Here is a 57,671-nt window from a genome sequence, read left to right as displayed (position 1 = left end):
CACCTCGATCGGTGTCGAGTCCTTGCTGACCGCGCCGCAGACGCCGAGGATGAACGCCTACGCGGAGCGGCTGATCGGCTCGATCCGCCGCGAATGCTGCGACCGTCTCCTCATAGTCGGGCAGCACCACCTACGTCGGGTCTTGGGCGAATACCTCGAGCACTACAACTCCGGCCGCTCTCATCAAGGCCACGAAATGGGTCTGCGTGCACCGGACGATCGATCCAACGCGATCCCAATGCCAGTGCCTATCAACGAGATCCGCCGCCGAAAACGACTCGGAGGCTTGATCAACGAGTATCGAAAAGCGGCTTAACCCCCAGGTCACACCCAGTAGCAGGGTTTTGGAGTAGGACAGGCTTCGAGCACGAGATGCTCCAGCGGCGTGTCCGGCGCGCGACAGGCTTTGGCGACGATGGCGGCGTACGTGCGCATCCACTCGTCGACCGTCTCGGCATCCCAGAGATCGAGCGGGTGCTCTGCGAAGACGCGGTAGCCGTCGGCCGGATCCGGGTACGGGGCCACACCGAACGTCAGGTCGGCGCGGGCCGTGTCGGTCGGCAGGTCCTCGGTCACGACGGTGAGGCCCGGCAGGTCGATGCCCAGTTCGATCGAGTTCTGATGGACGGCGATGACCCGGAAGCGTTCCGGGACGTCCGGCACCCCGTGCTCCTTGAGATCGGCGAGGATCCTGCCGAGGGGCAGCAGGTTGTCGATGGCTCCCCACACCGCCCGGGACGCCTGATCCACCAGGTCCGCGAAGGCCGGTGCGCGGTCCAGACGCAGGCGCAGGGCCAGGCTCGTCGCCGAGAACATCACCGTGTCGGCGAAGATCTCGTCGTCGCGGTTCGCGTACGGGAACTGCATCACGAGGTCGCGCTGACCGGTCAGGCCGGCCAGCAGGACGGCGCCCGCGGCCGCGGTGACACCGAACGGCGTGGTGCGTCGGGCGCGGGCCAGCGCCTCGACGGCCGCCCGCGTCGCCCCCGGCATGGCGGAGGCCGAGGTGCGCCCGCGACCTGTCATCGGCACCGACCCGTCGCCGCGGGGCCGGTCGGTCGGCAGGTCGATGCGGAGCGGACTGCCGTCCAGAACGCCGCGCCAGTAGTCCAGGCGGTGTTCCACGGTGGCCGGGTCCAGCGGCCATTCGAGCTGTCGGCGCGCGTAGTCGCGCGGCTGCGCCCACACTTCCGCCAGACCGGACGGGGTGCCGGTGAGCGCGGCCCGGTACAGCTCGGCGAGGTCCCGCTGCTGGACCGTGAACGACCAGCCGTCGGTGGCGACGTGGTGGACGGTGTTGAGCAAGACCCAGCATTCCGAGGCCAGGCGGAGCAGACGGAATCTGGGCTCTGTGCTGACGCCGATGTCGAACGGCTTGTTCACCTCCTCCCGGCAGATCTCGGCGACCCGTGCGGCGCACGCCGCCTCGTTCAGGTCCGAGAGATCCTCCACCGGAAGCGTCCGGGCCACCGGCGCCAGGACGTCCTGGCGCCAGCCCGCCCCGTCGGAGCCGTCGGACACGATCCGCGTCCGCATCCCCTCGTGCCGGGCGACGAGCGCGGCCAGCGCGGTCTCCAACGCCACCGGGTCCAGATGGCCGGTGATCGTCATCTTGGTTCCCACGTTCAGGACGTGCGGGAGCGGCGCGTCGCGGCTGTAGGCGGCCAGCCCCGCCTGCTGGACGGTGGCCGCCTCGGAGGCGACGACTTCGGGCAGCCGGTCCGGCGGCCCCCCGAGACATGCCAGCAGGCCGCCGCGCCGCCGGCGCAGCTGGGTCAGCAGCTCGCCGGTGAGGGCGCCCGCCGGGGCGTCGTAGCGCAGGCCGCCGTCGCCCGACGGCTCCAGCCGGACGTCGAGGGCACGCAGCCGGTCGAGGAACTCCTCGGCGGTCGTCTCCATCACACTGTCCCTCGGACGCGACCGTGCAGCTCGGTGCCGGAGGCGTCGAGAGCGAGATCCGCCATGGCCGCCACCGTCGGATCGGCGAAGAAGTCGCTCACCGAGACGTCGATCCCGAACTCGGAACGGAACCGGCTCAGCAGCTTGATCGCGGTGATCGAGTGCCCGCCGAGATCGAAGAGGTCTGCGTCGTCCCCGACCGCGGAGACCCCCACACCCAGCACGTCGGCCCAGAGCTCGCGCACGGCCTCGCGACGACTGCCGCCGTCGGTCTGTGTCTGTGGTGCATCGGCCGGTGCGTCGGCTTCGGCGGGGCGGTCAGCCGGAACCATCGCGCCGGGATCCCACTTCCCCGAGACCCCGAGCGGAAGGCTGGAGACCAGCTGCCAGTCGTCCGGGACCATCGGACGTGGCAACGTCGCCCGCAACTGCCGCCGCCAGGCTCTGATCTGCCCGGCTTCGTCGGCGACGGGCTCTCCCGGCTGCACGAAGCAAGTAAGCCGGCCGTGCCCGCTCTTCGGATCGACCGTCCCGATCACACGCGCGGCCCGCACGCCCGGCAGGGCGGCGACCGCCGGAGTGCACTCGCCCGGCTCCACGCGCACGCCGCGGATCTTGACCTGTCCGTCGGTCCGGCCGTGGAAGTGGAGGTTCCCGTCCGCGCCCCACCGCACCAGATCACCGGTCCGGTACCAGCGGCGGCCGTCCCGGTCGGTCCGGAACCGATCGGCGTCCGGCTCGGCGCCGTGGTAGCCGAGTGCCACCTGATCACCGCCGACATGAAGTTCACCGACCGCCCCGGGCGGGAGCTCCCGTCCGTCGGGATCGCCCACGAGCAGCCGCACGCCCGCGGTCGGCACTCCCAGCGAAGGCTTCCCGGGACCGTCCGGATCCACCGGGCCCCACGTGCACAGGACGGCTACCTCGGTCGGGCCGTAGGAGTTGAGGACCGTGAACGGCAGCCCCGGGCGCGGACGGATGTTGAGCTGCTCGCCACCGGTACCCAGCGACCGCAGCCGGCAGCCGGCGGGCCATTCGAGCCCGATCACCTGCTCGGCCATCGCCGTGGGAAGCCAGGCGCGCGTGATGCCCTCATCGCAGTACCACGCGATCAGCCGCCGCGGATCCAGCCGCACCTCCTCCGGGACGACATGCAGTTCCGCCCCTGCGACGAGCGCGGGCCACAGCTCGATGTTCGCGGCGTCGAAACCGACGCTGCTATACCAGGCGATCCGGTCCGCACCGGTGACGCCGAGGCCGGCGCAGAAGCCCTCGAGCACGACGGCCATATTGCGATGGCTGATGCGGATGCCCTTGGGCGATCCGGTGGATCCGGAGGTGTACAGCCGGCAGAACTCGTCGTCGGGTGCGACCGCCGCCGACGACGATCCGACTGCGACCGCCGCCGCCGATCCGACTGCGGCGCCGGCCCCGCAGGCCTCGATGGTCGGCTTCGCGCCGTCGCCGTCGCCGCGGACGACGGCGACCGGCTGGGAGTCGGCGATCATCGCGGCCCGGCGCGGCCCGGGCTGAGCCGGGTCTAGCGGCAGGACGGCAGCACCGGCGGCGACGATGCCCACGGCCGCCGCCGCGTATCCGAACCCCCGGGGCAGGTGCACCGCCACGATGTCGCCGCGGCCCACGCCGAGGGTGCGCAACCGCGCCGTGACGCCGTCGGCAGCCCGGCGGAGCTCGGTACCGCTCCAGACCACGGCCCCGTCGACGATCGCCGGCCGGTCGGAGTCGGCAGGCCGCACCGACCGCAGGTCGGTCAGGACTCCCGGCAGACCGAAACCGGTGCCGAGCCGAGCCGCCAGCGCCTGGTCCGCCTCGGTGCGGGCCGGCAGGTCGCCGATCCGCTCGACGCCGTCGACGAACCCGTCGACGACCAGGCACAGATGATCGAGGAACCGTTGGACGGTCGCGGCGGCGAACAGACCCGCGTCGTACCGGATCCGGATCCGCAGTCCCTCCGCCGTGCGCAACGCGTGCAGCCCGAGCTCGAACGGGGCACCGTCGCTGCCCGCGTCCGCGCCGCGGGCCCGCAGCCCCGGCAGCCCCGTTTCGGACAGCGGCTCGCTGTCCAGGTCCGCCGAGACCGTGATCAACGGTCGCACGGCGGCCGGATCAGGGCTCAGCGACGCCAGCAGTTCCTCAAGGTCCGCGTCGTGGTGCTCGGCCGCGTCGAGAAGTGCGTCGCGGGTGGCCCGCACGGCAGCGCGGATCACGGTGCCGCCGGTCAGCGAGCAGCGCAGCGGAAGCACCTGCGCGAAGCAGCCGACCGTGTCGCGGTCGGCGGCCGCCCGCATCCCGAACGTGCTGCCGACCAGGAACTCGTCCTGACCCGAGAAGCGCCGCAGGACAACCTGCCAGGCGGTCAGCAGCGCCGCGAACAGCGTCACCCCCTGCCCTGCGCTCCACGACTGCAGCCGCTGGGAGCGCTCCGGGCCCAGCTCGATGGCCTGAGATGCCCCGGCGCCGGCCGTCCGGGTCCGGGGAAGATCGGTCGGCAGGCGAAGCACCGGCGGCACCGCGCCGAGGCGGGTGCGCCACCACTCGAGGCCCTCGGCGGATGCCGCCGGGTGGAGGGCCGCGTCCGCCGCGGAGCCGGCGGGATGGTCGAATCGTGGCTCCCGGCCCTCGATCGCGGCTCGGTAGCACTGGTGGAGATCCCCGGCGATGATCTCGGCCGAATGGCCGTCCGTGATCAGATGGTGGATGCCGAACAGCAGAACGTGGTCGGTGGCGGCGAGCCGGACGAGCACCGGGCGGAACAACGGGCCGGCCGCCGGGTCGTACGGCAGCTCGCCGAGCTCGCGCAGCGCATCCCGGACAGCGGTCTGCGGATCCTGTCCCCGCCGGTCGACGATCCGCAGGTCGACCTGCGGATCGGGACGGATGTACTGCTGAAGCCCGCCGTCCTGATTGTCCGCGCGGAACACCGTGCGCAGGCCGTCGTGGCGGGTGATCAGCATCCTGACGGCGGTGCGCAGTGCGGCCGCGTCGAGGAGGCCGTCGAACCGTGCCGCCTGCACCTCCTGGTACGCGCTCGACTCGGTGAGCTGACAGGCTCGCCAGAGCCGGCGCTGGATCGCGGTGGCCGGTGCCGTGCGGGTGACCGGTACCGCCGTCGCGGGCTGCGTGGCGGCTTCGACCGCCGGAACGACGGGGCCGGCCGGTTCCGTCTCCGGGTGAAACCGCAGCCGCAGCTCTGCCAGCAGCGCCATGCTCGACCGCAGCCGTTCGGGCGTCATGCCGAAGTCGACCAGGGCCGCGAGTTCGTCGACGCCCGCTGCGCGGAGCTTGTCGACCATCCCGGCGCAGCTCTCCGGTGAACCGATCAATGCCCGATCATCGCAGTACCGGGCATAAGCCTCCCCGAAGAGGTAGTCCAAGTCCTCGTCCGGGAGCGATCCGCTGTCGATCGCGCCGGTCGCGGGCGCCGAAGACCGCATGAACAGCGACGAGCGCAGGTACTCGCCCATCGGCCCGAAAGCCTCCGAGCGCGCCCGGTCGTGATCGTCGGCGAGATAGGTGTGGAGCAGCACCGCTACCCGGCCGGCCTCCGGATCCAGGCCGGCTTCGCCGCGGATCTTCCGGTAGTGCCCGATGTTCTCGGCGAGCTCCTCGAGCGACTGCCTCGCCAGATTCGTGACGACGCCGAGGTCGTTGCGGGCGGCCCGCTCGAAGGAGTCCCGGTCGCCGCCGGTGGCCAGGAACATCGGGGGCAGGTCCTGGACCGGCCGGGGATGCAGCCGCACCTCGAGCTCCGAGCCGTTGCCCGTAAGGCGGGTCAGCGAGCCTCCGCTCCACAGGGTGCGCAGCTGCCCGACGTATTCCATCGTCAGTTCCCGGCGTCCCTGGAACCGGTCCGGATACAGGGCGAAGTCGTCGGAGTGCCAACCGCTCGCACAGCCGATCGACACCCGGCCGCCGGACAGGTTGTCGACCACCGACCATTCCTCGGCGACGCGGATCGGGTCGTGCAGCGGCAGCACGACCGAGCCGGCGTTCAGCCTGATCCGGCTGGTCTGCTGGGAGAGCGCCGAGGCCAGCACCGACGGGCTGGGGAACAGCGCGCCGAACTCGTGGAAGTGCCGCTCGGGGAGCCAGGCGGCGTGGAAGCCGTGGTCGTCGGCGAACCGGACGGTCTCCGTCAGCAGCGCGTACTCGTCGCGGGCGCTGTCCTGGCGGCGATGGCTGCCGAAGAAGTACACGCTGAAATCGGGTGCCCGGCGCAGCTGCTCCGCCGGTGCCGCCCGGCGCGGCGCGGCGTGGACCTTCGAGGACGGGAAGAACCCCGCGTCGCGGAGCTCGGTCAGCGAACCGGTCACCGCCTCGACAACCCGGTCGACGTCGTCGTCGGTGTGCGCCGTGGAGAGGTAGAAGCTGCGCCATTCCCAGACGTAGACCCCGCGCAGCACCAGGTGGTGGTACAGCAGGTCCAGGTCGGCCTTGTGTCGGAACCGGAACATGGAGCCGTGGTGGTCGAGCTCGAGCGGGTACTCGTGCTCGGCGAAGAAGGCGTTGAGCGTGCCGGCCAGCCGGTCGGTCCGGGCGTTGAGCCCCTCCTGGAGGGCGGGCCCCTCCTCCACCAGGTGGGTGAGCACCGCCTTGGCGGCCGCCATCGAGACCGGGTGCTGCATATAGGTCCCGCCGAAGAAGGTGGTGTCCCGCGGCGGGACGCTGTCGTCGCCGTACTGCCAGAACCCTCCGTCGACGCCGTCCATGACGTCGGAGCTCCCCGCGATCACCCCGATCGGGTAGCCGCCGCCGACCGCCTTGCCGTAGGTCGAAAGGTCGGGCACGACGCCGTAGAGGTCCTGCGCACCGCGCTGATGCGGCCGGAACCCGGTCAGCATCTCGTCGAAGATCAGGGCGATCCCCAGCCGCCGGGTAAGCTCACGCAGCCGCCGCACGAATCCGATCGGCCGCAGCCGGGGATTCCGGCACTGCACCGGTTCGACGATGACCGCGGCAACGGACTCGCCGAGCGCCTCGATCGCCTGCAGCGACTCCGGACTCCCGTATTCGAGCACGATGAGCTCGGCGACCGCGCTGAGCGGAATCCCCGGCGACACCGGAACGGTCCCCCGCTCGGCACCGTGGCCGACCCGCCGGCCGAGCACCGAGTCGATGTGGCCGTGGTAGGAACCGCTGAACATGACGACCTTGTCGCGACCGGTCGCGTTCCTGGCCAGGCGGAGCGCCGCGGAGTTCGCCTCGGTGCCGGAGGCCGCGAACGCGATCCGCTCGTGTCCCGTCAGATCGGCGATGAGCTGGGCCACCTCGCCGGTGTCCGCACTGCGCGGGCCAAGTCGGACCCCGCGCGCCAGGTGCTCGCGGACGGCCTCGGCGACCGGCTCCGGCTCATGGCCCAGGAGCAGCGCGCCGAAGCCCATGGTGATATCAACGTAGGAGTTGCCGTCGACGTCAACGAGCCGCGAACCGTGTGCGCTCTGCGCGGCGATCGGATAGAGCATCTCCTTGCTCCCCCGACGGAACCCGACCACGGCCCGGCTGTCGGCGAGGACGCGGCGGTGGCGCTGCGCGAGTTCCTTCGACGTCGGCATGCGGCCGACGAACCGTCGCGTGAGCTCGTCGATGTGGCGGCGCTGGGAGGCCTCGGCGGTGGCGGTCATCCCGGAGTCGGCGTCGAGGACGACGTGGGGGCCGTGGGATGCCGGGGAGCCCGGCGCGACTGGAAGCCCGGCGGCCTCCGGAGCCGGCGCGGGAGCCGGGAGGCGGATCTGCACTCCCGTGCCGGATCCTCCTCCGTCCGTGCCGGATCCGCCCGGGTCCGGGTCGGACCGCCGGCTGCGGACGAGCTCGGCAGCCAGCGCGGGCGTCCCGAACTCCTCCAGCAGTTCGCGCAGCGCGATGCGGACCCCGAACTCGTGCTCCAGGTCCTTGACCATGCCGATCAGCTGGAGCGAGTCGGCGCCGAGGCCGACGAACGGACGGTCGGCGCCGACCTCGGCGGGGCGGCAGCCCAGATGGCGGGCCGCGATGGCGGTCAGCCGGTCCAGCACGGCGTCTTCTGCACGATGCACGGTACTTCCCCGATGTTCGAACTCTGCTGGCGGTGGCGGGCCGACCCAGTGCCGGGTGCGGCGGAACGGATAGGTCGGGAGCGGGATGCGTCGGCCCTGGCAGTCCGCGAGCAGACGGCCCCAGTCGACCTCGACGCCGTCGCACCACAGGCGGCCGAGGGCCGACCAGAACGTGTCCAGCCGCCTCTTCGGGGTCTGCGATGCGACGGCCGGCGGGCCGGCCGGCAGGGCCCGGCGGGCCAGGCCGGTGAGGACCGCGTCCGGGCCGATCTCCAGCAGCAGCGCCGATCCGTGGGCTCCGGCGTCCCCCAGCCGGGCCAGGACCTCGTCGAACCGGACCGGATCCCGCGCCTGGCGGACCAGGTACTCCGCGTCCGGCGTCCACCCGGCGGGGCGCACGACGCCGTCCAGCCCCGACACGAACGGCACCGTCGTGGGCCCGAACGCCGCGCCGCGCGCGACGGCGGCGAAACCCGCCAGGACCGGATCCAGCAGCGAGGAGTGGAAGGCGCGGTCCACCAGGAGATCGGTCCAGGGAACGCCGTCGCCGTCGCACTGGCGCAGGGCAATGGCGACAGCCTCCGGAGTCCCGGCGATCACGTGGTGGGCCGTGCCGTTCGAGACCGCGAGCTCGACACCGGGCCAGACCACGGCCAGGGACTCCACCAGCGACCGGTCGGCGAACACCGCTGCCATCCGGCCGTGCGTGGTGCCCGCCATCAGACGGCCGCGCGCCGCGGTCAGCCTCATCCCGTCGGCGATGTCCAGCGCCCCGGCGGCGCACAGCGCCGCGTACTCGCCGACGCTGTGCCCGGCCACGATATGCGGTGCGACACCCAGGTCGGCCCAGAGCCGGACGAGGGAGGTCTGGAAAGCGAAGATCGCCGGTTGCGCGATGTCGGTGCCCCACCGGGCCGCCGGCTTGTCGAGACCGAGGAGATCGGGAAGGAGCGAGTCGCCGCCGGCCGCCCGGTAGGCCTGATCGCAGTCGTCGAGGGCGTGCCGGAAGACGGGGAACCGCTCGGCCAGCTCGCGCGCCATTCCCGCGTGCGGGCCGCCCTGTCCGCTGAACAGGAACGTCACGCGGGCGTCCGCCGGACCCTCGGGAACGCTGCCGGAGAGCCACCGCGATCCGGAGGCGTGCGCAGCCGTCGCGCCGTGTTCCAGCCAGTCGTCGACGGCGCCGGCGAAGTCTTCGGAGCCGCTCCCGAGCAGCACGAGCCGGTGCCGGCGATGACGACGTCCGAGAGCGGCCGTGGTGACGACGTCTGCGGACCGGCTGCGGTCCGCCGACGACTGGTCGCCGGTCGAGGACTCGGTGAGAGCCCTGCGATAGGCCTCCGCCACGTCCCGGAGCGCGCCGTCCGTGTGCGCGGACAGCGGCAGCACGGCCACCGGCGCCGCGTCTGCGCGACGCGCGGCCGGTGGCGGAGCCTCCTGGAGGATCACGTGCGCGTTCGTGCCTCCCATGCCAACGGAGTGGACCGCTGCCCGACGGGGCCCGCCGGTCTGCGGCCAGGGCCGGGATCGCGGCGAGATCGTGAACGGTCCGTCCGCCGCTGCGATCGTGGGGTTGATCCGCGTGTGGCCGGCCAGCAGCGGGATCTCGCCGTGCTCCAGGACCAGGACGGCCTTGATCAGGGCGGCCAGGCCGGCGCAGGCGTCCAGATGGCCGATGTTGCCCTTGATCGTGCCGAGCTCGCAGAACCCGGTCGCGCCGGACGACGACCGGTACGCCGAGCTGAGAGCCTCGTATTCGATCGGATCGCCCTTGACCGTCCCGGTCCCGTGCGCCTCGAGGTAGCCGATCGACTCGGCGGGCACGCCCGCGTCCCGCAACGCGCGGACCGCCGCCTCCCGCTGGCCGTCGACACCCGGCGCCGCGAAGCCCCGCTTGCCGGCACCGTCGTTGGAGACGTCGCTGCCGATAATCACGGCACGGATCGCGTCCCCCGCGGCGAGCGCGTCGTCCAGGCGCTTGAGCACCACCGCCGCGACGCCGTTGCCGCCGACCGTCCCGTCCGCATCGGCGTCGAAGGGCCGCAGGCCACCGGTCGGCGAGATCGTCGAGCCGGGCATATGGCGGTGGCCGGACACCTGCGGCAGGTGCAGCGCCGCCGACCCGACGACGGCCAGGTCGGCGTCCTCGGCGATCAGCGCGCGGGCAGCGAGGTGGACGGACACCAGGGAGCTGGAACACGCGGTCTGCACGCTCATGGCGGGACCGGTGAGCCCGAGCCGGAACGCGACGCGCGCGGCGGCGAAGTCCGGCGCGTTGCCCACCTGCACCTGCTTGCCCGATGCCCAGTCGGGACTCCAGCCGGCCACCGTGAGGTTGTTGGCCAGGTAGTTCTGCATCGTGTACAGCCGGTATCCGGTGCTGGCGTACACGCCGACGCGGGTGCCGGGCTGCGGCTGCGCGTACCCGGCGTCCTCAAGCGCGTGGTGGCAGCATTCGAGCAGCAGGCGCTGCTGGGGGTCGGTGACCTCGGCCTCCCTGCCCGAGATGCCAAAGTACTCGGCGTCGAACTGTGCGATGCCGTCCAGCAGCGCACTGGAGCCGACGAAGTCCGGTTCGCGGTAGTCCTGCTCGGGAACTCCCGCGCGCGCGAAGTCGTCCTCGGTGAAGCGGCGGATGTGGACCGCGCCATCACGGATGGTCTGCCAGAACTGCTCGGCGGTGTCGGCGCCGGGGAACCGGAACGCCGTGCCGATGATCGCGACCGCCCGGTTCACGCGTCCGCACCCTCTTCGGCCGGGACCGCGCCGGAGGCGCCGGACCGGACCAAACCGCCAAGCGGCGGGACCGCCGCCGCCGTGCTCCGCCGCCGGGTCGTCGCGACGAAGACCACCGCCACGCCGATGGCGATCAGGTGCAGACCGCCGACCACCTCCAGCGGGGTGAGCCGCTCGAGCAGACCCGAGCACACGATCATCCCGATGCCGAACCCCGCGTTCTCGACGGTCGCCGACAGGCCGAACGCGTGGGTCCGGGCGGAGACCGGCAGCGTCTGGAGCGAGGAGGTGTACGAAACCTCGGTGAAGCCGTCGGCGGCCCCGGCGACGACCGCGATCACGACGGTCGGCCACAGACCGAGCCCGGCGAAGGCGGCGATGAAGGCCGCTGACATGACGATGGTGCCGACGCCGAACCCGGAGGCGCCGGTGGCGAATCCGTACCGCCTGGCCCCGAGCTGCACGGCCTGCTGCACCAGGATGTTCCCGATGGCCCAGCACAGCCAGAACCGCGCGACGAAGTCGGCGGGGTGCGCGGCGTCCGCGGTGGCCGAGTACACGGGGAGCGCCACGTTGTGCGACGACGAGCCGAGCGCGTCCACGGCACGCAGGCCGACCATCAGCAGGAGCAGCGGGACCGCGCGCAGGGCGGCGACGGCCAGGCGGCTGCCGGCCAGCGGACCACGGCTCGGCTTTCCGGCGTCGATACCGGCGGCTTCGGTACCGGCGGCTTCGGCGGGCTCGGCCGGTGCGGCCCCGGCATCGCGCGGGAGCCCGAGCACCGCCGCCGCGCACACGAGGTAGGTGGCGGCGTCGATCAGGAAGGCCGCGGTGAAACCGAGGTCCGCCACGACGAGCCCGGCCGTCGCGTACCCGGCGACCATGGCGAGCGACCGCCCCATCACCAGGTGCGAGTTCGCCCGGTCCCGCCGGTCGTCGCCGACGACCTCGGGAATCATGCTGCGTAGCGAGACCGCGAACAGCGTGCCGGCGTATCCGGCGATCACCGCCAGCACGAAGCACAGGGCGACCCGCGACCCGTGCGGCGCCGCGCTGAGCCCGAACAGCGCCAGCGCCTGGATCAGGCACGTCACGATCATCGCCCGGCGGTGCGGAACCCGCTCCAGCAGACGGCCGCCGGTGATACCGCTCACGACGCCGCTGCCCAGACGGAGGGCCAGGTACACGCCAACGGCCAGCGACGACTTGCTCGCCTCGTACACGAACAGCGCGAGGGCCACCGAGTCGAGGTAGCTGCCGTACGCGGAGACGGAGTATCCCGCGACAACGGCCCGGAACCTCCTCACGACGGCACCGGCCCCAGCGCCTCGGCGAGCACCCGGTACTCCGCCGTCGGCAGCCGGCGCCGCCCGACCTCCGGATGGTTCGTGCCGTCCGTAGTCACCTGGAGCGCGGCGTGGTCCGCGTCGGCGTCGCGGAACTCGGCGATGCGTCGCAGTACCCGGTCGGCGTCGCCGCACGCCACGACCGCGTCGACCAGCCGGTCGCTGCCACCACCGCCGAGGTCCGCGTCCGTGAAGCCGAGCCGTCGCAGGTTCGTGGAGAACCCCCGCTTGTCGAGGTAGAAGCCGAGGGCCCCGCGCGCCGTGGCCCGGGCCCGCTCCGGGGCCGGTTCCAGGACTACCTTCAGCTCCGGGGTCAGCAGCGGCCCGGGGCCGAGAGCCTGCCGCGCCTGCCGCGTGTGCTCCGCCGTCGTCAGGAACGGGTGCGCTCCGGCGCTGCGCTCGGCGGCCAGCGCCAGCATCTTCGGCCCGACGGCGGCCAGGATCCGTGCGGAGGCCGGTGTGCCGAGCCGGTCGAGCTCGTCGAAGTAGGCGATCATGCGCGCGTACGGCGACAGCCACCACTGGGCCGCCTCCCGCGGTCCGTTGCCGACGCCGAGCAGCAGGCGGTTCGGATGGGAGACCGCGGCCTGTGCGGCGGCCGCCGCCGCCACGGCAGCCGGATGCACCCAGATGTTCGCGATCCCGGTCGCGACGGCGATCCGCGACGTCGCGGCCAGCATCGACTCCGCCGCCGCGAACAGGCCCGGCTCGTTGCCGATCCACAGGGTGCCGAAGCCGAGCCCGTCGAGTTCGGCGGCGGCGTCGGCGAGGCCGGCGCCGTGCGCGTCCCACAGCGCCCACGGGGCCCACAGTCCCATCCGTCCCAGGTCCACGGTCATGACAGCGCCCTCCGGAAGGCCTCGAAGATCAGATCGTCGTCGCCGGGTCCGGTCCGCCAGTTGCTGAACACGACCCGGACGGCCGGCGTCCCGGCCAGCACCGTGGGCGTCACGAACACCTGCCCGCTCTCGGCGACGGCCGCGACGACCACCTTGACCGCCTCGGCCGCGTCGGCCGGGTTCACCGCGCCGGCTCCGTCCTCCCCGACGGTGAAGCAGACCACGTTGAGCCGGACCGGGGCCGCCAACCGCACGCCGGGCAACCCCGCCAGCCGCTCGCCGAGCAGCTTGGCCGAGGCGATGTTGCGCTCCACGATCTCGCGGTGGCCCTCCACACTCGGCTGCCACTCAGCCACCGCGCTGCACGCTGAACTGACCGAGCGCGGACTGGTCTGCAGCTTCCGCACCCTGTCCCGGTATCTGCGGACCCTGACGGTACGCGGCGTACTGCCGCCGACTACCGTCACCCCGCCGAAGACCAGGACCCTCGTAGGCTGGCTCATGCGGCCTGAGGCCGCGCTGACTGAGGACGAGCGCAGCGGCCTGAAACAAGCACTGAACGACTGCCCTGACCTGGCCCGTCTGCGCGAACATGTCGCCGCCTTCGCCGGCCTGCTCACAAGCCGGCCGAGCAACGGACGCCTACTCAAGTGGGTGAACGCAGCCCGAACGGACACTCTGCCAGCGCTGAAGACCTTCGCCACAGGACTGGACAAGGACTGGGACGCAGTGCTCGGCGCGGTCACCTCGCCATGGAGCTCCGGCGTCGTAGAGGGCACCGTCACCAAGATCAAGCTAGCCAAGCGGCAGATGTATGGACGAGCTGGGCTCCCGCTTCTCCGAAAGCGCGTCCTGCTGCTGTGACGACAACCACCGGACACGTCACGAAAATCTTGCAAGAGCCAGGTATTCGGCAGGCACAGAGTCGGGTCAACGCTAATTGGCTCCGCAAGTACGGACCTGTGTAGTAGCGAGAGCAAAGTCGGGTCAGCAATGGTGCTGATACATGACGAGCAAATTGGCCGGAGGCCTCGCATCGAGCATCGCCCAAGGTCACTCGGACGAGTATGAACCGACGGTCAAGCACTCGCCTGCTGCTTGTCGGCTATGGCGAGCAGCGGCAAGTTCTGCCGCGCACGTTCAGCTGGCGTCATCGGTAGGGTTCGCGTCGCCTCTTCCCAGTAAACATCTTTGGTGTGCTTCATCAGCACGTGCCAAAGGTGGGGCATGAGCGACTCCGGAGTCGGCCCGAGACCGGAGTCGTAGTCTCCGGTGGTCACAGAGGTGATCTCTTGCGGCGGGATGATGTAGTGGCCGTCTTCCTTCAGCGTCTGCAGGTTCCGTTGGACTGCGGCACTCTCCCACATGGACGGGTTCATCGCCGGCGCGAACGCTATCGGTCCGCGTGAGGCCAGAATCGCGGTCGACAGGACGTCGTCCGCGATGCCGTGGGCGGCTTTGCCGAGGATGTTCGCGGAGGCGGGCAGTACCACGAAGAGATCGGCCCAGCGAGTGGCGGTGATATGGGGGCTCTTTGATTGGGGCGTGCCCCAGATGTCGGCGATGACCGGGCTGTCGGTGTGGAGTTCCACCGTCTTCGGGTTCACCATGTCGCAGGCGGTTCGGGTCATGATGACGCGGATCGACACGGCGAACTCTCGTCGGATTTGCGCAAGGTACCCGCCTATTTGGGAGCAGTGGATCGATCCGCTGACTCCGATCAGCAGCTTCTCGCAAGGTAGGGCGTTGTTCATGGTTTTCCTTCTTCGGTGCGGAGGCTTGGTGGTCTACACGGAGTTCGGGTGGGATCTGCGGCGGGATGAGCGGATGGGAGGCGACTCTGATCAGAGTCGCCTCCCATCCGGCGGCCGGTTAGCAGCCGTAGTTGTCGAGCTTCCGCTCGCGCTTGCTGTTGATCCGCGACTTCGCGATCCAGGTCATGGTGGGCACCCCCTCTCTGCTTTCTGACGGTGCCGGCTGAGTGTTCAGCGGCGGGTAACGGTAGGGCGGTACTTTCGCCGTGCCGCCCTACCGGGCTCTAGGGGACGCCGGCGGGCTTGACGAAGAGGCTCTCCGCGCGGATGAGCTTCAAGGTGTCGCCGATCGTGTGCTTGGACTTAGGGCACTCGGCTTCGTCCTCGTCCATCCATTCCTTCGGACAGATCGCGCCGTGGCACGTGGGGCTGAAGTAGCAGGTGACGCACTTCTTGCCGGCGTCCATGCCGTTGGTCTCCGTCCACAGCGCCATCTTTCGCCAGTCCAAGTCCATGGTCCCGTCGCCGTGGAGCTGCCCCACGATGTTGCGATCGTGGTAGTCCAGCTCGACGGTGCATTTGTAGACCTTGCCGTCGGACCCGATGACGAACGAGCGGGGGTTCGCGGCGTAGCAGGTGGCACCACTGGGGCGGAGCATGTCGATTCCGTGCGCGTCCCGGAAGCCGGCGTCCAGCGCGAGCTTCTTGGCTTCGATCAGGGACCGAAGCATGGGCCTGCCTTCGCAGACGCTCAGATCGGCGTCGTTTTGTCCACCCCAGCGCCCGATGGGCTGCAGTTCGGTGACGAACCGGTCATCCCCGCCGAACTCGCTCTTCAGCATCTCGTAGAACTCCGATACGCGGGGAAGGTTCCCCGGGTCGAAGTTGTGGCGGATCGCGACCTCGAAGTCGTGGTCGGACTCGTGGAGATACCGGAGGTTCTCCACGATGCGGGCGAACGTCTTTTCGCCGTTCGCGCCGACCCGGCGTTCGTCATGATCGTGCTCGACGCCGTCCAGAGAGATCTGGAAGTTCGTGAGCCCCAGCGGGAGGATCCGTTCCGCGTATTCGGGAGTGAGCTCGTATCCGTTCGTCGTCGCGGCGCAGAGGAACGCCGCCCCGGTCCGCTCGGCGTATGACTGGCAGTACTCGGTGATCTCGGCCACGACATCGCCGGCCAGTAGCGGTTCCCCGCCGAACCACGAGAGGGTCAGCTGCTCCAACCCGGACTGTGACTCGACGTACCTTTTGACACCGTCCCGGATATCCTGGGCCATCTCCCCGCGCAGGAACGCCTCATAGCAGTAGACGCAGCGGAAATTACACTGCTCCGTGGGCATGACAATCAGCTCAAGGCTCTTGTCCGTGTAACGCTGGATATAGTCTTCGTGCGCCAGCGCCGATTCATCGACCCCTTCCGACACCAGGAATCCGCCTTGCTCCAGGTCTGCGAGAATACCGCCCAGAGGCCCTTCCGTCACCGTGCCGGGCAGCAACGCGCTTCGTGCCGCATCAACGTCTCCATCGGCGACGACCCCGACAGCACCCGTACGTGCGCAGTACAGGATCAGCGAACCGTCCTCATCGTGGGACAGGCTCAGGAATCGAGAGGGAACGTAGTTGCTGTCATTTTTACGGTCACTCATCGAAGAGCCTTCCGATAGCGGCGTCCGGCGTGTTCCGAGTAATACGGAACCAGAGGATCGAGGGATGAGTCAATAGTCTGCGAAATAAATTCAATTGTCCAATTGCTCGGACCCGCTCCAATGAATTGGACAATTAAATGGCGTCTACGCAGATGGTGGTCCGGTCAGGCGCCACGCGCTGCACACGGCGCCAGCAGTCATTCGGCCAAGCAACACGAGCGAGGACACCGTCGCAAGCCGATACTTGGCCGGCCCTGCCGGCCACCCATCACCGCGGTAGTGGAGGCGGTCGAAGCACAGTCGATGTCGAGCAGATGTCAGAGCACGAATCAGACCTGCCTGGATGCGCAGCACTTGCCCTGTCGACCCGGGGGCGGGTTGACACGATGCCTGTCGCGACTACTGTCGAAAGTGCTATCGAGAGGTCTATCGACGGCAGGGGGATGATGCAGGAAGGCACCCTTGTCGGGGTTTCTGGTGCGTCCAGGATCCTCGGCACTACGCCCGATGCTGTGTACAAGCTCATCTACCGGGACCGATTCCCGTCTCCAGATGTGCTTGTCGACGGGCGACGATGTTGGTATCCAGCCACGATCCGCACTTTCGCGAGGAAGTTCAGGCGCGGCCCAGGCCGGCCGCCCTCGGCCGGGCCGGGCCCGCCGCGTCGCGCCGTGAGGAGGTATCTGCCAAGAATGAACGCGACATAGTCGCGTTCCCGCGGAGATCGGACGACGTCCTAGCCGGCCGTGCAGTCGGTAGCGCGGCATTCGATTCGAACCACCGGCTCGCGTGATTTCGCGCGGCTGGTGGTGGGCGGGCGGCATACCACCAGCTCTGCTCGACTCGCAGTTCACGGACCAGCCGGCCGAGGCAAGTCAGCGGGGATGCAGATGGAGATCGGCCCCACGCCGTTTCATGTGATGGTGCGCTTGGTTAACGGGTGGCTGCCCGGCGAACCTGGCCTACCTGGCCGCTGTGGTGTCAACGGCCACGAAGTGTCCTTGTTGGGCGGATGTCGGAAGGCGAGGTCGGCGGACATCGGAAATGGTTCTGGCGCTGATCTTGTGACTGGCCGGGTTCGTGATCTTGCCTGGTCACTGCGAGGATCGCGCGGTGCCTATCACAGTGTTCTTATGAACTCCTGCCGCACCTTGCCGGCGTCATCGTCGAGCAGATCGAGCGCGGCGTCGGGTCGGTAGTGCTGGGCGCTCGCGCCCGTAGCAACTCGGCGGCATGTCCGAACTGCGGCGATGCCGCGGGCCGCGTCCATGGCCGGTACGTGGGCAAGCTGCGGGACGTCGCGATCGGCGGCGTCGGCGTTGTGATCCGTCTGACGGTACGGCGGTTCCGCTGCCAGGACCCGGCTTGCCAGGCTGTCACGTTCGCCGAGCAGATACCGGGGCTGACCAGCCCGCACTCCCGGTTCACGCCGCTACTGCTCGACGAGTTCGACGCGATCGGCTTGGCGCTGGCCGGCCGGGCTGGAGCGCGGCTGTCTGCGAAGCTCGGTATCGCGGTGAGCAGGCACACCCTGCTGCGGCGGGTCCGCGCGCTGCCCGAGAGCCAGTCGGCGACCGGGCCGCAGGTCCTCGGGATCGACGACTTCGCCCTGCGCAAGGGCCACGTCTACGGCACGGTACTGATCGACATGACCACGCGTCGACCGGTCGAGCTGCTGCCCGAGCGCACCGCGGGCCCGGTCGCGGCGTGGCTACTCGCGCATCCCGGCGTCGAGGTGATCTGCCGCGACCGGGCCGGCGCCTACGCCGAGGCCGCCCGACTCGGCGCCCCCGACGCACTCCAGGTAGCTGATCGCTGGCACTTGTGGAACAACTTGTGCGAGGCCGTGGAGACGACGGTCGCCCGGCACCGCGGCTGCCTGCGCGAACCGGTCGCGGAGCCCGCCGCACCGGCGACGTTGGACCTGGCAGCGACCGAAGCGACCACCTCGCCTCTGGCTATCCGCACCATCGAACGGCACCGCATGGTCCACGAACTGCTGGATGAGGGCGCCACCCTGACGAAGATCCAGCGCAAGCTCGGCTGGGACGCCAAGACCGTCCGCCGCTACGCCGACGCCGACAACCCGTCCCAGCTCATGGGCGGTGTCACCCGGCCCAGCGTGCTGGACGACTTCAAGCCCTACGTCATCGAGCGCTGGAACGCCGGGATCACCGATGCCGTCGTCATCACCGCCGAGCTGCGCGACCTGGGCTATGAGGCCACCGACCGCACCGTGCGCCGGTTCCTGGCGCCCTACCGCAAACAGGCCGCGAAGATCCCGGCCGTCCCGGTGCCGCCGACGGTCCGGGACGCCACCGGCTGGCTGACCCGCCACCCCGAGGGCCTATCCGCCGACGAGCAACAGCGACTCAAAGGCATCCTGGCCCGCTGCCCGGAACTGGACGACCTGTCCGGGCTAGTCACAGACTTCGCCAAAATGATGGTCAACCTCGACGGACACCTACTCAACGCCTGGATCCCGAGGTCCGCATCGCCGAGCTGCCCGACCTGATCCCGTTCACCAGGGGCATCGTCCAAGACCACGCCGCCGTCACCGCCGGCCTGACCCTGCCGTTCAGCTCCGGTGCCGTCGAAGGCCACGTCAACCGTATCAAGATGCTGAAACGCCAGATGTATGGCCGCGCGAAGTTCGATCTGCTCCGCAAGCGGGTGATCTACGCCTGAAGATCACGGACGCGGCCGATCACAAGATCAGCGCCAGAACCTCGGAAATCCAGGTGTGTGCCCACCGAAGTCTCGGTGGGCGGGCTGTGGAGCTCCCGTCGGTGGTCAGTTCAGCGGGACCACCCCCTTGCCGGCGAGAGCCTGGGCCAGCCGGTGTGAGTCGCCGCTGGTCAGCACTAGATGTGCGTGGTGGAGCAGGCGATCGACTGCTGCGGTGGCGATGGTCTTCGGCATGATCGAATCGAAGCCACTGGGGTGGATGTTCGAGGTCACGGCGATCGAGCGACGCTCGTAGGCGGCGTCGATGATCCGGTAGAACGCCTCGGCGGCTTCCGCAGCGACGGGGAGCATGCCGATGTCATCGATGACGATCAGATCGGCCCGGCATATTCGGGCAACCGTGCGTGCGGTCGAGCCGTCGATCTTCGTCTTGGCGATGATCGCCGCTGCGGTGTCCCGGCCGACTCCGGGGATCTCATCGAGCCGGTCGAGCAGCGGCATGCGGGTCGGGTGGTCGGGATCGGGCGGGGGTGTCGGGTCCAACTCGGCGATCACGGCTTCGATCCGGGCGGTCAGCTCCTGGATCTGTGCGGTCAGCCGGTCGTGGTCGTCCAGCAGCATCCCGATCAGGTATGCGTGGTGGTCCTCGAAGTGTCCGGTCACGGCCTCGACCAGCTTGGGGATCTTGGCGCGCATCCGGCCTTGGGCCAGTTCGGCCAGCGTCCGCGGGTTGCGTTCGCCGGCGATCAGGGCGTCCAGCATCGCCCGGCCGGAGACCCCGAACAGGTCCGAGGCGCCATCGGTCTTGTCGGTCACCTTCAAACAGGCGTCCTCCAGGACCTTCTCGATCCGGTTGCGGTAGCGGGAGCGGTCCTCGGTCAGGGCGGTCCGCAGCCGGGTGAGTCCGCGTAGCTGCCGGACCGGCTTGCCGGGCACGAACGACGGCCGCAGCATCCCGCGCTCGGCCAGTTTGGCCAGCCAGATCGCATCCAGCTTGTCGGTTTTGGGCCGGCCCGGCACGTTCTTCACATCCCGGGCGTTGACCAGCCGCACCTTCAGCCCCCTGGCCTCCAGCTGGTAGAAGAAGGGCCCCCAGTAGTCCGAGGTCGCCTCCATCACCACCAGCTCGATGCTCTGACACACCAGGTGGTCGGCCAGCTCGGCGATCGCGTTGGTGGTCGCCTTCACCGGGAACGTCTTCTGCACCCGCCGATCAGGGTTCTTCTGGCTGGGCACCCTGGTGCACACCATCGCGCTGGCTTTGGCAATGTCGATCGCCGCAACCCGAGCCACCTGCTCGACGGCCTGTTCCAGCACCACCACTTCGGCATGCTCGTCCATCGGGACTCCCTCCCAATCCGCGCTCCCCAGCGACACCGCGCAGGCGCCGTCCGCACGGCCGCCACAGGGGAACGCCGACTCTGACCGGCGTGCTCAAGGCGACAGGACACAACCCCTCACCGGCGGCCAGGCCGGACTAGGCCACGGGATATCAACCCAAGAACAGATCGGCATCACCGCGGACGGCACCCGCACGCATCATTTTCGCGCCGACCCAGCGGCACGGCAACGAGCCGGGATGACTAGTACTCCAGCAGCGGTTCGGTGTTTCCGCTGGTGGCAGGCCTCGTACTGATTGTAGTGCGGGGCCTGTGTCCGTCGTCGCATCCTGCGGTGCGGCGGCGGTCCGCTGCTTGCGTGACTTCGTGCTCTGATATTCGTTGGCCAGGTCATGGCGATAGTCGAGGGCCTTGAGCAGGCCGAATCGTGGTCGGAGCAGCTGGATGCGTTGCTGGTGCGGGTCGGGGACCGGTTCTTCCGGCGGGAGACCCGCTACCGGATGCGGGACTACGTGAAAGGCCTGCTGGGGCCGGTCGGGAGGAAGAACGGCTGGCAGCTGGCTGAGTACGCCGGGCACGGCACGCCGGACGGACTGCGGCGGCTGCTGGCCGCGGCCCGGTGGGATGCTGATGAGGTCCGGGACGATGTGCGGGACTTCGTGGCCGAACGCCTCGGCGAACCGGACGGCGTCCTAATCGTGGACGACACCGGCTTCATCAAGAAGGGCCGCACGTCAGCGGGGGTTTCTCTGCAATATACCGGCACCTCGGGGAAGATCGACAACTGTCAGATCGGGGTGTTCGCCGCCTACGCGTCGCGCCGTGGTCGGGCGCTGGTCGATCGCGAGCTCTACCTGCCGAAGTCCTGGACCGATCACCCGGATCGGTGTCGGGCCGCGCGGATCCCCGAGCAGCGCGTCTTCGCGACCAAGCCGGACATCGCCAGGACGATGGTGACCCGGGTGCTGGCGGCCGGGATGCCGGTGGGCTGGGTCTCCGCCGACGAGGCCTACGGTGCCGACTTCAAGTTCCGGCGGATGTGCGAGATCCACGGCGTCGGCTACGTGGTCGCGGTCCCGAAATCCCAGCAGGTCCGGGCAGACGGCGGGATCTGGCGGATCGACGCGGTGTTCGCCGACGCCCCGGAACCGGCCTGGGAGCGGATGTCCTGCGGCGACGGAGCGAAGGGGCCCCGCGTCTACGACTGGGCGGCCGCCCGGCTGCCGGCGGTCCCGGACTTCGACGGCGAGGAGCCCACGCATCACCGCTGGATCCTGGCCCGCCGCAGCCTGGACCCGGACAAGGAGATCGCCTACTACCTGGCCTGCGCACCAGCCAGCACCCCGGTCGCCGAGCTGGTCCGGGTCGCCGGGGCGCGCTGGGCGGTCGAGGAATGCTTCCAGTCCGCGAAAAACAACTGCGGCATGGACGAGTACGAGGTCAGACGCTATCCAGGCTGGTATCGGCACGTCACCTTGGCGATGCTCGCCCACGCGTTCCTGGCGGCCCAGGCCGCCGACGCGGCCGAAAAGGGGGCTTCGCTGATATTCAGCCCCATGTCATCGCCTTGTCTGTGGCAGAGATCCGGCGGCTCATGGCTGCTCTCACCCCTCCGCTGATCCACGAACCCGTGCGGCACGTCCTGGCCTGGTCGACCTGGCGACGACGACGGCAAGCGGTGTCCCGGGCCTGCCACTACCGCCGCCGCACCGCAGGATGCGACGACGGACACAGGCCCCGCACTACAATCAGTACGGGGCCTGCCACCAGCGGAAACACCGAACCGCTGCTGGAGTACTAGGTGGGATCTATCGAACTGACGTCAACACGCACGTCCTTCAGTATCCTCAGCAGTTGCCAGCAGTGGCGCGGGCGCCGGATCGTGACCGTGTTGCGTCGGCAGATGTGCCTGCCCCGCCTGCTGCGGCCGCCGGGTGAGCAGATACGCCGCGGCCAGGGCGACATTGGCCGTCATGAGGGCCAGCAGAATGCGGTAGTCCACCACCGCGAGCAGCATGGCCCCCACCCCGATCGCCGTGATCTGCGGGATCCCGTTAAGCATCTCGCAGGCCGAGTAGACACGGCCCTGCAGGTGGTTAGGGGTCGATCGCTGCAATAGGCTGAACACCCCGATGGTGATGCACGGCAAGCTCACCCCGAACGCCAGCTCGCCGACAAGAACCGACGGAAGCCAGGGGGCGGCTTGCAGGGGAAGCCCGAGGCACAAGATCAGCATGCCGCCGGCGGTCAGTTCCGTCTCGCCCAACCGACGGATGACCGTCGGCGCCACCAAACTGCCGAGTATTCCCCCGGCTCCCATGGCGACAGTGAGAACGCCGACAAAGTCAGGGGGCCGATGAAGCCCGTCGTCGACGACCGCGTACAGCACGCCTTCACTCAGGCCCAAGGTTATCGACGAGAGCCCGTACGAGAGAACGATCTGCCGCAACGCAGCGGTTCTGGCTATGTGCCTGGCCCCAGCGGCAGCCTCCGTGCGCCACCGCCGGTCGCTCTTTACCCCCGGGCTCTCGTGCACTCTCATGACGACGAGAGTTCCTCCCGCAGCCACGAACGTAGCCCCGTCAAGGATGACGACAGCGCTGGAGCCGAAAGCCGCGAACAGGCTCGCCCCGGTCAGCGGCGCTATGAGGCGCAGCCCCTCCCTGGTTCCGCGCAGAACGCTGTTGCCCGTGGGCAGTAGGTCGTCGGGCAGGATAGTCGCGAGCAGCGCCGAGCCCCCTGAGCTCAGCACTGTCGAGGCCGCGCCAAGAACGCCCATAACCAAGAAGATCAACCATAGCCGGTGGCCGTCCACGAGAAGCAGCGACAGAACCGTCGCGGCGCACAAACAGTTGGCGACAATCAGTACGGTCCTGCGCCGGAAGCGGTCGACGAGGACTCCGGCGAGCGGGCCGAGCAACTGCGGTGCGGCCATAGTGAGGATGAGGAGACCGGTCATCGAGGTACTGCCGGTGAGGCTCTTGACCCACACCGCTGCCGCGATCCACAAGGCGTTGTCGCCGAACATGGAGAGTGCCTGCCCGGATAGGTACAGCCTCGCGCTGCGGATCCTTAGAAGCTCACGCATCTTCGGCCCCCGACGTGTCAGGATGGCGCTCGATGGGGTAGCCGACGACGACTACTTCCACCGGCAGCACATTCGGCGCCCGCCGGTCCGGATCGGTCAATGCCGCGCGGTAGCGCATCACGACGGCCAGCAACTCGTTGTTGAGTGCTTTGAGTTCGTCAGGTGTCGCGAACAGGACCGCCGTGGTGGTGTCGGCCGCCTTCTGCCAGGTGGGTGGGAATTTGTCCCTGGTCTCCATCCAGGTTCGCAGCCGTACCAGTGACTGGCCCATGACCAGTCCCGCCAATCGCTTGGCAGCCTCGGCCGTCCTGGGATCGTCGGCAGCTTGGGAATAGGAGATGCCCAAGTGCGTGAGACGCCAGGGCCGGCGACGGCCAGGCCCGTGCCCGGCCTCCTCAACGAACCCATATTTCGCCAGCTGACGTAGGTGAAAGGAGCATGTCGTCGCTGACGCGCCGATGGTTTCACCGGCTTCCGTAGCTGTCAGTGGGCCCTTCGTCGTCAGGGCCTCGAGCACTGCGATACGCACGGGATGGGTTAGAGCACGGAGAGCTACGGGGTCGTCGACTTCAAGCAACCCCTGCGGCGAAAGCACAGGCGCCGGTTCTGTCAACGCGTCATTCTGTGAGGTATCGTCGAGAGACACCTCTCAATAGTCTTCTCTCGACAGACGCTTGGCAACAGCATCGCGCAAATTGCAGTGAAGTACCGCGCCGGAGGCTGTCCTACGCCAATACTCGGCGATCAGGGGTGACCTGGGACGGGGCGTCTGGGAGGATCATGCTTCGTGGCTGTCCGTCTGCTGTATCGGATCTTCGTGGCCGTGCTCGGTTGGCTGGTGTTGTTGGCCCGGGTCCTCGGCATCGAAGGATGCGGAGTTACTTATTCTCCGGCAGGAGGTCGCGGTGCTGCGCCGGACCAACCCGAAGCCGCGTATCGACTGGCACGACCGGGCGCTGCTATCTGCGCTGGCCAGGGTCCTACCGAAGGCGCTTCGGGCACACCGGATGGTGACCCCCGGCACGTTACTACGGTGGCATCGTCGGCTGATCGCGAACAAGTGGCGCCAGCCCAAGCCGCCTGGCCGTCCCCCGACCCTGGACGACATGGTGGCCCTGATCGTCCGGCTCTCGACTGAGAACCCGAGCTGGGGTACGGTGCGGATCCAAGGCGAGCTTCGCCGGCTCGGTCACCGCATCGGCGCCTCCACAATCCGTCGAATCCTGCCCTCGCGCAGGATCCCGCCGCCGGACCGGCGTGACGACACCTGGCGAACGTTCCTGCGCGCCCAAGCAGAGACGATCCTGGCCATCGACTTCCTGCACGTCGACACAGTGTTGTTGAAACGGCTGTATGCGGCGGTCGTCATCGAGATCGGCAGCCGCCGGGCCTATCTGTTGGGTGTCACCGACCACCCGACCGGCGCCTGGGCCACTCAGGTCGCCCGGGAACTCGCCGCCGATCTGGAACAGGCCGGCCACCGCTTCACCAGGCTGATCCGGGACCGGGATGCGAAATTCACCGAGTCCTTCGACGCCGTGTTCACCGCCATCGGCATCGAGATCTTGCCGACCGCGCCGCAGACGCCGAGAATGAACGCCTACGTCGAGCGGCTGATCGGCTCGATCCGCCGCGAATGCTGCGACCGGCTCCTCATCGTCGGGCAGCACCATCTGCGTCGGGTCCTGGGCGAGTACATCGAGCACTACAACGCCGGCCGGTCCCACCAAGGCCACGGCATGGCGCTGCGCGCCCCGGACGATCGATCCAACGTGATCCCGAGGCCAGTGCCTATCAACGAGATCCGTCGTCGAAAACGACTCGGAGGCTTGATCAACGAGTATCGAATAGCAGCTTAAAACCCCAGGTCAGACCCTATGGCCGGGTTTTGGAGTAGGACAGGAAGGCGTGGCTGCGGACGACCTGATCGCGGCCACGAGCAGCCTGGTGCGCTAGACGCGGCTCGGTCTGGCCCGCTGTCGGTCGGCTCTGGCAGCATCGCCTGAGCCGGATGCGGCGTTTGGCCACGTCGAGGGGGGGCAAGTGTGGAGATGTACGTAGCTGCGGCTTCGGATGCCGCAGGAGCGCATGGGGACTGGGGCAACGAGGTCGCCGGCATTCTGATCGTGTATATCGCCGCCGCAGCAATGGTGACACAGTGCTTCGCGAGGCTACGCATCCGCAAGGCTTCATGGCCCCGGTACCTGCGTCCTCTACAGCGCTGGGTCTATCGGAACGCGAATCGGACCGCGCGGGCCACGCGGGATCGCCTCATCGAGATGAAGGTTCCTAAGCCCTACCTGCCAGCGACCAAGAACGTGACGAAGGCGTTGACGCGGCGCGACCTGGCCCGCGTCGGCGCTGGAGCGGTGTGGCTCCCGCCATTTCTCGGTGCGGTGGCGGTCCGGTTGCTGGCCCACGCTGGGTGGGCGGATGTCGTGATGTTCGGGTCCATCTGGCTGTTCGTCGTCGACATGATCGGCATTGATCGGTCCAGGCGTCGCGATCAGGTGGCCGAGCTCGCAGTGCGCTGTGTGGAACTCATGATGCCAGGGGGCGAGCACGACAACGTTGAGGACGAACCGGACGAGACCATAGCCCACAAACTGACCCAGGTGTCGACCAACCTGTGCCGGGCCATCGAAAAGCTCGCTACCGCCAGGATTCCCAAAGATGCGCGACTCCAGCAGCGGGATGCTACAGGTCACGCCAAACAGCTCATCGCGAACATCAATGCTCTTGTAAACAGGAGGGCGTTCGGAGAACTCGCCGCAGACGAGCTGTCGCTCGCCTCGTTGCTCGCTTCACTGATCCAGCGCCAGACCGCATCCCCAAGGCAGATAAGCTCCCTCCACCTGGTTGACCCCGAGCTTCTGGAAGACGTCGACCTGGCTCCGCAAGCAGTGCGCGACAGGCGCAGCCTGCGTTGGGTGTGGGGGGCGCACATCAGCCTGGCCGTACTGCTTACAGCAGTTCACGAGGCGGTTCGGTCGTTCGGAGCGGACATCGAAGCGCGGGTCTTCCTGACAAGCCTGGCGTCTGCTCTCGGGATCTACACCATTAAGCAGCTGGGCATTCCTACAGTCCTGGACATCAAGGTCCCATGGAACCTCGCGAGTACGGAGCCGCGAACACCGGACGCCATTGATGGCAGCGAAGGCCTGCGAGATGCCTCGCCGCGTTAGGGTTGGAGCATGGGAGAACGCCGGTACTCGGGTCTGCTGCTGGACTTCTTCGGGGTCTGCACCTCAAACATGGTCGAGGCGATCGACCTGTTCGAACTCAGGGAGCGGATGCGTCCTGGATGGTTCCTGCGTGCGTGGGCGAGCGCGGAGGGCGCCGACCTGTACCGGCGGCTCGAACTCGGCGAGATCGAGCAGGCCGACTGGAATGCGGGCTTCGCGAAGCTGCTCAAGGTCAATGCGGACGGCCTGATGGAAAGGGTGCTGCTGGATCTTCTCCCGGCGCAGCAGGTCCTCGGGGTCGTGCGCGACGCGAGAAGGGCTGGAATTCGCACGGCAGTCATCTCCAACAGCCTTGGACGCGAGCCCTTTGATCCGTATAGTCCATACGACCTGTGGAACCTCTTTGACGCAGTCGTTCTGTCCACGGATTTGGGCCAGCGAAAGCCGAATCCAGCAATCTTCGAACACACGGTGAGCCTGCTAGGAGTCCCTGCGTCTGAATGTGTCTTCGCCGACGACACGGAAGAGAATCTGCCGCCGGCCGAAGCGCTGGGAATGACCGTCATTCACGCACTTGACGAGCATATTGCGGCACCCAAGATGCGCGGACTTCTCGGACTCGACTCCTAGCCCTGGTCCGCCTCCGCCATGAACTCTTTCACTACACGTGCGTCAGAGTGGCGGGCTAACCGATTCTCGGTCGTCCGCCGCTGGGCGGCTCAGACCGCACGCAGGAGCTCGTGGACCCGGCTGTTGTAGTCGGCGACGAGCCGGTGGTTCCCGGCTGCTCCCATGCGAGTGCGCAGATCCTTGATCGAGTCGAGGGTCCGGCTGGACTTCACCTTGCCCGCGAGTTCAATGGTTCGCACGCCGGCCGAGTGCGCGGCTTCGAGGTTGCGGTCCTGAAGGTGCGCAGACGCGAGCACCGCCTGCGACATGGCGCCGCGACGAGCGCGCTTCTGGGCGCTGGCTGCCCTGATGGATTCACGGGCATAGAAGGCTGCGTCGGTAGGTCGGGCGACATCGCGCATCGCGGTGGCGTATTCGCCGTTGAGGTATGCCGAGTCGATGAAGCGGGCCCACTCCGGCTCGACGGCGTAGTCGACATCGGCGAAGGCTTCCCGAGAGCGTCCGATGGCAGCGACGGCGGCCGGCGCGTCACCCATGGCGGCGTGGCCGCGAGCTTCCAGGGCATACAGGTCGGCCAGGCATGCAGGCGATTCGGCACCTCGCAGCCCGAGCCGACCGGTCTGGGCGAGGCGGACGCCTTCTGCGGGATTGCCCATCAGCGTTGCCTGGTCGGCCATCCCGGCGAGGATGTGCGCGCCGAGCGGTGCGTCGGTCGATTCTTGGGCCAGTCGCAGAGCCTGGATGAGATAGCGCTGCGCGAGAGCGTGTTCTCCGTTGTCGTACGCCATCCAGCCCAGCAGGTAGCTCTGTTCGGCGCTCGCGCGAAGCAGGGAATCGTTGACGGCCGCGGACTTGGGCGCACGCAGCAGCGGGTAGACGTGCTCGTTCATGTACGCGGCCAGCGCGAGCCGGGCGGAGCCTCCGCCCTGCATCACGTCCATCTCCTGGAACACGGCGAACATGTTCCTGACCGAGATCACTTCACCCTGACCGACTCGCCGCCGCGGGTCCGCCGTCAGCGTGGACAGCAGCCACTCTCGGGAGGGGACGACGGAGGCTGCGGCGGCGAAGACCGCGGACTTCCATATGCTGCGTCGATCCATGTCGGCTCTCCCGAGGTCGGTGATGGCATCCACGGTAGCCGCAAACGAGGGGTCGTACACCAGTGCGCGATCTCGCGTGGGGGCATCGCCGTAACCGAGCTCGGCCGGCGTGACCCGGACTCCGACACGGTCGCTGATCACCGTGGCGAGGATTTCCGGTACCGGCGGACGTGGCTGGCTGCCGGCGATCCAGCGCCGCACATTGTTGGCATCGCACGCGATTTGGCGATGTCCGCCTGCGTGAGCGCGGGCGCACACCTGACGGGCCAGCTCCGCACGGCTCCAGCCGGTGCGCCCGATCCAGGCGATGAGCGCTTCGTTCTCGGCCATGGCACCACTTCCCGTGATCACGTTGCGGGGCGTTTTCACTACCGTTTGCTACCCCCCATCACCATAGCGGCTCGGGCGAGCACTGGTTGTCTATCGATGACGGCAAATCAGGGCCATTCCGTGCCCGGCCGTCGTCACCGAGCTCGGGGACGAGGAGGTTGTGATGCAGGTTGTTGAGGTGGAGGCGGTCGCCCCAGTCTCAGTGTGCTTCGGCCGCCGGTACTCGGCATCCGAGGACTCCTGCCCGAACGCCCGAGCAGACGTCACCGAGGTGCTGCCGCAGCTCGGCATGAGCGACGATGGGGCGTTCGCTGCCTCGGTATATGTCAGTGAGCTGTTCACTAATGCGATCCTGCACCACGCGGTAGGCGGTTCGGAGCAGGTGCATGTGGCGATCCACGAGTGCGTCGAAGACAGTCGGCGGTGGTTGGGGATCGCGGTCACCGACGCCGGCAGTGGTGCCGTGCGCCCGGCGAACCAGATCGCGCCGTCCCGCGAAGGCTTCGGCCGAGGGCTCGAACTCGTGAGGGGCCTGGGTGCGCGGCTCACTGATGTGCGCGTACCGGGCGGCTACACGGTGACAGCCTGGACTCCCGTCTCCGATGAGCTGCGCCGTCGGGTTTGCCAGTGCGATTGCTCCAGCGTGCACGGAGCCCAGCCGTCGGCGTGCTCCTGGCTGATCGAGGAGCGCGACGGGTGGGAGCAGGCACTGCGAGATGACGACCCTGCTGCGCACCTGTGCTCAGAATGCTGGCGGCTGCTCCTGGCCGCCGTCGCGGCTGCGCAGGGGGCCGAGGTGCCTGCTGAAGCGTCACCCGCCCCGACCTCCGGCGCTGCGGTCCCGATGGCGGAGGGCCGGTGAGCGCGGCCGTGGCGTCCATGACGAACGTGGGTCCGCAGCCCGCTGCGCCGGCTTGGTTGTGGGGTCCTGCCGGGCGCGATGTGCAGCTTGCTCGGGCTATCAGCGATCTGACGACTGGTGGATACCTGGGAAGCACGCGGGAGCTGCTGGCCTCGGTGCGAACCTCTTTCGACCGCGACCGGCGGGCGTACTGCACGAGCGTCTTGGCCGCGGTGATCGTGCGGCGGCATCTGCACATCGACGAACAGTGGCTTTCGGATGAACCCAAGAACTCTGACGCGCTGCTACTTCATGCCCGGGTGTTGGCGGTACGGGCAATCCACGCCGCTCGTGCGAACAAGCCGAGCGCGTCGAAGCTGGCGGCACGGGCTGTGGAGGCGTGTCGCAATGCGGTGTGGGCTGCCGATCCCGATCCGACGCCTTGGGTCACGCTGCTGAGCCTCGGCGAGACGGGCGTTCCGTTGCCCGCACTGCGTCTGACGACGGACGCACCCGATGGGTTGCCCGTTTCCGGCCCCTGGCCGCTCTTCGCGGAGATCTTTCGCCGAGACCCGCACAACCGGGAGGCGATGCACCGCCTGATTCCCCGATGCTCCGGGCCGTACACCGCCGCGCTGTGGACCCCGGACTCGACCCCTATCCCGTCCACGGACGAGATGGACGCCACGGCCCGCGAGCAGATGGCGGTGTGGGCTTCCGACAGCGCCCCCGCAGGATCTCCGCTCAAGCTGCTGCGATTGATGCACGCGCCGGCCCGCGATCCGTTCCCGAACGCGGCTGAGGAAATGCGGCTACGCAACCACCTGCACACGCACGGAAAGAACAGCCGCGAGCAATATCTGCGGGAGCGCCTGCCTGCGATGGAGGAGCGCTGGCGCCTGGCGTTGCGGGCTGACGCTGTCAAGTTGGCCAATACGTGGTTCCAGAACGGCTCCCAGCCGCCGTACATGCCGCTGTCTGATCTGTCGTTCCTTGCCTACTACCTGCATCAGGTGCGCGAGTACTCGACTGCCCGGCTCGTGCTGACCTGGATGATCCCTCACGCCACCACCGATCCGTGGAAACACGACGGAGATCCCGGTGCCGTGCTGACGAAAACCTGCCTGGACTGTCACGTCCCGCCCAGTTCACTACCGCGCTGACCGCCCCTCGACTCCGAGCCCTCGCGGCTCGGCCCCATGCACTACCCGACCTGCTTCCACCCACGTATTCATGAAGGGCATGACCCCATGTCGGACACCGCCGCGCAGTCGCGGACCGCGCAGAGCCCCAGGCTCACGGAGAGACAAGACGATCTCTACCTGGCCCGGCGCACGAAGACGAAGCGGGAGACCCGCCGCCGCCTGAACCTGGACTCCGCCACGGCGCTGAGCGTGTCGATCATCTCGTTCCTCACCGGGACTCTGGGCCTGTACGGACAGGGCGCCGCAGCCGGCGGACCCGCAGTCATGATCTGGACCTGGGTCGCCTTGTTCATACCGATCTGGTGCGTGGCCCGAGCGATGGGCGAGATCTGTAGCGCCTTCCCAACCCTGGGCGGCCCGTTCTTCTGGACCGCCGCGCTGGCCAAGAAGCACGGGCGCCCGGCCAGCTGGTTGGTCGCGTGGCTCAACCTGACCGGCGACTTCGCCGGCACGGCCTTCGCCGCGTTCAGCGCCGCGCTCTTCCTCGGCCGCCTGCTCGCGGTGGAAACAGGGTTCTCCGACACTCTCGTACAGGACCTGGCCATCTCCCTGGCCATCATGGCGGTCGCCGGGATCTTGAACTCCTTCGCCGTCGACTTCGTCGCGCGGATCAACCGCACCTCGATGTGGGTGCACATGGGCGGGGCCGTGGTCATCTCCTTCTGCCTGATCGCCTTCGCCCACACCCACCAGTCCGCGAAGTTCGTCTTCTTCCACTACGCCAACAACACCGACTGGCACAGCCCGATCTACGTCGTCGCGCTCGGCGCGGTCGTGCCCCTCCTGACCTTCACCGGGTTCGATGCCAACGGACACAAGGCAGACGAGACGCTGGGCGCCAGCCGGGTAGCGCCCAAGGCGATGACCCGCGCGGTCGAGTGGTCCTTCGTCGGCGGCCTGATGCTGCTGATCTCCCTGTCGTTCGGCGTGCAGAACCTCAACGCGGAACTGGGCACCGCCTTCCCAGCGGTCCCAGCGCAGATCATCCTGGACGCGCTCAACGGGCCCCTGGCGGTCTTCCTGCTCGTGTGGATTCTGATCGGCCAGATGATGTGCACGATCTCGTGCGTGGACGCGGGATCGCGGATGGTGGTCGGCGCGGCCCGCGAGAACGCCCTGATCTTCAACGGCTACCTGCACCACTTCACCACCAACACCCGGGTCCCGCTGCGGGCGGTGTGGGCGATGACCTTGGGATCAGCGGCGTTCTGCGTCCCCGGCGCCTTCGGGCTGCCCTGGTTCTACGGCATCACCGCCTACGCCGCCATTGCCCTATTCCTCGTGTACGTGATCCCGACCTTCCTGCGCCTGATCCATCCCAGCAGGTTCACCCCCGGTGACCTCCAGCTCAAGCACCCCAAGCTCGTCGGCTGGACCGCCGTTGGCTCGATCGTGCTCGCCTCGATCGCCGCCGGCCTGCCAGTGGCCCGCGACTACATGCACTGGACCACGATGAACTGGGCGCTGCCGGGCGTCCTCGCCCTGGTCGTGCTGGTCCTGCTCGGGTACATGCTCTTCGGCCGCGGCACCTACGAAGGTCCCCAGCAGCACATCACCGCCGAGGAGCTGGCCGCGCTCGAAGCCGACCTGTAGCAGCCGGGCAGCAACCGGACGGATGTCGCAGTACCCTCCTACATCCGCACGAGCACGGTGAGATCTGGCGCTCCGGCGCTCTGAGCCAGTCCGGGTCGTTCGGCGCGGCTCCCCCCGGCACCGCGCCGACCCGGACTCCGGGCGCGCCCTTGGGACCTCCCTCGCGGCGCGCACGCGCCGCCCCGCCCCTGCCTCCGACCCCGGCGGGGCGGCGCGCCCCCTAGCACCACAACCGACACCACGACCGCCGTACGTCACCAAGGAGGAGACGGCTAATGCACCGGTCAGGCAGATTGAGGTACAAGCGTCGGCGCCTGCGCGCCTGCGACGGCGCCTTCGCTCCTCTCCACCGTGGCTTCGAGCCGCGTTCTCTTGAAGAACGGCTGGCGAGCGCTCGCGAGTGGCGCGCTCGGGAATCGGAGGAGCAAGGCGACCTGCCGACTCCGGAGGTCACCGCCGCGCGGGCCGAGGTGCTGAGCCTCCTGATCCCAGAGCGGGAGCTGTTCCTGCGCATCTTCTCCGGAGACTCCCCGATGTCCCGGCGCAGGGCCGTCTTGGCGTGGCGACGCCTGACTCGCGAGAAGCACGATCAGCAGGCACGGGAGCAGTCGGCTGGTGCCGGCCAGGCTGCGGCCAGCGACGTGAACGCGACGATCACTGCCACGAGCTGACGCTGAGCTGCACGAATGAAAACGCCCAGCAATTCTGAAACGGAGGGGATTGTCGTGGACGCGCCGAAGCAAGTCTCCGGCAACGTGGACGACAGCATGAGTCCGACGCTGGAGTTCGTCCTATCCGTTGCCGGGCGACGGGTGAAACTGACTGGAACGCCCCTCAAGGCGGTGCAGGGCGCGTGCACGTGGATGTGCCCTCCCGCTCAGTCGATGCCAGTGGAGGGAACAGCCGACTGGGCCGTCTTCGTGGAGCCGATGGCTGTCGAAGCCGCCCCGGTGATGCCAGCGACCTGGTCCGTCCTGCTCGGAGACTACGGCTGGCCTCGGTTGGAGAGGACGGTGAGCGCGGCGGGTTCCACAGTCGCGGTCGGCCAGTACCGGCCGCAGGACGCGCTTGCAACGATCACGGTAGACCGGGACACGCGCTCGACTCGCGTGCTGGTTCCAGCGGGTGCCACTCACGCCGCGCGGTGGGTGGACTGGCTGGTCCGGGCATATTTCGGCGGGGCGTTGCTGACGGATGGCTGGCTTCTGCTGCATGCAGCGGCGGTCTCGTTCGGCGGGCGCGTGGTACTGCTCGGTGGCGCGCCCGGCGCGGGCAAGTCGAGCCTGGCGCATGTGCTGTGCCGGGAACTGGGCGCGAGTTTCCTCGGCGATGACCTGGTGTTCGTCGCCCCGGGTGCCGACCGAAGCATCGAGGCGATCGGCTGGCCGACCAGGGTGAGCGTGCCACTGGAACTGGCGGGAGCGCCCGACGACAGCGATCTCGACCGTCGGCACGTCTCGCCGACCTGGCACCGGGAGCGGTGGCTGGCGAGCCCTGCCGAGTACTGCGCGGCCTACGGCATCTCCCGTGAAGGGTCTGGACGGGTCGCAGCTGTGGTGCTGCTGGAACGTGACGGCGAAGGCGCGGATCTCGGGCTGTTGACAGCCGATGACGGGCATCTGGCGTTCATGACGGATCTGCTCGGACTGGTCGGGCCGGCGGCAGCCGAGCGGCACGCACCTGATTCCCGCACAGTGGCAGCGTTCCTGGGGCACCTGCCTGTGCTTCGGTTCGCGATCGAGCATGTGACGACTGGCACGGCGGAGCTGATCTGGCCACAACTTCGCAGCCTGCTCGACGCGGAGCGGATCTCGTGATCACGGACTTCGCGCCTGGCGACCGGACGGGCGACGCGCTGCGGGTGCACCGCGCCCAAGAACACTGCCGCGGCGTCGCGGCGGGCGTCCTGAGCGTCCACGCGGTGGCGATGGCGCGCGGCACAGAGGGCGTGCTGCTGTTCGGCGGCTACGGAGCGGGCAAAAGCGTGACCGGCCTGGCGCTGGCAGCCCGTGGCTGGCGCGCTGTTGCTGGCGACGTCGCACTGATGCTGGCCGGTCGCAACACGTTGGTCGGCGGGTCACGCCGGTTCCTGCTGCGACCCAGCTCCCCAGCGGCACATGGACTCGCTCAAGCGTCGGCCAACGCTGTGCCCCGCCCGGCAACCCGGATCGACGCGACCGCCCGCGTGCCGTGGGTCGCAGTGGGCACCGAGGCGATCCGCGCCCGCCTTGCCATGAACGTCACCGTGGACTCCGGGGCCGGACCGTCGGCACACGTGGCGGACCTCGACGAACACACCTCGCTGTCGGTGTGGTGGCGCGCCAGCGGCTATCTGCTCGACCGCGTACTCACGGACCCGTCCGCCGCGCCGCTGCGCAGCATGGAATGCCCGGAACTGGCCGCAGAGCGAATGAGACTGGTGCGGTCGGCAGCACGATTGCAGCCGGTCCGCGAGGCATACGGCACCGCAGACGCCATCGCCGAAGCGATCGATCTGGAACTTACGGAGGAATAGGCATGACCAGCATCTCTTTTCCGGTCGGCTGCATCGCGGTCGACTTCGGAGGGACGCTCGCGGGCCGCGGCGATGAAAAGGCCGACGGCACCGCGTTCGTCGCCGCTCTGGCGCAGTGCTCGGGATGGAGCGTCCCCGACGCCTTCGCCGCAGCTCTCGACCAGGCGATGAAGGCCGCACGGGCGCGCGACCGCGCGAACCTGCACCAGACGCCCTTCGTGGAGATCATGCACGACGCCGCCGACCGTGCCGAGTGCATCCTGCCGGGCGAAAAGCTGTGGTCCGAGCGCGTGTTCGAGCACCTTCCCGACGCGCGGATCGACGAGGCCGCCGCGAAGGCCGTGCGCGATCTCGCAGAGCGCGGCGTGCGGCTGGTGTTGGCCAGCAACACCCGCTGGTCGTTGTCAGCGCGCGCCCGGACCCTGCGGGAGGCCGGGATCGGCGACGCCTTCCACGCCCTGGTCCTGTCCACCGACATCGGCGTGCTCAAGCCGCATCCCGACTTCTACCGCGCCGTCCTGGACGCGGCCGGTTGCCCGGCCGCCGAGGTGTTGTTCGTCGGGGACACAGCGGACAAGGACATCGGCCCGCCGCGCAGCTTCGGCATGCAGGCATTGCTGGTCGCCCCGGTCTGGGAGCACGACCCCCAGGGCGAAGAGTCCGGGCTGCCGTACTTCGCCGATCTGCCTGCTCTCTGGGAAGCAGCGAGGCGATGACGGCCACGCACATCGCGCAGGAGAGCGGCGGGGAACGGGTCGTGTTCGCCGATGGCGAACCGTGCCTTCGTCCGCCAAGCCGGCCACCGGCCGGCGCGCTGGCAGCGTGCGCCAGTGTGATAAGCCCCGGGACGGAGCTGCGCCGTCTGCGCAATAGTGTTCACGGCGAACCCCAGCCCGCCGGCTACATGAACATCACCTCCGGGCCCGTCACCGGGGAGCTGCTGCTCGTCCCGGCGCCGCACGGCGCCTGGGTCCAGCCCAACCACCCCCGAGCGCTGACCGTTCCTGCCGGCACGTCGCTCGCCCTCCTCGCCGCCGCACGCTTCCAGCTGATCGCAGCCCTGGGCTTGAGCCACGACACCTTCACAACGCCGTCGACCGCCCTCGTCGCGGGATCGGGACCGGTCGCCCTCGGCTGCTGCCTGGAGCTGCTGCGGCGCGGAACGGAAAACCTGACCCTCCTGACCGACCGCAGCGACGTCCCCTTCGCACGCGACCTCGGTGCACAGCCCACTCGGTCCGTGCCCGCAGGTTCCGCGCGCGTCGTGATCGATGTGACGGGCAGAATAGAGCCGGGGCTTGCCGCAGTGGCGCCCGGCGGCACCTTCGGTCTGCTCGGGACACCCGATCCAGACTCCGTCGTGTCCACGCTGCACGTGCACCGCCAGAGCGTCGCGATCATCGGCATGCACGAGCTGTCGGGCTACGACCACGACACGTATCAACGCCAGTACTCTGCCGTTCTCGCGTGGCTGACGTCCGCGTTCGGCGGCGACTTGCCCGACCGCTGGTGTGACCGCCTATGCGAAGACCAGCTCGTTGACTATTACCGGCATCTGGCCGAAGGCGGGCCCGGACGCGGTACTCGTCCTATCACCATCGTGGAGTGGGCCCGATGACCGACGCAGAATCGCCCGTCGGGCTCTACAGCATCGGCATCAAGGGCCTGACCATGCCCGAACTGCTGGCCTGGGCCGCAAGCGTGCAGATCCCCTTCCTGCACTTGCGCGGAGGGGCCCGGGGCCACGGAGTGCTCGAACGCAGCCGGCGCGAGCTGGAACACTGGCGCGAGACCGCACGGGCACTGTGCCCGATCACTGTGGTGACCAGCGATGTGACCCTGGCGGAACTCACCTCGGCCGAGCCCCGCACGCGCTCAGCCGCGCGGGCCGCACTTGACCGTATGGCCGATTCAGCGGCCGTCCTCGGCGTCGGCCGGGTCCGGGTCCTGGCGGACAAGCCGGCCACAGTCATCGGTCACGCCCCCCTCCTGCCCGGGGGAGATATCAGCCTGCTGATCGAACCGCACCACCACTCGTGGTGGACCGCGCCCGGCCTGAACAGCCTGGAAGCCCTGGCATCCAGCGATCCCCGCATCCGCCTGCTGGCCGACACTGCCCAAGCCGCCGCAGGACTCGCGTCGCACTCTCCAGCAGACGCGCGCGGACTCGCGGACAGGGTGATCGCCTTGTCCGACGTGCTGCACCTGAGCGACGACGGTAGTGGCCTGGGAGCGACTGGGCACACCGTCCTGGCGCGGGCGGCCTGCGCCAGCGGCCAACTGGAGATCGGGTTCGAGTGGACGGGCCAGCTGCGTAGCGCTCAGGCGTGCCTCCAGCGGTACACCGCCGCATGCGCGTGGTGGCGCGGCCTCGTTGCGACACCGCGGGCGCAGGGAGAATCATGAAGCGTCCTGCATGGACCGTGATCACGGACTACCCGCGCTGGCCGAGCCCGTACTTCCAGCAGTTCGACGCAGCGCTCTCCCCGTACCTCGACCTGCGGTTCTCACCGGAGCTCCCGACCCCTGACAGCCCGGAGCCGGGAGTGGTCAACCTCCACCGCCTCGCCCGCCTCTACCACGGGCCGGACCGCCGGCCCGACTCCGAGCGAGCACACCGGCTCTTGGCGAGTCTCGACGCACTCCAAGCCGATGGATGGCGTCTGGTGTGGACGGTCCACAACCTCTACCCGATCTACACCGACGGGATGAGCGACATCGACCGGCAGGTGGCCGAACATCTGCTCTCCCGCGCTGACACCGTGATCACACACACCGCGGCGGACGCCGCGTACCTCGCTGCGAGGAGAGCGCGCGGCGCGGTCGTCACGGCGGGCACCGCCGGCCTGGACGCCATCCCAGACCAATTCCCGTCTCCGCAGATCCGCCTTTTGGCCGACTTTCTGGCCTCCGCGCTCACAGGGCTGCTCGCCCTCGGCAACCTCGCCGACTACAAGGGGCTGCCGCAGGTGGCGGGCACCTTCCTCGACCAGACCCGCAGCGCCCACTTGGTGATCGCGGGACGCCCGTCCGATCCGGCCACCGCCCGCGAACTGGGTGAGCTGGCCGCACGCTCGGACGGCAGAATCCTGCTGCACGCTGAACCGGTCCCGCCGGGCACGGCCCGCTACCTGTGCAGTCGCGCCGCCGCGCTGGTCGCCCCCTACCGCACCGACGGGGCGTTCTCGTTCTTCCGCCGCGTGCTGCACCCCTCCAGCGTCGCGATGGCCGTCGGCTTCGGTACTCCGGTTCTCGCGCCCGACCTCCCCAGCATCCGCGAGCTGACCGAAGGGCATCCGCGCACGCTCTACGAGGACGCCGGGGAGCTGGCCGACAGCCTGGCCCAACTCGACCGGAGCCCCAGTCCGCAACCGGCTGCCACCGCCAGGGGCGACCGGTGGCCCGGCATCGCAGCCGCGTACACCACTGTGGCCAGCGGCTTAGCCTCGCGCACCGGAAGATCGCTACCGTGACCGAGCCAACACACTCCGTCAGAGAAGGATGAGTCCATGACCCCGACACCCACCTCCGCGCCCGCCAACGACCCCACGGCTCCCTCCGCCGTGCAGCAGCTGCTGGAGGCTGGCTTCGGCCTGACTGCCACCGAGCTCGACCGCATCCCGGTCGGCGCCGGCAGCGTCAACTACCGGGCCGTCACCGAAGCCGGCCGCCTGTTCGTGAAGGCGTACACGCCCGGAACCGATCTTGACGGAGAGGCCGGCGGTATCCGCTTGTCAGCCCTCGCCGCCCAGGCTGGCATCCCCATCGCCCGGCCGCTGGCCCTTCCCGACGGCACGTTCATCGCCACGCACGAGGGCACCGCCGCCTCGGTGTGGGAATACGTCGACGGCGAAATCATCGAGACCGGATACAACCGGCAGCAGCTGCACGCCGTCGGACACACGCTCGGCCAGATCCACCGCACCTTCGCCACGCTGCCCGAGAGCAGCGGCCCGGCCCCGCAGGTCAAGCCCTGGCTTACCTTCGACGCACCGGAGTTCACCGGCACCATCGATCGCCTGCTCGGCATCATCGAGGACAAGGACGAGCTCGACGAGTTCGACGAGGAGGCCAGGCGCACGCTGCGCGAACGACGCGACCAGGTCGACCGCATCCCCGCTCTGCTCGCCGAGCTGCCGCAGTTGACCACACAGGTCCTGCACGGCGACTACTCCCCGATGAACATCATGCTCTCCGGCGAGCAGGTGGCAGCGGTCATCGACTTCCGCCCGCCGGACCCGTTCTTTATCGCCTACGAGCTCGGCCGAGTCGCCTACTACCCGAACACGGTCGTCCACTCGGACGCGTGGGACGCCGACGCCACCGAGCTGATCGCCGCCTACCGGGACGCCAACCCGCACGTTGCGCCGGACGGAATCGCCTACAGCGCCCGCGTCGCGCTCCTCCAGCTGCTCACCAGCCTGTACGGCGTGAAGAACCACTACCTCAAGCCGGGTCTGCTGCAAACCGAGCTCGACGCGTTCTGGCTGTCGCGCCATCACGCCGCGACCACGCTGCTCGACCGCCTGAGCGACTTGGAGAAGACCCTGCGCGCCTGAAGGCAGCCGACGGTACTGACGAGCCCACCGCCGGATGCGTTCCACCGATACCCACGTTGAGGAGAAGAAGACTCAGATGTACAGCCAGCACGCGGCGCTTTCGGACACCGATGCGCCGTACTCCGACGAGGAGATCGCCGCCATCCAGGCGAACATGCCCCTGCTCTCGCGCTACGCCGAAGCCGACTGCTCCTTCGACGGCTGGGCCCTGCTCTTCCGCGACCACTACGTGGAGAACAGCGTGGGCTTCGTACTCGGCGCCGAGAGCGCGGGCATCCCCCCGGAGTGGATCTTCGCGATGGCGAAAGGGGACCAGACCCGCAACCGGGAGCGCATCCACGCCACCTTCCTGGCCCGCGGCTACCGCAGCACCGTTTTCGACAACGCCTGGATCGACGCCGACCCCGGAGCACAACCCGGCCAGGACGCAGAGGCACTGCGCGCCGCGGCCGAGGTCGACCGGTTCATCGCCGCCGCCCGCGAGCAGGGGCGCAAAGTCCTGGCGATTGACGACGGCGGGCTGATCGCCCGCGGTTACGGGAAAGCCGATCCCGAGCGAGCCGTGGACGCCGCGCTCGAACTGACGGTCAGCGGCCTCAAGAGGATCGCCGCCGCCGGCCCGCTCGGCGTCCCGGTTTGGAACATGGCCCGCTCTCGGGTCAAAACCCAGCTTGGATACCTGGAGATCGCCGATTCGTGCATGCGGCGGCTGCGCGAGCTGATACCCACGGTCAAGTTCATCGGTCGGCCCGTCCTGCTTCTCGGCTACGGCACCCTCGGCTCGCGCCTAGCCGCGCTGCTGCGAGCCCAGGGCAGCAGGGTGTGCGTCGTGGACACTGACACCGCGTCGCTGATCACGGCCGCCGAAACGGGGTACTGCGCGCACCGCACTGCGGCTGACGCCCTGGCCTGCACCACGCCGTTCGCCGTCCTCGGAGCCACCGGAGAGATCGCACTGACCGAGCAGCAGCTACGGCAGCTGCCCGACGGCGCTTACCTCGCGCCCTTCGCGACGAAGGACTTCAGCGTCCTGCGCACGCCCGAACTGCACGCCGTCTCGACGGATCTGCCCGGCGTCGGCCGCCGCTACGACCTACCCGAAGGACCCACGCTGTGCCTTCTCGGCGACGGCCGCTCGCTGAACCTGTTCGACGCCGACGCCATCCCCACCCAGGGATACGACGCCTACCGCGCCGGAACGCTCATCGCCGCCAAGACACTGTGCCGAACCTTCGACCAGCAAAGCCCCGGCGTGCACACCGACACGGCGGACACCGCCATCGCGAAGGCCGGCCTGTTCGAGGCGTACTTCGACCTCTACCTCGACTCACGCCCCCAAGAAGCGGCCACGCGTCCGGCGGCGCAGGAGCCCACCGGGCACGCGTGCATCCTCGGCTACGGCGTCGCCGGCCAGCTTCACGCCCAGATGCTCACTGAAAGCGGCATGGCGCTCGACCTCGTCGATCCCAAGCACTCAGCCAGGTCGGCGGTCGGGCTCGCGGTCCATGCCAGCCTCGACACGCTCAGCCCGTCCAAGCAGGTAGATCTGTGGTCCGTCTGCACGCCGACCGGCGAACACCTCCCGATCCTGCGCGCGATCCTCGCCCGCGACCCGAACGCGCGCATCCTGTTGGAAAAACCCGCCTGCCACGGCCACGAGATCCCCGAACTCGAACACCTCCTCGACACCAATCCGCACGCCCGCGTGGTCGTCAACGACCAGTACATCCACTCCGAAGCGCTCGGCAGGCTCGGCGTCCTGATCCGCGAACTGGAGCCCGACCAGCCCATCGAACACGTCTCGGTCATCTTCACCAAGGACCGGCGAGCCGACGTGGAGACCGGCCGCTTCATCGATCGTGCCTACGGCGTCCTCGGCTACGAATGGCTGCACATGCTCGCCGTCGTGCGTCGGGTCCTTCCTCCGCCCCTGCTCGGCAACTACTTCGCCGCCGACCCCGCGCTCAGCGACCTGTACGCCACCTACGACGAGCGGCTGTTCGTCTCCTCCCTGACCGAGCGCACCACCTTGCACCACGAGCACACCCGCGTCTACCTCGAACTCGCTTCCTCGATCACCGGCCCCCTCATCCCGCTGCACACTGCGCCAGCCACAGGTGAGCGCTGGCAGCGCGACCTACGCGAGTCCGACGACCGGCACCGCCACGTCACTGTCCACGCCGGCCGCACCCGCTTCAAGCTCCACCTTGAACCCGTCACCGCCCCCGGCGGGTGGCAGCTCGACCGCAATCAGCACCGCCTCAGCGCCGACCAGGACGGCACGGTCGTCTTCGACCAGATCATCGAAGACTCCCCGATGCGCACCTCCATACGCCACGCCATCGCAGCCCTGCGCGGCAAAACGCCACCACCCCGACCGGACTTCGGCCCGCTGCACCGCATCGCCGCCCTCGCCGCCACCCTCAAAGAGAACGAGACCACCGCGACCGACGACTCCCACGGTGCGGAGACCACCCCTGCACCCCATCCCGTCGGCAGCGCAGCCTAGGAGGGAGCGTGACGATGGGCGCCGTCGCGATCCGGCTCGACGACATCCACGGCCGCACTCCGGTCGAATTACTCCACTGCCTGGCGCGCGAGCTGTGGCGCGGCAAACCAGTCACCTACGCGGCAATCCCGTACGCCGCACCGCTGAGTCTGGGGCCCACTGCCACGACTGCCGAACGACCCGGCCCACGATCCGCACGGCGGGACGGTCCAGTCCTGGAGCTGCTGCACGCGGTACGCCGCGAGGGGTCCGACATCGCTCTGCACGGGCTTACCCATGCCGACCACAAATCGTCAGCGGGGCCCGCGGTGCCGGAGCTCGTAGCCATCCGTCCCCGCCGTGCGGAAGCACTTATCAGCGCGTTGGACACTTGGCGCGACGAATTCGGCACCCGCGTTCTCGTCCCGCCCCACAACGCCATCGACCTCGACTTCGCGCAATCGCTCGTCGCACGCGGCTACGTCGTCAGCAGATCGATTACTGACGGCGAAGTAGCCGAACTCGGCTTGGACACGACGCCCGACGGCCGCGCGGCGTCCAAACTCATTCCGCCGAATGGTCGGCCTTCTAGTCGCTCGCAGTACTTCCAGACGATCAGCGTTTCTCGGCGATACATCGACACCAGCAAGCGGACCCCGACGGGGACCGCCGGTACCCTGCTGCGCGCAGCCAGCGAGGCGGGGAACGCGACGCTCACGCTCCACTGGTGGGACTTCGTGCCCCGATCCGGGAGCGGGCACGTCTGGGCATACGTCTCTGAACTCCTGCTGCTTCTATCGCAAGGCGCGGAGTTGGTTCCGATCAGCACCTTCGATGCAGGATGAGACATGGAGGTACGCCCTGTGGACGACACATTTCCCCGAGCCGCCCGATAGCTGCCGGGTTTTTGGGGACAGACCGAGGGGTCAAGGATGAGCGAAAGCTCATCGCACTGCGGCGCCGCAGGCGTCCTTGACGGATCGGGCTGCCCCGAACACTTCTCATCGGGGCGGCCCGAACCGGGGTGCTTAGTACCCGATCTCGCGTTCGGCGGTCCGGTGGGTTTCATGCTCGACGCTCCGCCGACTGGTGTGCTGCGGCTCGTCGTATTCGAGTCCGCGAGCACGCGCAGGGGCGAGCTGGCGCCTTGGGGTGTTCGATCTGGCGGAACGGGCGGGAGCTCGGCTTGTCGATTCAGCCTCCTCCGCGCTCAGCGCGAGCATCCGGCCGACGGAGATCTCAGCTTGGCGGTGGACCAGGTGGTCGCTCTCGTCGGCGGCCACGAGCGGCCCGAGCGGGCGTACGGGGTCCTCGCTCGTGGTGCGGTGCTGCTCGCGGTAGGCCGCGACGACGGCGACGTGGCCGCGCCATTCGGCCTCCTGCTGCGGCGTACGCGGCGCGGTGCGGTTGTCCTCGATCCAGGTCGGTTGTTCGGTGATCGCGCGGTCGGCGAGCTGCTGGACGCGAGCACGAATCTGCGTGGTGAGAGAGTCGAGCGAAGTGCGCAGCGACTCGTCCTCCTCGCGCCCGTTGGCGAGGACCCGGCTCGGCGTGGTGAGCCGCGCCGGCAGGGTCTGGGGGCTCTCGGGGTCTGGGATGTGGCGGTAGGCGGCGGGGAATGGGCGGTTGTCGAAGTAGGTGCTGATGCGCAGGGTGAGGCGTTCGGCGGGCTCGGGGACGGTGTCGAGGTGGTCGCGGCGGGCGGCTTGCTGGAGGAGGAATTGGCGAGGTCGGACCGGGCTCCCGGGATGGGCAATTCCCACGCTGGGAACCCGGTCAGGGAATGTGCTACCGACCGCGTAGCGTGCCGTAGACGACTACGCCTGTGGCGATGACGTTGCATACGGTGCGGACGATGTCGCGGCGGTCCCGCCAGATCCGGTTGTGGCGGCTACCGTTGTTGCTGTTACGGGCCCCGCTGTCCGACGACGCCTCGCCATCGTCGCAGACGTCGAGGTCGTGAGCCGTGTTGATCAATTCCGTTCCCACCCATCGGTGAAGGATGGCCGGAGAACGCGCGCGGCAAACGCGGGCAGGGAGTGTGCGGGACCGGTCCGACCGGCCGTCCTATTACCCCTTGCCCGGCTGTGGTGGTGCGTTCCTGGTCAGCGTCCCCGCCAAGGACGTCCGGAACAGGACCGTGATCCGTGACCACGGCGGTCGTTGGTCGACATCGCTGCGCATGAACGCTGCGAATAAGGAGTCGAGATACTGGTCAACATGCCGACTGACCTGGCGACCCAGCCCTTCTTCATGCGCGATGATTCGCGCAACCCTGCGGCTGAACCGCCGGCGCGCGTCGCGGACGCGCGCTTTGAGGGCCCCCATAGCGGCCGACGCTGATGCTCGGCGTCTGTCGCCCACGCACCACCAGGTCAGGCTCTGCCTCGCGAGCCATTGCCGGGTCCTGTGCATCAGATGCCGGGATTCGATGCTGTCCAGGCACATCGGCCTGGTGGCGTCAGGGCACCGATATGCCTCTACGTGAAAGGCGGGCGGGGATTCGATCGTGGTCGACTGATCCCAAGGAAGGCTCTCGCCGCGGCGGACGGCGCCGCCAAGGAGTTGGATTGCTCCAATGAGGTCTTCGGATCGGCGCCGGTCCACCTCTTGGATTGGCAAGGAGTCAGCCCACGCCGCGTCGACCAGCGACTTCAACTTGAGACAATGACTCAGAGTACGTGCAACAGAAGCCGGTCGGCTTTGTTGATGCGTGCCCGACACACGAAGCCCAGAGATATAGCGAATCGTGACGGCACTAGGGTTGGCTTCGCCCGCTTGGGGGACGGCGCGTAAATTCTGCCCCCTGAAGATGATCACTGAATCCGACACGTCCCGCACCTCCGCTCTGCTCCGTCAGGATTCTGCGTCAATCGTAGCGACGAGTCATGAGCGAAGGGGCCCGAAGGGCAAAAGCTGGACCGCGCTGATGCTGTGTCCTGGCCGCCCCGTATTGGCGGAACGGGGCGGTGAGGACACAGGGCCGACTAGGACTCGGCGGACGGGTCGATCCTGCCGTTGGAGGTCGGCTTCGCGTAAAGGATCGATCCTGAGATCCAGATCGTCAGATGCTTCGCACGCCTCAAGTCGGCCTCGGTGGCTCCGCGGTCCAGCATCTATTGGCGCGCGTCGTCGGGGATCGACCTGCCGTCGCTATCGCTGTTCTTTGCCAAGGTGCGCTTCTCCTTCTGTTCGTTGTTCAGGGCGTCGCCAAGGCCGCTAGCACTGCTACGTCGCGGGTGACCGCGCCCACGACGTCCCGGAAAGCGATCGCTGAAGAGAAGCCTCCGGTGCCGTCGTTGTGCCACAGGACTCCATGGGACGCGCCGTGGGTTGTCCAGCCGACCGGCGAGTGCCTGAGCCCAATTGCGGTGCGCAGAGGAGTTTTGGCTGGTTGGAGCTGCGCGGCTAGGAATCTGCCCATATCGATGAGGGGCGAGTACAGGCCGCCGGCGCCAGGAACCCCCGGTGTGGTCGCCGAGACTTCTCGCGGTGTCGTCTTGTGTATGCCTGGCTGGCGGGGGCTGATGCACAGTCGACGTCGTCGCAGCCGCCAGCGCACGTAGTCCCTTCTGCTGCGCGGAGAGATCGCTCAGACACCTGCGGCACACCGCACCCGCAACGGTCCGTGACCGATGCACGCTGCCGGGTTACGGTCTCTGCGCGTGATCTGTAAACTCAGTGCTCTGTTTTAGCCTGGGCTTGAGTGGGGCGCGGGACTGGAGACGATGGCTCCTGTCGCCGCCCCGCGACAGGCCTGGCGTGTTTGCAGGCTACGGTATTTGCGCCAGTCGGTTCTCGCGGCGGCTGGTGTCTTGATGGGGGGTCGGGGATGGCGCGTCCAACTGGTTGGGACATCCTGGGTTTGGATGGGGATCCGACGCCGGGTGTGGTGGAGTCGGTGCAGGCGTTGGCGAAGGAGTTCGGGGATTTCGCCCACGATGTGGAGTCGGCGTATCGGAGTCTGAACTCTTTCGGCAACGACAGCGCGGCTCTGGAGTGGGTGGGGCAGACCGCTGAGGCTTTCAAGTCGCACTACGGTCCGTTGCCCGGGCGGTTGCAGAAGCTGTACACGTCGTACTCGGAGGCCTCTGACGCGCTGTCGGCGTACGCGCCGCAGCTACAAGCAGCACAGAGCAAGGCTGATTCGGCGCTGCGCCAAGCCCAAGACGCGAACGTCGATCTGCAACGCGCGACCACCACAGCCAACGGCGCGGCGGCGGACCTGAAGACGGCGCAGCAGAACCACGCCGCCAATCCCAGTCCCAACCCGCAGGCCGTCACCGACGCCCAAACCGCCCACGACACCGCGCAGACCAACCTGAACAACGCCAAGGCCCGCATGGCCGCGTTGACGACCCAGGCGAATCAGGCCCACGACGACCGGATCAACGCGGCCAAGACCTGCGCCAAGGCTATCGGGCACGCGCAGCATGATGGAATCCATAACAAGTCCTGGTGGCAGCACCTCGGCGAGGACCTGTCCAAATGGGGCGGGGAGATCGGCCAGATCGCCGGCGAGCTCGCACCGGTCCTGGACGTGATCGCTTTGGCGACCTCCTGGATCCCTGGCGTGGATGTGGTGACCGCGGCGTTGGCTGAGGCCGACAACATCATTGCGCTTGCCGGGACGGCGGTAGGGGCCATCGGCGATGCGATGCAGGGTCACTGGGGCGACGCCCTGCTTGGTGCCGGCATGCTGGCGTTGACCTTCGTCGGCGGCCGGGCCTTGGGTTCGGCGGCCGAGGACGCGGAGGGCGAGGCGGGCGCCGTCGTACGGGAGGGTGACGCTCTGGGCCCCGAGACGAACAGCATCGGGGACGACGCTCGCGTGGCTGAGGGGAACGGCCCGGCGAACACCGAGGACGACCCCGTCGACGTGGTGTCCGGCTGGATGCTGACCGACGCCACCGACATAGAGCTGCCCGGGGTCCTTCCGGTGGTGCTGCGCCGTGCCTACGCCTCCGGCTACGCGACGGGACACCTTTTCGGGCCGGGTTGGTCTTCGACTCTGGACCAGCGCATCTCGATTAACGAGGCCGGGATCCATTTCGCTGGTGACGACGGCCAGCGCTTGGACTATCCGCTGCCATCCGCGGGCGAGACGGTGCTTCCGGACCGTGGCAGCCGCTGGCCGCTGGTGTGGGACCGGGAGACCGATGAGGTACGGATCTGCGATCCGTGGTCCGGGGAAGTCCGCCACTTCCCTGTCGTGCACTTCGGTAACGAGTTCGGCCAGATACGTGACTTGACCGCGATATCGGACCGTAACGGCACCCGTATCGACGTCCACCGGGATGCCGATGGAGTGCCCACCTTGGTCGAACACCCCGGCTACCGCGTCACGGTGGACACCGTGCCGACCAACGGCGGCCCGCGAATCAGCGCTCTGCGGCTCATGGACGACGATGACACAGGCACAGGGGTGGTAGTCAAGCAGTTCCAGTACGACGCGCGAGGTCGGCTGACGGGCGTGGTGAATTCCTCAGGCCTGCCGTTCACCTACGAATGGGACGAGAACGACAGGATCACGGCGTGGCGCGACCGCTCCGGCTACCGCTACGGCTATCACTACGACGCGATCGGCCGGGTTGTTCAAGGTGAGGGCCGCTTCCTGGCGGGATCTTTCGCCTACGACCCAGAGAATCGCACCACGGTCCACACCAACTCACTCGGACACGTCACCACCTTTATCTATGACGAGTTCGGGCACGTCGTCTCCGAGACCGACCCCCTGGGCCATACCACCATCACCGAAACCGACCGCTACGGGCGGGTCCTGGTCAGGGTCAACGCCCTAGGCGACACCACGCGCTATGAGCGCGACGAGGCTGGCGATGTACGCCGCATCGTCGAACCCGACGGCTCGGCATCCGAGCTGGAATACAACCGGCTCCACCAGATAGTGACCGTCACGATGGCTGACGGCGCGCAGTGGCACCGGGACTACGACGCCCGGGGGAACCTCATATCCGTGGCTGATCCGGCCGGGAACTCCACCAGGTTCGCCTACGGCGCCAACGGGGCACTGGCAGAAGCCATCAACCCGCTGGGCGCTGTGACCCGCTTCATCACGGACCGCGCCGGCCTGTCCGTGGGAGCCGCTGACCCGGTCGGCGGCCAGACGCACGCAGTGCGCAACAGCGCAGGGCGGGTGATCCAGGTGACTGATCCCCTCGGGGCCATCACCGCCACCGAATGGACCCTTGAGGGCTCGCCAGTGGCGCAGACCCGCCCCGACGGCGCAGTGACCCGGTGGCGATACGACCCGGACGGCCGGCTGCTGGAGCACATCGACCCACTGGGCGCGGTCACGGCATTCGAACCGGGCCCCATGGAGACGCTGCTGGCGCGGACCGGGCCGGACGGCGTCCGCCACGCCTTCGCCTACGACAGCGAAATGAACCTTCTCGCCGTCTCCAATCCGGAGGGCGCACAGTGGTCCTACCAGTACGACCCGATCGGGCAGCTGGTCGGTGAGACTGACTTCATCGGACGCACCCAGTCCTACGAGTACGACGAGATCGGGCGGCTCAAAGCCCGCATCAACGGGGCCGGGCAGCGCATCACGCTGGATCGGGATGCCGCCGGGCACGTTGTGGCACACCACACGCCCGATGGGGACTACCAGTACTCCTACGACACCGGCGGGCGGCTGCTGGCCGCGACTGGGCCGGGCAGCACGCTGGCATTCGAGTACGACCAGTGCAGCCGAATCGCCGCGGAAACTGTCGACGGCCGCACAGTGCGGTACAGGTATGACGCGGCCGGGCGTCTCGTACACCGAACAACGCCCTCAGGCGCGGAGTCAGCGTGGACATATGACGCGGCAGGGCGTGCCGCCGGGCTGGACGCAGGATCCGGCAGCCTGCATTTCGAATTCGACGCCGCGGGTCGGGAGATCGAGCGGGCTATCGGCCTCACCGCTTGGCTGTCCCACGAGTACGACGTGGCCGGACGGCCGGTGGCGCAGCAGGTGTGGGTCAGCGATGAGACGGCCGGCGGCGCGGCCGGTCCCGGCCCGAGCCGGCGCTCTGCTCTCAGCCGCGATTGGATCTGGCGGGCCGACGGCGCGCCGGAGGAGATCCGAGACAGCCTTCGTGGCGCCCGGCGCTTCGCCTCAGATACGACAGGACGGGTCACCGCGGTTTCCGCGCGCGACTGGTCAGAAAGCTACGCCTACGACGGCTTTGGCAACGTGATCGTCGCCAGCAGTGGTGAGGGTGCCACAGACGCCGCCTCAGGTCCCGACACCGCGATCCAGGCGAGCGTCGTAGACCGGACACTACTGCGCCGCTCCCGCCGAACCGACCACGAATACGACGCCGCAGGACGCCTGGTCCGCACAGTCCGCCGTACGCTCGACGGCCGCAGCCAGGTCTGGGAGTACACCTGGGACTCACGGGACCGGTTGGTCCAAGCCGTGACCCCCGATCGCGGCACATGGCGCTACATCTACGACCCCATGGGGCGCCGCAGCGCCAAGCAGCGGATCGACACCGACGGAACCGTTGTCGAACAGACGACATTCTCCTGGCACGGCCCGAACCTCGTCGAACAACACACACAGCGCCCCGATGGCACATGGGCCGCCCTCACCTGGGACTACGAGCCCGCCAGCTTCCGGCCGGCCGCGCAGCGCCACCGCACATGGGCAGACGACGCCGAACAGAACCAGATCGACGAAGCGTTCCACGCGATCATCACCGACCTGATCGGCACCCCAACCGAACTGATAGCGCCCGACGGCCACATCGCATGGCACACGACGACGTCGCTTTGGGGACGAACGATCACCGCCGGCGCAGACCCAGGCCTGGACTGCCCACTGCGGTTCCCGGGCCAGTATCACGATGCTGAAACCGGCCTGCACTACAACCTGCACCGGTACTACTCACCAGACCTCGCGACCTACATCGCCCCGGACCCCCTGGGCCTCTCGGCCGCACCCAACGATCACGCGTACGTGCCCAATCCGCTGACGTTCAGCGACCCGTTCGGCCTGGCGTACGGGTCACAATGGCATCCGGACGAAAACTACACACCGGACGAGATCGCAGCTAGAAACGCACAAAAAGCCGACGACTACGAATACATGAACACTCCGCAAGAGGTTCACGACCTGGTGAACACGGTTCGGAACAACCCGAATTTCCCTCCGCGGACCACGAACGGTGTCACCGACTACTTCGAGGGCAAGAACCTGAGTCCAAAGGGAAAGTCCTTCTGGCAGTCGTGGATCCACAACCCCAACGGACAAGCCGGCGCAAAAATCTTCTGGAACTTCAAACCCAACAGCCAAACCCGAATCATGGTGCACCCAACGACTGGCGATATCGCCTGGTTCCCGCTCGACTCGCAGGGTGTCCACAACTATGGATCTCCAATTCTGTACAAGTGGTAGCCTCCGCACGCAACCTGTCCGGTACTGTGTCTGTCGTCGATTCTTGGGAGCGTCCTGCGTATGAGCGAACTGGCGGAGCAGCTGGCCGCAGGCGGCCTGGAGCTCGTGGAATTGGTGGATCCGCTGGTTCCGCTGATCCCCCCGAGGCTCGCCAACGCGGCAACGAGCTTCCCGCCCACGGCTGAGCCGGTACCGCATTCAGCCGTCGAGCTGGAGGCTCCAGACCTCGTCGCCCAGGCGAATTCCGGGTGGTATCAGCTCGCCAGCGAGGGCGGCCTCTTCGGCACCGACCGGGAATTCCTGGTGGCGGTGGAGCAGACGGGCGAATGGTGGTGGGCGCACGTCCGGCTGGCGCAGTCATGGGATGTAATGGGTCGAGGCGCGGCGAGCATCCTCGGCCGCGGGCAGGGCCATCCTGGCTTTGTCATGTTGTCGCTCGACGGAAGCGTCATCGTCGTGGGCAATGTGAGTCAGTCGTCGGTGGGTTCCACGCTTGCGCGTGATCCTTCCCGCAATGCAGGACTTCGCGAGTTTGCGCCGCAGCTGGCTGATTTCCCTGATGTCTCCGAACAGGAGAAGGCTGCTATCGGGCGCTGGCTTCAGAACGCGCCGTAATGGGTCTTTGGCTCTCACGTGGGCCAGTAGATCTGGGCCTTGCCCTCAGGCCTGCTTGAAGGACCGCCGGGCCGGGTCACCGGCCCGGCGGCCGGATCATCGGTCGGCATTCCGCCAGTCTGAGGCCAGATAGGGCCGCCTGGGCAGAGCCCCTGGCGCCGCTGACGTCGCGGTGCTGCCCAATCGAGCTAAATCGCGCCTCGGCGAAAGTGGTCCAGCGACCGGGGCGGTTGTACCTGGCCGCCGAGTTGCGCGTCTTCTACGTAGTTGTCACCTGGCTCGCTTGGTGACACCAAGGGCGGCGTGGCATGAGGTCACTTATAGCCGAGCGATGTTGCGACCTTGTCCACTGCGTCCAAGAGCGTCGGCGTCTTGGCCGCAACCGCTACCGCCGACCTGCGAAATGTATTGATTCTCGTTGCACGTTTGCGCTGCTTGAGGAGGTCTTCGATGTGTGGACCGAGCAAGGGCAGGGGCAGCTGATCGAGTATCGAGGCCCGCCGAGCTAGCTCACTATCGAGCGCTGCCAGCCTGGAGGGCTCAATAGGACGCGCACCCCAGCGGAGAACATCGTTGCGATCCATCGCAGCTCGATCCCACTCGCGCGCCTCGAGAGAATACTCAATACATGCCGGATCCTTAAGAACCGGTTTTTGAAATACCGCTTGATCGATTCGGTGTTACGGATCGCCGTTCCGGGTCGGAAGGCCGATCTCCGGAGGGACTTCCCTCAGGGCCAGCCCCGCCAGCGCGAGCATCGCCATGGTCATGTGCCGGTACCAGGTGTGGTTAGAGCCTGACCTGGTAGTGGTCTAGCCCGACGTCGCGCGTCGGCCCCTCCACGTTGTCCGGGTGTTGTTGTCAGGTTCCCGGCCACCGACGCCTGACAATCCCGCCGGGGTATGACGGAGCCTGACACGACGCCGCTCCCAGTCCACAACAGACGCGCGGCGGCGTACAGGTTCCACGTCCGAAGGGAACACACTGTGAAGATCAGGCACACATTCCATACGGCGGTACTCGCCGCCCTCGTCGGCCTCCTGCTGACGCTCGGGTCCGCCGTACCGGCCGGCGCCGCGGCAGACGCCGCCGCGCACACGCCCGCCGCTGCGGCACAACACCTCGCCGGGCAGGCATCCCCGCAGACGACGTACGGGTACTCCATCGAAAACCGCGCCGGCGGCGCAGTATGCGTGAGCGTGGTCGGCGACCACGGCGTAGCGCTGGACGAATGCGAAATGGCTGGCAGCACGTGGAAGCCGATACACGAGATCACAGCCAACGGGCTCAACTACTACCAATACCAGAACAACGGCACCAATTACTGCCTCGGCGTCCAGGGTGCCAGCTCGGACGCCGCCCCGCTCACGGAGGGTGACTGTTCCGGGACTTCGGATCACTCGCAGTTCTGGGCCAACAGCTACATCGACGGCGGCTTCTACACCTTCATCAACCTCCACAGTGGCAAGTGCATGGGCACTCAGGGGTCCAGAACGTCCATCGGTACCGTTGTCGAGCAGGGAGCGTGCTACACCGGATCGGGCACCACGCAGGAGTGGTACTCCGTGACCGTAACGTCGTGAAGTAGCTCCCGAGTCAGGAACGATCCCCTCAAGATCGAGCAGGAGCGGTGGACCACGGCGTGTACCGCCTTCGTCGAGGAGATCGAGCGTTCTACGCCGCGTCCCCGACTGGTGTGCCGCTGAGACCAGTCAGGCCACGCTCACCTTCTGAAACGGATCAGGGGAAGGCTCCGGGGCCTCCCCCTGATCCGGCCCGGCGACCTGGCACGCGCTGAAGAACCCGACTGCTGAGGTAAGAACCCGCTTTCACTGGTGATTGATCGTCGGAGCGTTACGGATGTCCGTTCCGTAGGCTGATTACCGGATGACTCCCGGCGGCTGCGGATCAGAGCCATGATGGAGAGGTGCCGGAGCCGAGGAAGGCGTGCGTGGTCTGTGGCTGGCAGCTGCCGGTGGACGCGCAGGCCAGCGCGAAGTACTGCTCGCCGGCGTGCCGGGCCAAGCATCACCGGATCGTGGCGCGGATCCGGGCGCGGGTCGAGGCGATCAAGCTGGGGAAGATCGCCTCGTGCCCGGAGTGCGGGACGGAGTGGGTGGCCGGAGTGGATCACCTTCCATCGGCAATCTACTGTTCTCCCACGTGCAGGACCCGGGCTTGGAAACGGAGATCCGCAACGTCGTAGATCCCTGACAGACGCCACCGCTGCGCCGTAAATCGCCCCGGCCCGCTCATCTGGTCGTCGGATCTGTGGCGGGTCGATGCTTCACCCAGCGTGGCCCGGGGGTTTCCACCGGCGCTTCCGCGCCGGGGCCCGGTCGGGCCGGGGTGGTGAGCGTCAATGACGGTCGAGACTACTTCTGAGATGGTCGGCGCGGTGAGCGCGGCCCGCTATGCCGAACTGGTCGACAAGGCCCGCGAATGGGTGGAGCTGGCGTCCAAGGCCCAGTTCACGATCGGTGACTACGCGCTGGAGATCTGCCCGCTGGCCAGCGGCGGGGCCGGGATCGACCCGGCGTTCCAGGTCGAGCCGGCGCTGGCCGGGTTCGCCGAGGACATCAGACTGTCGTTCTTCACCGCCCGTTCGCACCGCTACGTGGCCTCCCGCTGGCCTGCAGGGCGGAGGGTGAAGGGCATCTCCCACACCATCCACAAGATCCTGGCGTCGGTCGAGGACGAGAACGAGCGCTGGGCGCTGTTGCAGGCGCCTGTCCTACGCCAATACTCGGCCATCGGGTGTGACCTGGGACGGGGCATCTGGGAGGATCACGTCCCGTGGCTGTCGGTCTGCTGTATCGGATTTTCGTCAGCGTGCTGGGTTGGCTGGTGTTGTTGGCCCGGTCCTCGGCATCGAAGGACGCGGAATTACTTGCTCTCCGGCATGAGGTTGCGGTGCTGCGCCGGACCAATCCGAAGCCGCGGATTGACTGGTCCGATCGGGCAGTCTTGTCCGCGTTGGCCAGGGTCCTGCCGAAGGCGCTGCGGGCACACCGGCTGGTGACCCCCGGCACGCTACTGCGGTGGCATCGCCGGCTGATCGCGAACAAGTGGCGCCAGCCCAAACCGCCAGGTCGTCCGCCGATCCCGGCCGATGCGGTGGCGTTGATCGTCCGGCTCACGAGCGAGAACCCGAGCTGGGGTACGGTGCGGATCCAGGGCGAACTGCGCCGGCTCGGTCACCGCATCGGCGCCTCCACGATCCGACGGATCCTCCGCTCGCGCAGGATCCCGCCTCCGGACCGGCGTAACGACACGTGGCGAACGTTCCTGCGCTCACAAGCAGAGACGATTCTGGCCATCGACTTTCTGCATGTCGACACTGTGATGCTGAAGCGGCTGTATGCGGCGGTCGTCATTGAGGTCGGCAGCCGCCGGGCCCATCTGCTGGGCGTCACCGACCATCCGACCGGCGCCTGGACCACTCAAGTCGCCCGGGAACTCGCCACCGATCTGGAGCAGGCCGGGCACCGCTTCACCCGGCTGATCCGGGACCGGGATGCAAAGTTCACTGAGTCCTTCGACGCGGTGTTCACCTCGATCGGTGTCGAGTCCTTGCTGACCGCGCCGCAGACGCCGAGGATGAACGCCTACGCGGAGCGGCTGATCGGCTCGATCCGCCGCGAATGCTGCGACCGTCTCCTCATAGTCGGGCAGCACCACCTACGTCGGGTCTTGGGCGAATACCTCGAGCACTACAACTCCGGCCGCTCTCATCAAGGCCACGAAATGGGTCTGCGTGCACCGGACGATCGATCCAACGTGATCCCAATGCCAGTGCCTATCAACGAGATCCGCCGCCGAAAACGGCTCGGAGGCTTGATCAACGAGTATCGAAAAGCGGCTTAACCCCCAGGTCACACCCAGTAGCAGGGTTTTGGAGTAGGACAAGCACCATCTGCGCCGGGTCCTGGGCGAGTACATCGAGCACTACAACGCCGGCCGGTCCCACCAAGGCCACGGCATGGCGCTGCGCGCCCCGGACGATCGATCCAACGCGATCCCAATGCCAGTGCCTATCAACGAGATCCGCCGCCGAAAACGACTCGGAGGCTTGATCAACGAGTATCGAAAAGCAGCTTAAACCCCAGGTCACACCCTATGGCCGGGTTTTGGAGTAGGACAGCCAGAACACCGATCCCCGGTGAGACCCCGCAGCCGTCTTCCCCGGCCCGAACCTCACCCTGCCCCGGCAGCCGATTACTCCGATCAGCCCACAATCACGCCCAGTACCAGCGAAATCGCTAACGGTGACATCGATATCAACTTTGCATCAAGCACTTGACGGATAGGCGCGTGCAGAGCGTCCATGGATCCCGCACCGGTGACCCATCGGATTTCGCCCCCAGGCGATCCGATGCCTTGACCTCAACTGCTAACGCTTCACTTCTCGGCCTGAACGTCACGCGCAGGCCGAGACCACACCTAACCCATCCGCGAATGAAAAAAAGGGGGCCCGCATGGCCAACAATCCGATCTTCAAGAAGTGCGGCTGCCGCACACCGGTCACCGACTCCGACGGGCATGCGGTGCTCGGCGCCGACGGCAAGCCGCGGATGCGCCGACTGGGCTCGGGCTGTCCACAGCTGCGGCGGGCCGGTGGACGCTGGAACTCCAACCACGGCAGCTGGCACTTCCAGATGGAAGTCACCACCGCTCCCGATGCACCGCGTGCGCATCTGACACAGGGCGGGATACCCACCTTCGACAAGGCCCAAGAGACAGTGGAACGGATCCGGGCGCTGGTGGCGATCGCCGACGAGTTAGACGACGTACCCGGCGCCGCAGACAAGCTGCGCGCCGACATCGTGGAACGGATCCGGGTGGCGTTGAAGGCAAAGACACCGCTGCCGGAGGTGGAGGAGATCCGCAAGGCCGCCCGGCTGGGCCAGCCGGTAATGAACAAACTCACCGTCGGCGAATGGCTCACCGAGTGGATCGGCGCCAAGAGCAGCCTGAGCCGCGGCACCGTAGTCAGCTACCAAACCCACATCGACAACTACCTCATCCCCCACCTGGGGGAAATACCGCTGGATCGGCTTCGGGTAGCGCATGTGCACGCCATGTTCACCGCAATCGCCACCGAGGCCGAGGCAATCCCGGTCACGAACGCCGCTCGCCGCGAGATCGAGAACAAGATCAAGACAGCCCGGAAGCGCGGCGACCGTGAGGCGGTACGAAAGTTGAAGGAGACACTGGCGTCGATGCCGCCGTTCCGGAGACCGGCGAACGCCGCCACCCGGCAGCGGATCCGCGCGACACTGCGCTCGGGACTGTCGGCCGCCTGCACACAGCAACTGATCACCGTGAACGTCGCCGCCCTGGCAGATCTCGAGCCTGGGAAACGACCGAAGGCCCTTGTCTGGACACCGGTTCGGGAAGCACGGTGGCGGGAGACGGGCCAGGTGCCCTCGGCGGTGATGGTGTGGACCAGGACCCAGACCGCGGCATTCCTGCAGAGGGCCAGGGGACACGAGCTCTACGGCCTGTTTCACCTGATCGCGTTCACCGGGTTGCGACGAGGCGAAGCGCTCGGGCAGCGCTGGGTCGACCTCGACCTGGGTGCGAAGACCATGAGCGTCGTACAGCAGGTCACCGAAGTCGACGGCGAGATCTACACCAGCACCCCGAAGTCGGATGCAGGCGAACGGGACGTGGCGTTAGACGACACCACCGTCGCCGCAATCAAGGCTTGGCGTCGACACCAAGCCGAAATGCGGTTAGCCGCCGGACCCAACTGGAAGGACAACGGACTGGTGTTCACCACCGCCGACGGCAGCGAGTTGACGCCGTCATGGGTCAGCGACCAGTTCCGGCTACTGATCACCGAAGCCGACCTGCCGCCGATCCGCCTCCATGACCTCCGCCACGGAGCCGCGACCCTAGCGCTGGCAGCCGGGATCGACGTCAAAGTCGTCTCCGAGATGCTCGGACACTCCACGACCACGATTACCCGAGACACCTACACCAGCGTCTTCGACGAGTTGAAACACACCGCCGCCAACGCCATCGCCCAAGCCATCAACACCGCCACATGACACCGCGCCGCAAGGCGCGAACAAAACCGGCTGCAGGGACACTGATGTCCCTGCAGCCGGCTTTTTCGTGCTCCACGGTGCGGTCACCAATCGAGTCGGCCTATCGAGGCCCAGGTGAGCGGCCGGATCAATGCCCGACGACGGCGCTTCCGAGCCCACTTTGAGCCCACCCTGGACCATTCCTGGACCATTTGACTGACGGACCGTCAAGATGTCTTGTCCAGTGGAGGTTCAGATCTGAAAAACACCAGGTCAATGGCATAGTTGATACGACTCGATCTGTGCCCCCGGCAGGATTCGAACCTGCGACCATCGGATTAGAAGTCCGGTGCTCTATCCACTGAGCTACGAGGGCCTGGCGGCGACGCGGGCTCATCTTAGCGGGTCGGGGGTGGGTTCCAGCCTGACGTTTCTGGTGGGTGGCGCGGCCCCGCCGGGGCGGGGCCGCTGGGGGTCAGGCTTCGGGGGTGAGGATGGTGCGGAGGTCGCGGCGGGCGGTTGCCAGGATGGCGCGGGCCTGGTCGCGGCGGGTGGTGTCCGGGGTGCTCACGGCCTGGAGGTAGGCGTGGGTGAGTTTGCGGAGAGCGCGCTCGGCGCCGGTGAAGGCGTCGCGGGTGGTGCGCTCGGGGGTGGGTTCGCCGGAGTCGCGGGTGGTGCGGGCGGCTCGGCGGGCTTCGTGGGTGGCGTGGCGCTCGGCGCGGTGGGCTGCGTGGCGCTCGGCGCAGTGGTGGTCATGGTGGGTGGCGCGGGGGCCGGGG

The 57,671-nt window shown here is 68.0% G+C and carries 38 protein-coding genes, 1 tRNA gene and 2 pseudogenes (1 of these 41 running past the window's edge); 26 read left to right on the top strand and 15 right to left on the bottom strand.

The window, feature by feature from the left end; all coding sequences use genetic code 11:
* Positions 1 to 316, top strand: partial view of an integrase core domain-containing protein gene (locus KGQ19_RS12960; RefSeq protein ID WP_212009357.1) — the end only. It extends 755 nt beyond the left edge of the window; 316 of the gene's 1,071 nt are visible here — the last part of the coding sequence; its start codon lies beyond the left edge, outside the window; its stop codon occupies positions 314 to 316.
* An 8-nt stretch (positions 317 to 324) separates the two neighbouring features.
* On the opposite strand, the gene KGQ19_RS12955 is transcribed toward KGQ19_RS12960, so the two are convergent.
* From KGQ19_RS12955 to KGQ19_RS12935, 5 genes are read right to left on the bottom strand one after another with little or no spacing between them, the layout of a single operon-like run.
* Positions 325 to 1,899, bottom strand: a complete 1,575-nt coding sequence (locus KGQ19_RS12955) for a condensation domain-containing protein (protein WP_212009356.1) — start codon at positions 1,897 to 1,899, stop codon at positions 325 to 327.
* Positions 1,899 to 10,688 (bottom strand): type I polyketide synthase, encoded by an 8,790-nt coding sequence (locus KGQ19_RS12950; protein WP_212009355.1) that lies wholly within the window; start codon positions 10,686 to 10,688, stop codon positions 1,899 to 1,901. Before KGQ19_RS12950 ends, KGQ19_RS12955 begins: the two co-directional genes overlap by 1 nt.
* Positions 10,685 to 11,995 (bottom strand): MFS transporter, encoded by a 1,311-nt coding sequence (locus KGQ19_RS51840; protein ID WP_212009354.1) that lies wholly within the window; start codon positions 11,993 to 11,995, stop codon positions 10,685 to 10,687. The genes KGQ19_RS12950 and KGQ19_RS51840 overlap by 4 nt, the downstream gene beginning before the upstream one ends.
* On the bottom strand, positions 11,992 to 12,873 hold the full coding sequence (locus tag KGQ19_RS12940; RefSeq protein ID WP_212009353.1) for a TIGR03620 family F420-dependent LLM class oxidoreductase: 882 nt from the start codon (positions 12,871 to 12,873) through the stop codon (positions 11,992 to 11,994). Before KGQ19_RS12940 ends, KGQ19_RS51840 begins: the two co-directional genes overlap by 4 nt.
* Positions 12,870 to 13,187: a hypothetical protein gene (locus tag KGQ19_RS12935; protein WP_212009352.1), complete on the bottom strand. Its 318-nt coding sequence runs from the start codon at positions 13,185 to 13,187 to the stop codon at positions 12,870 to 12,872. Before KGQ19_RS12935 ends, KGQ19_RS12940 begins: the two co-directional genes overlap by 4 nt.
* Here KGQ19_RS12935 and KGQ19_RS12930 point away from each other — a divergent pair.
* Positions 13,174 to 13,737 carry a transposase gene (locus tag KGQ19_RS12930; RefSeq protein ID WP_212009351.1) on the top strand — a complete coding sequence of 188 codons (564 nt, stop codon included), beginning with the start codon at positions 13,174 to 13,176 and terminating at the stop codon, positions 13,735 to 13,737. The two genes, KGQ19_RS12935 and KGQ19_RS12930, sit on opposite strands and share 14 nt — an antisense overlap.
* 215 nt (positions 13,738 to 13,952) lie before the next feature.
* Here KGQ19_RS12930 and KGQ19_RS12925 read toward each other — a convergent pair whose 3' ends face one another.
* Both KGQ19_RS12925 and KGQ19_RS12920 read right to left on the bottom strand, forming a co-directional pair.
* Positions 13,953 to 14,627: a flavoprotein gene (locus KGQ19_RS12925; protein WP_212009350.1), complete on the bottom strand. Its 675-nt coding sequence runs from the start codon at positions 14,625 to 14,627 to the stop codon at positions 13,953 to 13,955.
* A 284-nt stretch (positions 14,628 to 14,911) separates the two neighbouring features.
* Positions 14,912 to 16,051: a radical SAM/SPASM domain-containing protein gene (locus KGQ19_RS12920; protein ID WP_212009349.1), complete on the bottom strand. Its 1,140-nt coding sequence runs from the start codon at positions 16,049 to 16,051 to the stop codon at positions 14,912 to 14,914.
* Positions 16,052 to 17,378: 1,327 nt separating this feature from the next.
* Here KGQ19_RS12920 and KGQ19_RS12915 point away from each other — a divergent pair.
* Positions 17,379 to 18,961, top strand: a pseudogene (locus KGQ19_RS12915) (ISL3 family transposase).
* Between the two features lie 105 nt (positions 18,962 to 19,066).
* Here KGQ19_RS12915 and KGQ19_RS50990 read toward each other — a convergent pair.
* Positions 19,067 to 20,302 carry an IS110 family RNA-guided transposase gene (locus KGQ19_RS50990; RefSeq protein ID WP_212009347.1) on the bottom strand — a complete coding sequence of 412 codons (1,236 nt, stop codon included), beginning with the start codon at positions 20,300 to 20,302 and terminating at the stop codon, positions 19,067 to 19,069.
* 391 nt (positions 20,303 to 20,693) lie between these two features.
* Between KGQ19_RS50990 and KGQ19_RS12905 the strand changes: the two genes are divergently transcribed.
* Positions 20,694 to 21,920: an IS701 family transposase gene (locus KGQ19_RS12905; protein ID WP_438801864.1), complete on the top strand. Its 1,227-nt coding sequence runs from the start codon at positions 20,694 to 20,696 to the stop codon at positions 21,918 to 21,920.
* Positions 21,921 to 22,123: 203 nt separating this feature from the next.
* Here KGQ19_RS12905 and KGQ19_RS12900 read toward each other — a convergent pair whose 3' ends face one another.
* Positions 22,124 to 23,389, bottom strand: coding sequence for an MFS transporter (locus KGQ19_RS12900; protein ID WP_268907808.1), 1,266 nt, complete (start codon positions 23,387 to 23,389; stop codon positions 22,124 to 22,126).
* Complete coding sequence (locus tag KGQ19_RS12895; RefSeq protein ID WP_212009345.1) at positions 23,382 to 24,035, bottom strand: winged helix-turn-helix domain-containing protein; 654 nt, start codon at positions 24,033 to 24,035, stop codon at positions 23,382 to 23,384. The genes KGQ19_RS12900 and KGQ19_RS12895 overlap by 8 nt, the downstream gene beginning before the upstream one ends.
* A 259-nt stretch (positions 24,036 to 24,294) precedes the next feature.
* Here KGQ19_RS12895 and KGQ19_RS12890 point away from each other — a divergent pair, with 259 nt between their 5' ends.
* The 3 genes from KGQ19_RS12890 to KGQ19_RS12880 all read left to right on the top strand — a co-directional run bounded on the left by KGQ19_RS12890 (position 24,295) and on the right by KGQ19_RS12880 (position 27,204).
* Complete coding sequence (locus KGQ19_RS12890; protein WP_212009344.1) at positions 24,295 to 25,248, top strand: integrase core domain-containing protein; 954 nt, start codon at positions 24,295 to 24,297, stop codon at positions 25,246 to 25,248.
* Between the two features lie 186 nt (positions 25,249 to 25,434).
* Positions 25,435 to 26,574, top strand: coding sequence for a hypothetical protein (locus tag KGQ19_RS12885; protein ID WP_212009343.1), 1,140 nt, complete (start codon positions 25,435 to 25,437; stop codon positions 26,572 to 26,574).
* Positions 26,575 to 26,583: 9 nt separating this feature from the next.
* The gene (locus KGQ19_RS12880; RefSeq protein ID WP_212009342.1) at positions 26,584 to 27,204 is read left to right on the top strand and encodes an HAD-IA family hydrolase; all 621 of its coding nucleotides are present in this window, start codon (positions 26,584 to 26,586) and stop codon (positions 27,202 to 27,204) included.
* Positions 27,205 to 27,293: 89 nt separating this feature from the next.
* Here the strand turns inward: KGQ19_RS12880 and KGQ19_RS12875 are convergent, their stop codons facing one another.
* Positions 27,294 to 28,637, bottom strand: coding sequence for an NsdA family TPR-like regulatory protein (locus KGQ19_RS12875; RefSeq protein WP_212009341.1), 1,344 nt, complete (start codon positions 28,635 to 28,637; stop codon positions 27,294 to 27,296).
* Positions 28,638 to 28,800: 163 nt separating this feature from the next.
* Here KGQ19_RS12875 and KGQ19_RS12870 point away from each other — a divergent pair, with 163 nt between their 5' ends.
* From KGQ19_RS12870 to KGQ19_RS12810, 13 genes are all read left to right on the top strand, one after another.
* Complete coding sequence (locus KGQ19_RS12870; protein ID WP_212009340.1) at positions 28,801 to 29,499, top strand: ATP-binding protein; 699 nt, start codon at positions 28,801 to 28,803, stop codon at positions 29,497 to 29,499.
* Entirely contained in the window at positions 29,496 to 30,641 is a 1,146-nt protein-coding gene (locus KGQ19_RS12865) for a hypothetical protein (protein ID WP_212009339.1), read from the top strand. The genes KGQ19_RS12870 and KGQ19_RS12865 overlap by 4 nt, the downstream gene beginning before the upstream one ends.
* An 87-nt stretch (positions 30,642 to 30,728) precedes the next feature.
* A complete protein-coding gene (locus KGQ19_RS12860) occupies positions 30,729 to 32,276 on the top strand; it encodes an amino acid permease (RefSeq protein ID WP_212009338.1) in 1,548 nt (515 codons plus the stop codon).
* A 275-nt stretch (positions 32,277 to 32,551) separates the two neighbouring features.
* Positions 32,552 to 32,947, top strand: a complete 396-nt coding sequence (locus KGQ19_RS12855) for a hypothetical protein (protein ID WP_212009337.1) — start codon at positions 32,552 to 32,554, stop codon at positions 32,945 to 32,947.
* A 54-nt stretch (positions 32,948 to 33,001) separates the two neighbouring features.
* Positions 33,002 to 34,093, top strand: a complete 1,092-nt coding sequence (locus KGQ19_RS12850) for a phosphoenolpyruvate carboxykinase (ATP) (RefSeq protein WP_212009336.1) — start codon at positions 33,002 to 33,004, stop codon at positions 34,091 to 34,093.
* Positions 34,090 to 34,791 (top strand): phosphoenolpyruvate carboxykinase (ATP), encoded by a 702-nt coding sequence (locus tag KGQ19_RS12845; RefSeq protein WP_212009335.1) that lies wholly within the window; start codon positions 34,090 to 34,092, stop codon positions 34,789 to 34,791. Before KGQ19_RS12850 ends, KGQ19_RS12845 begins: the two co-directional genes overlap by 4 nt.
* Positions 34,792 to 34,793: 2 nt before the next feature.
* The gene (locus tag KGQ19_RS12840; RefSeq protein ID WP_212009334.1) at positions 34,794 to 35,507 is read left to right on the top strand and encodes an HAD family hydrolase; all 714 of its coding nucleotides are present in this window, start codon (positions 34,794 to 34,796) and stop codon (positions 35,505 to 35,507) included.
* Positions 35,504 to 36,409 carry an MDR/zinc-dependent alcohol dehydrogenase-like family protein gene (locus tag KGQ19_RS12835; protein ID WP_212009333.1) on the top strand — a complete coding sequence of 302 codons (906 nt, stop codon included), beginning with the start codon at positions 35,504 to 35,506 and terminating at the stop codon, positions 36,407 to 36,409. The genes KGQ19_RS12840 and KGQ19_RS12835 overlap by 4 nt, the downstream gene beginning before the upstream one ends.
* On the top strand, positions 36,406 to 37,197 hold the full coding sequence (locus KGQ19_RS12830; protein ID WP_212009332.1) for an apurinic/apyrimidinic endonuclease family protein: 792 nt from the start codon (positions 36,406 to 36,408) through the stop codon (positions 37,195 to 37,197). Before KGQ19_RS12835 ends, KGQ19_RS12830 begins: the two co-directional genes overlap by 4 nt.
* Positions 37,194 to 38,264, top strand: a complete 1,071-nt coding sequence (locus KGQ19_RS12825; protein WP_212009331.1) for a glycosyltransferase — start codon at positions 37,194 to 37,196, stop codon at positions 38,262 to 38,264. Before KGQ19_RS12830 ends, KGQ19_RS12825 begins: the two co-directional genes overlap by 4 nt.
* Positions 38,265 to 38,300: 36 nt before the next feature.
* Entirely contained in the window at positions 38,301 to 39,350 is a 1,050-nt protein-coding gene (locus tag KGQ19_RS12820) for a phosphotransferase enzyme family protein (protein ID WP_212009330.1), read from the top strand.
* 34 nt (positions 39,351 to 39,384) lie between these two features.
* Positions 39,385 to 41,859 (top strand): Gfo/Idh/MocA family oxidoreductase, encoded by a 2,475-nt coding sequence (locus tag KGQ19_RS12815; protein WP_212009329.1) that lies wholly within the window; start codon positions 39,385 to 39,387, stop codon positions 41,857 to 41,859.
* A gap of 8 nt (positions 41,860 to 41,867) precedes the next feature.
* Complete coding sequence (locus tag KGQ19_RS12810) at positions 41,868 to 42,683, top strand: polysaccharide deacetylase family protein (RefSeq protein ID WP_212009328.1); 816 nt, start codon at positions 41,868 to 41,870, stop codon at positions 42,681 to 42,683.
* Positions 42,684 to 42,866: 183 nt separating this feature from the next.
* Here the strand turns inward: KGQ19_RS12810 and KGQ19_RS12805 are convergent, their stop codons facing one another.
* On the bottom strand, positions 42,867 to 43,601 hold the full coding sequence (locus tag KGQ19_RS12805; protein WP_212009327.1) for a hypothetical protein: 735 nt from the start codon (positions 43,599 to 43,601) through the stop codon (positions 42,867 to 42,869).
* A gap of 25 nt (positions 43,602 to 43,626) precedes the next feature.
* On the bottom strand, positions 43,627 to 43,827 hold the full coding sequence (locus KGQ19_RS12800) for a hypothetical protein (protein ID WP_212009326.1): 201 nt from the start codon (positions 43,825 to 43,827) through the stop codon (positions 43,627 to 43,629).
* Between the two features lie 1,843 nt (positions 43,828 to 45,670).
* On the opposite strand from KGQ19_RS12800, the gene KGQ19_RS12795 reads away from it, so the two are divergent.
* From KGQ19_RS12795 to KGQ19_RS12775, 6 genes and pseudogenes are all read left to right on the top strand, one after another.
* Positions 45,671 to 50,242 carry an RHS repeat-associated core domain-containing protein gene (locus KGQ19_RS12795; RefSeq protein WP_212009325.1) on the top strand — a complete coding sequence of 1,524 codons (4,572 nt, stop codon included), beginning with the start codon at positions 45,671 to 45,673 and terminating at the stop codon, positions 50,240 to 50,242.
* A gap of 60 nt (positions 50,243 to 50,302) precedes the next feature.
* Positions 50,303 to 50,857, top strand: coding sequence for a hypothetical protein (locus KGQ19_RS12790; RefSeq protein WP_212009324.1), 555 nt, complete (start codon positions 50,303 to 50,305; stop codon positions 50,855 to 50,857).
* Between the two features lie 986 nt (positions 50,858 to 51,843).
* Positions 51,844 to 52,440: an RICIN domain-containing protein gene (locus KGQ19_RS51835; RefSeq protein ID WP_212009323.1), complete on the top strand. Its 597-nt coding sequence runs from the start codon at positions 51,844 to 51,846 to the stop codon at positions 52,438 to 52,440.
* A gap of 1,034 nt (positions 52,441 to 53,474) precedes the next feature.
* Positions 53,475 to 53,579, top strand: a pseudogene (locus KGQ19_RS52720) (DUF6192 family protein); the annotation flags it as partial.
* 74 nt (positions 53,580 to 53,653) lie between these two features.
* Positions 53,654 to 54,724 (top strand): integrase core domain-containing protein, encoded by a 1,071-nt coding sequence (locus tag KGQ19_RS12780; RefSeq protein WP_212009322.1) that lies wholly within the window; start codon positions 53,654 to 53,656, stop codon positions 54,722 to 54,724.
* Between the two features lie 611 nt (positions 54,725 to 55,335).
* Positions 55,336 to 56,913, top strand: a complete 1,578-nt coding sequence (locus KGQ19_RS12775) for a tyrosine-type recombinase/integrase (RefSeq protein WP_212009321.1) — start codon at positions 55,336 to 55,338, stop codon at positions 56,911 to 56,913.
* A 282-nt stretch (positions 56,914 to 57,195) separates the two neighbouring features.
* Here KGQ19_RS12775 and KGQ19_RS12770 read toward each other — a convergent pair.
* Positions 57,196 to 57,268, bottom strand: a tRNA-Arg gene (locus tag KGQ19_RS12770).
* A gap of 99 nt (positions 57,269 to 57,367) precedes the next feature.
* Positions 57,368 to 57,671, bottom strand: a 304-nt coding sequence (locus KGQ19_RS12765) for a hypothetical protein (protein ID WP_212009320.1), incomplete at its 5' end; no start/stop codon positions are given.

It is taken from the genome of Catenulispora pinistramenti (genome assembly GCF_018274385.1).
Taxonomy (GTDB): Bacteria; Actinomycetota; Actinomycetes; order Streptomycetales; family Catenulisporaceae; genus Catenulispora; species Catenulispora pinistramenti.
This window is presented reverse-complemented; position numbering and strand designations above follow the sequence as displayed.

Coding starts and splice junctions, on each gene's coding strand:
- KGQ19_RS12955 (WP_212009356.1), bottom strand. CDS start 1,899: ATGGAGACGACCGCCGAGGAGTTCCTCGACCGGCTGCGTGCCCTCGAC.
- KGQ19_RS12940 (WP_212009353.1), bottom strand. CDS start 12,873: ATGACCGTGGACCTGGGACGGATGGGACTGTGGGCCCCGTGGGCGCTG.
- KGQ19_RS12930 (WP_212009351.1), top strand. CDS start 13,174: ATGTTGCGCTCCACGATCTCGCGGTGGCCCTCCACACTCGGCTGCCAC.
- KGQ19_RS12925 (WP_212009350.1), bottom strand. CDS start 14,627: ATGAACAACGCCCTACCTTGCGAGAAGCTGCTGATCGGAGTCAGCGGA.
- KGQ19_RS50990 (WP_212009347.1), bottom strand. CDS start 20,302: ATGGACGAGCATGCCGAAGTGGTGGTGCTGGAACAGGCCGTCGAGCAG.
- KGQ19_RS12905 (WP_438801864.1), top strand. CDS start 20,694: ATGGCGATAGTCGAGGGCCTTGAGCAGGCCGAATCGTGGTCGGAGCAG.
- KGQ19_RS12900 (WP_268907808.1), bottom strand. CDS start 23,389: ATGCGTGAGCTTCTAAGGATCCGCAGCGCGAGGCTGTACCTATCCGGG.
- KGQ19_RS12880 (WP_212009342.1), top strand. CDS start 26,584: ATGGGAGAACGCCGGTACTCGGGTCTGCTGCTGGACTTCTTCGGGGTC.
- KGQ19_RS12875 (WP_212009341.1), bottom strand. CDS start 28,637: ATGGCCGAGAACGAAGCGCTCATCGCCTGGATCGGGCGCACCGGCTGG.
- KGQ19_RS12870 (WP_212009340.1), top strand. CDS start 28,801: ATGCAGGTTGTTGAGGTGGAGGCGGTCGCCCCAGTCTCAGTGTGCTTC.
- KGQ19_RS12860 (WP_212009338.1), top strand. CDS start 30,729: ATGTCGGACACCGCCGCGCAGTCGCGGACCGCGCAGAGCCCCAGGCTC.
- KGQ19_RS12855 (WP_212009337.1), top strand. CDS start 32,552: ATGCACCGGTCAGGCAGATTGAGGTACAAGCGTCGGCGCCTGCGCGCC.
- KGQ19_RS12840 (WP_212009334.1), top strand. CDS start 34,794: ATGACCAGCATCTCTTTTCCGGTCGGCTGCATCGCGGTCGACTTCGGA.
- KGQ19_RS12835 (WP_212009333.1), top strand. CDS start 35,504: ATGACGGCCACGCACATCGCGCAGGAGAGCGGCGGGGAACGGGTCGTG.
- KGQ19_RS12830 (WP_212009332.1), top strand. CDS start 36,406: ATGACCGACGCAGAATCGCCCGTCGGGCTCTACAGCATCGGCATCAAG.
- KGQ19_RS12825 (WP_212009331.1), top strand. CDS start 37,194: ATGAAGCGTCCTGCATGGACCGTGATCACGGACTACCCGCGCTGGCCG.
- KGQ19_RS12820 (WP_212009330.1), top strand. CDS start 38,301: ATGACCCCGACACCCACCTCCGCGCCCGCCAACGACCCCACGGCTCCC.
- KGQ19_RS12815 (WP_212009329.1), top strand. CDS start 39,385: ATGCGTTCCACCGATACCCACGTTGAGGAGAAGAAGACTCAGATGTAC.
- KGQ19_RS12795 (WP_212009325.1), top strand. CDS start 45,671: ATGGCGCGTCCAACTGGTTGGGACATCCTGGGTTTGGATGGGGATCCG.
- KGQ19_RS12790 (WP_212009324.1), top strand. CDS start 50,303: ATGAGCGAACTGGCGGAGCAGCTGGCCGCAGGCGGCCTGGAGCTCGTG.
- KGQ19_RS12775 (WP_212009321.1), top strand. CDS start 55,336: ATGGCCAACAATCCGATCTTCAAGAAGTGCGGCTGCCGCACACCGGTC.